The organism is Microcoleus sp. Pol14D4 (assembly GCF_036701245.1).
GTDB lineage: Bacteria > Cyanobacteriota > Cyanobacteriia > Cyanobacteriales > Microcoleaceae > Microcoleus.
Genome location: NZ_JAUBQM010000023.1, coordinates 1 through 57,671, shown reverse-complemented (window position 1 = coordinate 57,671; position 57,671 = coordinate 1). Strand labels below are relative to the sequence as shown.

General features: G+C 47.5%; 44 protein-coding genes and 2 pseudogenes (1 of these 46 running past the window's edge). 22 read left to right on the top strand and 24 right to left on the bottom strand.

The features are described from left to right. A protein-coding gene (locus QUA33_RS11260; RefSeq protein WP_333148670.1) for a bifunctional orotidine-5'-phosphate decarboxylase/orotate phosphoribosyltransferase crosses the window boundary here: on the top strand, nucleotides 1-102 show its final stretch. The gene continues 1,377 nt to the left of window position 1, outside the view; the window shows 102 of its 1,479 coding nt (coding positions 1,378-1,479); its start codon lies beyond the left edge, outside the window; it ends in the stop codon at nucleotides 100-102. 267 nt (nucleotides 103-369) lie between these two features. On the opposite strand, the gene nrdJ (QUA33_RS11255) is transcribed toward QUA33_RS11260, so the two are convergent. From nrdJ (QUA33_RS11255) to QUA33_RS11210, 11 genes and pseudogenes are all read right to left on the bottom strand, one after another. Beyond that, nucleotides 370-1,410: a ribonucleoside-triphosphate reductase, adenosylcobalamin-dependent gene (gene nrdJ, locus QUA33_RS11255; RefSeq protein WP_445243235.1), complete on the bottom strand. Its 1,041-nt coding sequence runs from the start codon at nucleotides 1,408-1,410 to the stop codon at nucleotides 370-372. A 277-nt stretch (nucleotides 1,411-1,687) separates the two neighbouring features. Next, nucleotides 1,688-2,932, bottom strand: a complete 1,245-nt coding sequence (nrdJ, locus tag QUA33_RS11250; RefSeq protein WP_333148669.1) for a ribonucleoside-triphosphate reductase, adenosylcobalamin-dependent — start codon at nucleotides 2,930-2,932, stop codon at nucleotides 1,688-1,690. A 208-nt stretch (nucleotides 2,933-3,140) separates the two neighbouring features. After that, nucleotides 3,141-3,428: a hypothetical protein gene (locus QUA33_RS11245; RefSeq protein WP_333069295.1), complete on the bottom strand. Its 288-nt coding sequence runs from the start codon at nucleotides 3,426-3,428 to the stop codon at nucleotides 3,141-3,143. Nucleotides 3,429-3,591: 163 nt separating this feature from the next. Then, on the bottom strand, nucleotides 3,592-5,754 hold the full coding sequence (locus QUA33_RS11240; protein WP_333148668.1) for a DUF4394 domain-containing protein: 2,163 nt from the start codon (nucleotides 5,752-5,754) through the stop codon (nucleotides 3,592-3,594). A 577-nt stretch (nucleotides 5,755-6,331) separates the two neighbouring features. Then, nucleotides 6,332-8,005, bottom strand: coding sequence for a hypothetical protein (locus QUA33_RS11235; protein WP_333148667.1), 1,674 nt, complete (start codon nucleotides 8,003-8,005; stop codon nucleotides 6,332-6,334). Nucleotides 8,006-8,082: 77 nt separating this feature from the next. After that, nucleotides 8,083-9,036, bottom strand: coding sequence for an ABC transporter ATP-binding protein (locus QUA33_RS11230; RefSeq protein WP_333148666.1), 954 nt, complete (start codon nucleotides 9,034-9,036; stop codon nucleotides 8,083-8,085). 196 nt (nucleotides 9,037-9,232) lie between these two features. Beyond that, nucleotides 9,233-9,808, bottom strand: a pseudogene (locus QUA33_RS28225) (DUF6745 domain-containing protein); the annotation flags it as partial. 489 nt (nucleotides 9,809-10,297) lie between these two features. After that, nucleotides 10,298-11,332: pseudogene (locus QUA33_RS28220) on the bottom strand (leucine-rich repeat domain-containing protein); the annotation flags it as partial. 194 nt (nucleotides 11,333-11,526) lie between these two features. Further along, nucleotides 11,527-13,992 (bottom strand): amino acid permease, encoded by a 2,466-nt coding sequence (locus QUA33_RS11220; RefSeq protein ID WP_333148664.1) that lies wholly within the window; start codon nucleotides 13,990-13,992, stop codon nucleotides 11,527-11,529. A 231-nt stretch (nucleotides 13,993-14,223) separates the two neighbouring features. Then, nucleotides 14,224-15,264 carry an ABC transporter permease gene (locus tag QUA33_RS11215; RefSeq protein WP_333148663.1) on the bottom strand — a complete coding sequence of 347 codons (1,041 nt, stop codon included), beginning with the start codon at nucleotides 15,262-15,264 and terminating at the stop codon, nucleotides 14,224-14,226. A gap of 165 nt (nucleotides 15,265-15,429) precedes the next feature. Further along, nucleotides 15,430-15,942 carry an adenine phosphoribosyltransferase gene (locus tag QUA33_RS11210; protein WP_333148662.1) on the bottom strand — a complete coding sequence of 171 codons (513 nt, stop codon included), beginning with the start codon at nucleotides 15,940-15,942 and terminating at the stop codon, nucleotides 15,430-15,432. Nucleotides 15,943-16,152: 210 nt separating this feature from the next. On the opposite strand from QUA33_RS11210, the gene QUA33_RS11205 reads away from it, so the two are divergent. Beyond that, a complete protein-coding gene (locus QUA33_RS11205; protein ID WP_333148661.1) occupies nucleotides 16,153-17,319 on the top strand; it encodes a pyridoxal phosphate-dependent aminotransferase in 1,167 nt (388 codons plus the stop codon). A 422-nt stretch (nucleotides 17,320-17,741) separates the two neighbouring features. Here the strand turns inward: QUA33_RS11205 and QUA33_RS11200 are convergent, their stop codons facing one another. Further along, nucleotides 17,742-18,515, bottom strand: a complete 774-nt coding sequence (locus QUA33_RS11200) for an RNA polymerase sigma factor SigF (protein WP_333148660.1) — start codon at nucleotides 18,513-18,515, stop codon at nucleotides 17,742-17,744. 463 nt (nucleotides 18,516-18,978) lie between these two features. Next, nucleotides 18,979-19,821: a photosystem II manganese-stabilizing polypeptide gene (locus QUA33_RS11195; protein ID WP_333148659.1), complete on the bottom strand. Its 843-nt coding sequence runs from the start codon at nucleotides 19,819-19,821 to the stop codon at nucleotides 18,979-18,981. A gap of 401 nt (nucleotides 19,822-20,222) precedes the next feature. On the opposite strand from QUA33_RS11195, the gene QUA33_RS11190 reads away from it, so the two are divergent. Further along, on the top strand, nucleotides 20,223-20,585 hold the full coding sequence (locus QUA33_RS11190) for a hypothetical protein (protein WP_333148658.1): 363 nt from the start codon (nucleotides 20,223-20,225) through the stop codon (nucleotides 20,583-20,585). A 67-nt stretch (nucleotides 20,586-20,652) separates the two neighbouring features. On the opposite strand, the gene QUA33_RS11185 is transcribed toward QUA33_RS11190, so the two are convergent. The 3 genes from QUA33_RS11185 to QUA33_RS11175 all read right to left on the bottom strand — a co-directional run bounded on the left by QUA33_RS11185 (nucleotide 20,653) and on the right by QUA33_RS11175 (nucleotide 29,922). Then, complete coding sequence (locus tag QUA33_RS11185) at nucleotides 20,653-22,338, bottom strand: calcium-binding protein (protein ID WP_333148657.1); 1,686 nt, start codon at nucleotides 22,336-22,338, stop codon at nucleotides 20,653-20,655. Nucleotides 22,339-22,934: 596 nt separating this feature from the next. Further along, the gene (locus QUA33_RS11180; protein WP_333148656.1) at nucleotides 22,935-28,769 is read right to left on the bottom strand and encodes an AAA family ATPase; all 5,835 of its coding nucleotides are present in this window, start codon (nucleotides 28,767-28,769) and stop codon (nucleotides 22,935-22,937) included. A 166-nt stretch (nucleotides 28,770-28,935) separates the two neighbouring features. After that, nucleotides 28,936-29,922, bottom strand: coding sequence for an AEC family transporter (locus tag QUA33_RS11175; protein ID WP_333148655.1), 987 nt, complete (start codon nucleotides 29,920-29,922; stop codon nucleotides 28,936-28,938). Between the two features lie 212 nt (nucleotides 29,923-30,134). On the opposite strand from QUA33_RS11175, the gene QUA33_RS11170 reads away from it, so the two are divergent. Then, nucleotides 30,135-32,666, top strand: a complete 2,532-nt coding sequence (locus tag QUA33_RS11170; RefSeq protein WP_333148654.1) for a VWA domain-containing protein — start codon at nucleotides 30,135-30,137, stop codon at nucleotides 32,664-32,666. 218 nt (nucleotides 32,667-32,884) lie between these two features. On the opposite strand, the gene QUA33_RS11165 is transcribed toward QUA33_RS11170, so the two are convergent. Further along, a complete protein-coding gene (locus tag QUA33_RS11165) occupies nucleotides 32,885-33,868 on the bottom strand; it encodes an AraC family transcriptional regulator (protein ID WP_333148652.1) in 984 nt (327 codons plus the stop codon). 511 nt (nucleotides 33,869-34,379) lie between these two features. Between QUA33_RS11165 and QUA33_RS11160 the strand changes: the two genes are divergently transcribed. The 6 genes from QUA33_RS11160 to sufU all read left to right on the top strand — a co-directional run bounded on the left by QUA33_RS11160 (nucleotide 34,380) and on the right by sufU (nucleotide 41,265). Next, entirely contained in the window at nucleotides 34,380-35,225 is an 846-nt protein-coding gene (locus QUA33_RS11160) for a 2Fe-2S iron-sulfur cluster-binding protein (RefSeq protein WP_333148651.1), read from the top strand. Next, nucleotides 35,212-36,204 carry a xanthine dehydrogenase family protein subunit M gene (locus tag QUA33_RS11155; protein WP_333148650.1) on the top strand — a complete coding sequence of 331 codons (993 nt, stop codon included), beginning with the start codon at nucleotides 35,212-35,214 and terminating at the stop codon, nucleotides 36,202-36,204. Before QUA33_RS11160 ends, QUA33_RS11155 begins: the two co-directional genes overlap by 14 nt. A gap of 126 nt (nucleotides 36,205-36,330) precedes the next feature. Then, nucleotides 36,331-38,547 carry a xanthine dehydrogenase family protein molybdopterin-binding subunit gene (locus tag QUA33_RS11150; RefSeq protein WP_333148649.1) on the top strand — a complete coding sequence of 739 codons (2,217 nt, stop codon included), beginning with the start codon at nucleotides 36,331-36,333 and terminating at the stop codon, nucleotides 38,545-38,547. Between the two features lie 332 nt (nucleotides 38,548-38,879). Next, a complete protein-coding gene (locus tag QUA33_RS11145; protein ID WP_333148648.1) occupies nucleotides 38,880-40,019 on the top strand; it encodes an XdhC family protein in 1,140 nt (379 codons plus the stop codon). Nucleotides 40,020-40,199: 180 nt separating this feature from the next. Then, nucleotides 40,200-40,805 (top strand): nucleotidyltransferase family protein, encoded by a 606-nt coding sequence (locus QUA33_RS11140; protein ID WP_333148647.1) that lies wholly within the window; start codon nucleotides 40,200-40,202, stop codon nucleotides 40,803-40,805. A gap of 7 nt (nucleotides 40,806-40,812) precedes the next feature. Next, nucleotides 40,813-41,265 (top strand): Fe-S cluster assembly sulfur transfer protein SufU, encoded by a 453-nt coding sequence (gene sufU / locus QUA33_RS11135; protein WP_333148646.1) that lies wholly within the window; start codon nucleotides 40,813-40,815, stop codon nucleotides 41,263-41,265. Here the strand turns inward: sufU and QUA33_RS11130 are convergent. After that, nucleotides 41,246-41,722, bottom strand: a complete 477-nt coding sequence (locus QUA33_RS11130) for an AraC family transcriptional regulator (RefSeq protein WP_333148645.1) — start codon at nucleotides 41,720-41,722, stop codon at nucleotides 41,246-41,248. The two genes, sufU and QUA33_RS11130, sit on opposite strands and share 20 nt — an antisense overlap. 107 nt (nucleotides 41,723-41,829) lie before the next feature. Beyond that, nucleotides 41,830-42,048 carry a hypothetical protein gene (locus QUA33_RS11125; protein ID WP_333148644.1) on the bottom strand — a complete coding sequence of 73 codons (219 nt, stop codon included), beginning with the start codon at nucleotides 42,046-42,048 and terminating at the stop codon, nucleotides 41,830-41,832. On the opposite strand from QUA33_RS11125, the gene QUA33_RS28215 reads away from it, so the two are divergent. Together QUA33_RS28215 and QUA33_RS11115 are read left to right on the top strand one after the other, a co-directional pair. Beyond that, nucleotides 41,993-42,526, top strand: a complete 534-nt coding sequence (locus QUA33_RS28215; RefSeq protein WP_445251070.1) for a (R)-mandelonitrile lyase — start codon at nucleotides 41,993-41,995, stop codon at nucleotides 42,524-42,526. The two genes, QUA33_RS11125 and QUA33_RS28215, sit on opposite strands and share 56 nt — an antisense overlap. Before the next feature lie 113 nt (nucleotides 42,527-42,639). Then, nucleotides 42,640-43,053 carry a cyclophilin-like fold protein gene (locus tag QUA33_RS11115; protein ID WP_333148643.1) on the top strand — a complete coding sequence of 138 codons (414 nt, stop codon included), beginning with the start codon at nucleotides 42,640-42,642 and terminating at the stop codon, nucleotides 43,051-43,053. A gap of 70 nt (nucleotides 43,054-43,123) precedes the next feature. Here QUA33_RS11115 and QUA33_RS11110 read toward each other — a convergent pair whose 3' ends face one another. After that, nucleotides 43,124-43,633 carry a hypothetical protein gene (locus QUA33_RS11110; protein WP_333148642.1) on the bottom strand — a complete coding sequence of 170 codons (510 nt, stop codon included), beginning with the start codon at nucleotides 43,631-43,633 and terminating at the stop codon, nucleotides 43,124-43,126. A gap of 45 nt (nucleotides 43,634-43,678) precedes the next feature. Between QUA33_RS11110 and QUA33_RS11105 the strand changes: the two genes are divergently transcribed. The 5 genes from QUA33_RS11105 to QUA33_RS11085 all read left to right on the top strand — a co-directional run bounded on the left by QUA33_RS11105 (nucleotide 43,679) and on the right by QUA33_RS11085 (nucleotide 47,475). Continuing rightward, nucleotides 43,679-44,455, top strand: a complete 777-nt coding sequence (locus tag QUA33_RS11105; RefSeq protein WP_333071947.1) for an SDR family oxidoreductase — start codon at nucleotides 43,679-43,681, stop codon at nucleotides 44,453-44,455. A 161-nt stretch (nucleotides 44,456-44,616) separates the two neighbouring features. After that, a complete protein-coding gene (locus tag QUA33_RS11100) occupies nucleotides 44,617-45,678 on the top strand; it encodes an NAD(P)-dependent alcohol dehydrogenase (RefSeq protein ID WP_333148641.1) in 1,062 nt (353 codons plus the stop codon). A gap of 85 nt (nucleotides 45,679-45,763) precedes the next feature. Then, nucleotides 45,764-46,408 (top strand): TMEM175 family protein, encoded by a 645-nt coding sequence (locus QUA33_RS11095; RefSeq protein ID WP_333148640.1) that lies wholly within the window; start codon nucleotides 45,764-45,766, stop codon nucleotides 46,406-46,408. A 163-nt stretch (nucleotides 46,409-46,571) separates the two neighbouring features. After that, on the top strand, nucleotides 46,572-47,042 hold the full coding sequence (locus tag QUA33_RS11090; protein ID WP_333148639.1) for an aldo/keto reductase: 471 nt from the start codon (nucleotides 46,572-46,574) through the stop codon (nucleotides 47,040-47,042). Nucleotides 47,043-47,049: 7 nt separating this feature from the next. Beyond that, complete coding sequence (locus QUA33_RS11085) at nucleotides 47,050-47,475, top strand: aldo/keto reductase (RefSeq protein WP_333148638.1); 426 nt, start codon at nucleotides 47,050-47,052, stop codon at nucleotides 47,473-47,475. 53 nt (nucleotides 47,476-47,528) lie between these two features. On the opposite strand, the gene QUA33_RS11080 is transcribed toward QUA33_RS11085, so the two are convergent. Next, nucleotides 47,529-48,314: a hypothetical protein gene (locus QUA33_RS11080; RefSeq protein WP_333148637.1), complete on the bottom strand. Its 786-nt coding sequence runs from the start codon at nucleotides 48,312-48,314 to the stop codon at nucleotides 47,529-47,531. 130 nt (nucleotides 48,315-48,444) lie between these two features. Between QUA33_RS11080 and QUA33_RS11075 the strand changes: the two genes are divergently transcribed. Continuing rightward, nucleotides 48,445-48,678, top strand: a complete 234-nt coding sequence (locus QUA33_RS11075; protein WP_333148636.1) for an aldo/keto reductase — start codon at nucleotides 48,445-48,447, stop codon at nucleotides 48,676-48,678. Beyond that, complete coding sequence (locus QUA33_RS11070; protein WP_333148635.1) at nucleotides 48,620-49,045, top strand: aldo/keto reductase; 426 nt, start codon at nucleotides 48,620-48,622, stop codon at nucleotides 49,043-49,045. Before QUA33_RS11075 ends, QUA33_RS11070 begins: the two co-directional genes overlap by 59 nt. A 34-nt stretch (nucleotides 49,046-49,079) precedes the next feature. On the opposite strand, the gene QUA33_RS11065 is transcribed toward QUA33_RS11070, so the two are convergent. Both QUA33_RS11065 and gyrA read right to left on the bottom strand, forming a co-directional pair. Further along, nucleotides 49,080-50,372 carry a ribonuclease D gene (locus QUA33_RS11065; protein WP_333148634.1) on the bottom strand — a complete coding sequence of 431 codons (1,293 nt, stop codon included), beginning with the start codon at nucleotides 50,370-50,372 and terminating at the stop codon, nucleotides 49,080-49,082. A gap of 234 nt (nucleotides 50,373-50,606) precedes the next feature. After that, nucleotides 50,607-53,318 carry a DNA gyrase subunit A gene (gyrA, locus tag QUA33_RS11060; protein WP_333148633.1) on the bottom strand — a complete coding sequence of 904 codons (2,712 nt, stop codon included), beginning with the start codon at nucleotides 53,316-53,318 and terminating at the stop codon, nucleotides 50,607-50,609. Nucleotides 53,319-53,714: 396 nt separating this feature from the next. Here gyrA and QUA33_RS11055 point away from each other — a divergent pair, with 396 nt between their 5' ends. From QUA33_RS11055 to QUA33_RS11045, 3 genes are all read left to right on the top strand, one after another. Next, nucleotides 53,715-54,638, top strand: a complete 924-nt coding sequence (locus tag QUA33_RS11055) for a histone deacetylase (protein WP_333148632.1) — start codon at nucleotides 53,715-53,717, stop codon at nucleotides 54,636-54,638. Between the two features lie 313 nt (nucleotides 54,639-54,951). Next, nucleotides 54,952-55,140, top strand: a complete 189-nt coding sequence (locus tag QUA33_RS11050) for a hypothetical protein (protein ID WP_015175516.1) — start codon at nucleotides 54,952-54,954, stop codon at nucleotides 55,138-55,140. A gap of 575 nt (nucleotides 55,141-55,715) precedes the next feature. After that, complete coding sequence (locus QUA33_RS11045) at nucleotides 55,716-56,738, top strand: ATP-binding cassette domain-containing protein (protein ID WP_333148681.1); 1,023 nt, start codon at nucleotides 55,716-55,718, stop codon at nucleotides 56,736-56,738. A 208-nt stretch (nucleotides 56,739-56,946) separates the two neighbouring features. Here QUA33_RS11045 and QUA33_RS11040 read toward each other — a convergent pair whose 3' ends face one another. Then, entirely contained in the window at nucleotides 56,947-57,303 is a 357-nt protein-coding gene (locus QUA33_RS11040; RefSeq protein ID WP_333148631.1) for a hypothetical protein, read from the bottom strand. Nucleotides 57,304-57,671 lie beyond the last annotated feature (368 nt).

Below are 57,671 nucleotides of genomic sequence, written 5' to 3'. Positions count from 1 at the left end.
CGCGCACATTCTGTGTTAGCGCTTTCGGAAATAGCTGAAGTTTTGTATCGAGCAAATCGCATTGATACCGAGCAATTCCATCTTTTGACAGCGGAACATTAAACCCCAATTCCTCTAGGGCAGAGTTTTACCAACCATAATCGCCAAAAATTAATAATCTGAGCAACCCGCCCCACTCTATGTACGTTTTTTCCCTGATATCGGAAGTTGGTGCATTTGGCTTTTGGGATTCTAAAATCCCAAAAGCCTTTCGACCCCAATTATTTGAACGCTACCCCTTGAGCGACCAAGACAGTATCTATGATTTTATGTTTATCTGCAATTAAACATAAAAAAAATCCCCCATTTGGGGGATTTCCTTCAAGGCTATTACATAGCCTTAGTCTCCGGCATCAGACACTTATCAGAATCGCAACCCGCCGGCCCCGAATCCATCATTTCACCTAAGTCATAGCGACTCAAAGCCGCGTGAAAAACATCAATTTCACGGCGCGCTAAAGTCTCTTCCACCATCTTGGTGTAAGTTTCCTTGTTTATCGGTTCAAAGGGCAAACGCGGGAAAGTTTCAAGAGCATCAAACCGAGCCAAAAGCGCTGCGGAAATGTAGCCTTCATCATCGCGAATCGCTTCGTAAATCCGAGTGCCTAAACTTTCTACTTCATTTTCGCGCAGTTCAATTGTGGCCGAAGTGTTATGTCGCACATAGAACTTTTGCACCTGCATATAAAAGTCCATTTGTGCCGCCGCTGAGAACTTGTTAATGTCAATTTCATCAGCACCGGGTAAATCAGCCCAACTTACTGCAACAGGTATTTCTACCAGCCATTCTGTACAGCGTTCGTCGAAGGGATTGTTCAGCAAATTGCCGTTTTCATCCTTGTCAGATTGAGACGGAATCACGTTGTATCCGTAGTCGATGCAGGCGAGGGCTACGGGGTCGTTTTTGCCGAAAGTGATTCGGCGAATAAAACGCTGGGCTTTCGGCGGATGCCACCCAGGGGAAGCACCTGTCAGCAGAGATTTAGTACCCGACGGTTGAACTGTTGTGCAGCGATTTGGGCGTTTTAAGGAATGGCGATCGCAATAATCCCATACTACCCGATCGACAATCTCGCGCCAACCACTCAAATACTCTTCTTCCCGCTGTTTAAAAGCGATTCCTTGCGGAGTTTGCGGGCGGCCTTCCACCCACCAGCGCAGCCACTCAACGCCGAAAGCGTGAACGAAGAAATCGAACAATCCCGTGAAAGATACGCCGACAATCGGGTCTAGTTCGCGGCTGTATTGATAGCGCGGTTCGAGAAACTTGTGATTGAGAAGTACCGCGACAGATAGAGCCGCAGCCCTGAAAGCTTCCTCCTGTTCTTTGAAGTTGTAAGGATCAATTTGATTGAGGTGAACCTCCGCCAAATTACAGTGGAAATTAGAGCCGATGATTTCCAGTTTTGTTACCCTAAAGGCTTTTTATCCTTTAGTTCTACAGATTCGATTTTCTCTGTAGCTCGGCGTACTTTTTCATCTACTTTACTTGTAAATGCCCCGCACTCTTGCCAGGATTATATTCTTCCATAAAGAAGGTTCACCCGGTACGCTCTACGGTGGTAAAGGACTTTTAACTCCCTTACTTACCTCGGAGTTAACATCTCAGTCTTCTCCGATTTTGCGAGGTTTTTTACGTGAGGCAAAATTACTTACCACACGGGTTTAAGCCCACGCGGACTAACCGATGCTCTAACTCGCCAGCAGTCATATTAGGATGGCGTTCCTGCAACCAATCTTTAGCTTTTCCTTCGTCGTAAGCTTTCAAAAACTCACTTCTAAGACTAGGTGTTGAAAGTAAATCAACGTTAGATCTAGCTACAGCTTCGCCGGCCCATTGAATCGCACCTTCGCCGCTGTAATACTGTTTGCGGACAGCATCAATACATTCTTCTAGTGTAGGTTTGGTATGGAAAACTCGCGTATGGTTGGCCATCCGAAGGGCATCGCGTTCTGGATCTATTCTCCAGTTGCCGCTTTCATCTTGTTGCCACAAATTGTTTTTAGCATTTGCCCCCAGTTCGTCATCAGAAGAAAACTGACGCATTCCGGCCGATCTTCTAATATTGCCAGCCACAATTGTCACCGCAGCTTCATCTATCAGAACGCAGCATTCAACTGAATTTAACTGCCGCCCTAAAGCTTTATTCAAAATAGCGGCGCAGCGCTGGTAAAGGTCAGGCAATTTCACCGGATTTGCTACTCCGCCAAAACCTTTTAAAGGTTCTCCCACCGGGCGAACGTCGCTCAAATCAATGAATACTTGAACTTCTCCTGCAAATCTTTCATCTGTGGATAATTCCAGCAAAGTTTGATAGGAGTTTACCCAACCTTGGCGAGAATCTCCGACATAAATAGTTGCGGTTTTTTCTGCTATTTTTACTTCTGTTTCTTGACGGCGCGACTGGGCGGGTGTAGAGCCGATTTCGCCTTGCATGGTTAGGGTTAAACGGTTGCGAATCGGCGGCAGTTGGTTGATATATTGTGGTTCCAAGACTGCCCCAGTGCCGCAGCCCATCATTGCCAAATCCATCAACAAACCAAAGGAACGCCAGTCGAGAATATTTGTTGAGGAGCAATTATATGCACCGGAAAAATTCTCTGGTTGTTCGATCCATTTGCTGCCACCTACCCACAGCCAGCGGCCTGAAGCGAGGGTTTTGAGCTGGTTTTGCATCCGGTGCAGCAGTTGTGTTTCTTCGGGGGTGAGGTTTCCCAGCTTTTGCAACCCCTTGACAGTTCGATCGCACACTTGGGCCCAAGTCTCCCTTCCCGTCTCGGTACGGCGGCTGTAAGTCCTAAAAAATACTGGATTGGCTGCGGGTGCTGTTTCGGGGAAATCGGACGGGTTGCGTTTCTCGCTGGCACTCGATCGCTCTAATTCTCGAACCATAGGTTGTGTACTGACGTGTCGGAATATATCAACAGACTACGAATATACAACAGGATTCAGATTTAGGGTTAAAGGTTAATATATTTGACAATTTGCACTAAATATGGGGCATAGAAGTGTACAAGCTCGATCGAGCGATCGGCTCAAAACTTGACAAAAAAACCCGATTTCTTCCTGAAACCGGGTGAATAGCAAATCTTGTCAATTGTCAATCCTTTGTCAATAAAAACTCAATATTGGGTAACAGCGGGTCTTGAACAACCCCCACACCGTTAAATCCCCAACGTTCAAGTAGCTTTTTTACCTGAGAACCGGAAATCGATTCTACTCCGAATCGATCGGCAACATCAGCAGCGTGGGCGTTGAGATAGCTCAAAGCGTCATAGTCTTCGCGAAACATCAGCAGGTAACTCACTGCCGCATCGGGATTCGGATTGGCACAGAGATATTTGCCATCACTGCGGGAACGTAGCAAGTAAAAAACTTGAGATAACATCTTATCTTGGTTGTCAAAATAATATGTTACCTCAAATTTGGAATTGGGAATTGCCCAAACGATTTTAGACTGACAATTTCAGATTGTAGAAAAGTTGAGTTGTTTTCAATTTTCTACCTAAAAACTAGATAATTGATGCCTAAAATCGCTGGAAATCTAGCAGTTAAATCAAAGTCAGTGCTAAACCTTTAATCCCTCGCCCGTCACCAATTTGACCGACAATGGAAGCTTGACCGGTCGTCAAATTGATATTGTATAGGCTGGAAACTCCGCCAACCTCGATCGCAGCCAAAGCCGTCTCGTTACCGTTAACACTCCTGATATCAAAGCCGAGAACAGTACCAGCATCAATTCCCAAAGATCCGATCGTATTCAACACTCCATTATTCGGCGGATCTTGCCGCACCAAAACGTCTAAATTGGTGTCAATTGCAAATAGTGTCGTCGAAGTTGCCCCGGCAAAGTTATTCACATACGCAGCAGCAGCAGCAGCGCCGGGATTGCCAAAATTGCGATCGCCAGTCCGGTAAGCCAAATTCCCGTCGAGTTGAATTCCCCCCGTCAGGGTGTCAAAATCTACAAGTGCCCCAGTATCAGGGTTGAGACGGGCGTTTTGACCGGCTTGATTGACAAACCGAATTCGATCGACCGTCGGATTGAAATCAAAACCCGCAGCCCCCGGAGTTAGGGGAACAGCAAACTGCCCGCTACCGACTTGACTTGCAGCCCCAGTAACCGGATTAATCGCGTACAAGCGATTGCTAGAACCCACACCGTAAAGCAAACCGTTAGCGGGGCGAAAATCAATTCCCAGCAAACTTTCTCCGGGCTGCAATCCTGTAACTGCCACGTCGCTGAGAATTGCCCGCGGTCCCGCCTCGTTAAAACCGACAATTGTTTCAGCGCCATTTCTGACAGTTAAAGCGTAAGCTGTAGGCAAAGGCAAAGCCAAACCGTTAATCTGTCTCCCGTCGGCAATTTGACCGACAAAGGAAGCTTGACCGCTACTTAAATTGATATTGTACAAGCCCGAAACGCCGCCAACTTCCAGGGCCGCCACTGCCACCTCGCGGCCGCCAATACTCCTGACATCAAAGCCGAGAACGCTAGTAGCATCAACTCCCAAAGATCCGATCGTATTCAACACTCCATTATTCGGCGGATCTTGGCGCACCAAAACATCCAAATCGCTGTCAATTGCAAACAGGGTTGTGGAAGTTGCGCCGGCAAAGTTATTCACATACGCAGCCCCAGCAGCAGCCGGAGAACTTCCAAAATTGCGATCGCCTGCAGCATAAGCCAAATTCCCGTCGAGTTGAATTCCCCCCGCCAGCGTGTCAAAATCCACAAGTGCCCCGGTATCCGGGTTGAGGCGGGCGTTTTGATCGGCTTGATTGACAAACCGAATTCGATCGACTGTCGGATTGAAATCAAAACCCGCAGCCCCCGGAGTTAGGGGAACAGCAAACTCCCCGTTACCCACTGGACTTGCTTCCCCAGTCATCGGATTGACAGTATACAAGCGATTGCTAGAACCCACACCGTAAAGCAAACCGTTAGCGGGCCGATAATCAATTCCCAGCAAACTTTCTCCCGCTTGCAATCCAGTCACGGGCAAATCTGAAATCACACTTCCCGGATTGGAAAGGCTAAAACCGACAATCCGATTAGCAGGAGTTAAAGCATAAGCCGTTGTCCGCGCTGGAGGCGGGGGATTGGGAACAACGCTGCTAATATTATTAGTGAAACTTGCCTGGTTGATCGCACTTTGTCTCACCCCTTGGAGGGTAGCGAGAAATTCTCCTGTTACGCGGTCTTGGATAACAGTATTGTTTCCAGCTTCGAGAATATTTAAGTCGCTAAAACTAAGACCTTCCCCCAAACCGATTAAATCTGTACCTGGTACAAAATCGGCGATCGCGTCCGCATTTGCCAAACTAACACCGCCGCTGGTACGACCAGGATCTGCCTCCGCGTAGCGCCTCAAAACAAATAAGTCTGCCCCGTCTCCGCCTATCAGGATATCAGTATCTCGATCGCCCGACAAAACATCATTGCCGGAGTTTCCCGAAATGGAATCGCTGCCTTTTCCGCCCACCAAAAAATCGTTACCGTCTCCGCCGTTAACAGTGTCGTTTTCTAAATCTCCAAAAAGCGAATCTTGACCTAAATTGCCCTCAATTAAATCGCTTTGTTTTCCTCCATAAATACTGTCATTACCAGAGTTTGCGGTAATGGTGTCATTGCCCATCAAACCAAAAATTAGGTCATTTTCGGGAGTTCCTGCAAGCAAGTCTGCTTGGGCGGTGCCTCTAATTTCTGCCATGCTCTAATCACCCTCTAAATTTGATACTTCTGTTGCCTAACGGTGGCGGTATTCTCAGTCAAAATATCACAAATTCGCACTTTGAGGATAGTTTTCTTATTTTCGGCTGTAGGGGTGGGTTGCCATAAAAGTATTACACGCAGCTAAAATGATATATAAACCCCCCCCCGGATTCAAATAAACTAACTCCTAAATACAGATCGCTTAGCCGTGTTTTATAGTGGGGTGTGTAGCCAAGGGCGATCGCAGCTCAACTGCAAACAGGCAAGCTGAAATTTTTAGCGGTGCGAACCTATGAAATTTTGTACTGCTTTCATTAGTAATATACGCTGACTCTATAATTTTGGATCTGTCCAGTCAGAAATTATTTTTCAACTTTAATATTAAAACCTCAGAAGGTGGGCTTTGTCTGTGTCGTGGCGGCCACCATCGCTCAATATAAAGTGGATTATTATAAATGCGGAATTGGCATAATAAGTTAGTTAAACAGTCGTTTTCAGACGACTTAAGCTTTCAGGCAGGGGTTTAAATCCCTGCCTGAATCGGAGTTTCACTTTTGATCCCTTCCCCTGCTTTTTCACGCTTTCAGCAGTGCTTTAGAAGCTGATTGCCCTGCGAGTCTCAGTTGCGATCGCAATTTGAGATTCAACAACACCAAGACAGTCCACTGACTCAGTATGGAGAGCCAAATCGTATTTCCTGACGCTGCCAGAGACGACGAAGACCAAAAGCCACCAAATGTTGAACACAACCACAAAAGAGGAGCTTTTTCAGGGGTTAGCAAGAGCATAGATAAAATCAGAGGCGGCAACAAGATAGCGCCACCGACTGTACAGGCAGCCCAAATTTCCTGATTTCGGGTTTTTGTAAATAGGAATAGTTGGGTGATGGCTGCGTAAATTAGGATAAGGTTCAGGCAGAAAATCACACCCCAAAATCCATTATTCTCACTTTTTTCCAACAGTGCCCAAGGTGTTAAAATTATTACTGAGCTGAGGAAATTAATCGCGATCGCAACTACAGCCGGACTTTTATCGCTCCAAATTAAATCGAGTAGTGGGTAGCGCCGCCACAGCTTCTGATTGCTGGGAACGATTTGTTTCCGATACCTCGCCCAATCGTACAAAGATTGTCTGTCAGATGTTAAAGCTGCAATTAAAGCTAAGAACATCACCAAATTCAAGATAAGTAAACAGATGAGATTAGCGTTGTCTGGGGCGTCTGATTGGAGTGCAAACCCTAAAAATATTACCTGACAGCAGATAACTAGCAAATAACTTTGCCGCTTGCTCAAAACTGTAGCGCTGGGATTTGGAAAGCGGCGCTGCCATCCCTGCCACATCCAGTAGGTTCCTGTACCACAAACCAAGAGAGACAAAGCAATGCCACTCGCAATATTTGTACCCACTGGCGAGTAAAACCATTGCAACTTGTCTAAGTTTTCAACTAACGAATCGAAATCAGTTTTATCAACTATAAAAAGCTGATATCTCAGCATAGCAATGGGAGACAAAAAATGTAACACATCCCCAGCAGTTCGCGTGAGCGGCAGCCAAGAAATCCCAAACACAACAAAAACCATAGCGCTAGCCAACCAAGGTTGAAATCCTCCCAACCAACTGGTTGTCAATCCAAATAGCATCGCCGTGCTGTAAAACAAAGCACAGCTAGCTGCAACCGCTATGTAGAAACATAAAATTTCATGTAGGGGTATTTGAGCGACTAATCCAGCGTACAAATGCAGCGGTACTGTCAGAATTGCTGCTAGATACAGTAAAATTGGGACGCCGAGCATTTTGCCGAGAAAAATTGTTTTTGCTGACTGGGGACTGAGGCGAATAAAGTTGAGCGTGCCCCGGCGTTCCTCCTTGTCTAAGTCGCTGACCAGCATATAAGTCCCTCCTACTAATAGGGCTAACACGCTCAATATGCTCAGCCAAATGAATATCTCTAGCCACCACATCGGCCAGTTAATAACAAAGTTGCCGAAGGCATCTCTGACGCACTGTTTCTCAGACGCAGAGCGAATGGCACCATCGAAAGTGCAAAATCTGTGATAGATGGGGTTAGTGTACTCCCCATGAGGTGGGGGAACGGGTATCTGGGCATTGAAAGACTTGAACAGTAGCAGTTGAGCGCTTACGGAAAAGGCAGAGGCGATCGCAATATTGCCAGTATTCAAGCGGCCTTTGATTTCTCGAAATAACTGGGGATTCCAGTTGCCTATTTTGTCTAGTAAGTGGAGTGTCATTGGTTATTGGTGATTAGCAATCGGTGACGACTTAGTTATAACTCACTGTTTATTCGGGTAAACAGGAAACGAGCAAATTAGGATGCTTGTTTGTGTCCCATCTTGAGGAAGATGGTTTCTAAGTCTTCTTGAGTGCAGTGGAATTCGGTTAGGGGAATGTTGGCCGCGACGAGTTCGCGTAATAAATTTGCTGCATCTTCCGGGCTTCCTGAAAAATCAACGCACACCTGTTGAGTTTCCGGGATTATTGCCCAATTTTCCACCCAAGGAAAGTTTTTTAATTCCGATGTTAGCGCTGCTAATTTATTGCCTAAAACTGACATGACAATTTGCTGGCGGCTGAGGCGTTTGTAAAGTTCTTGTAACGGTGCGCTTTCGACCAGATATCCGAGTTCCATGATACCTACCCAGCTACAAAGTTCGGCTAAGTCGCTGAGGACGTGAGATGATATGACTACGGTCATGCCGGCTTCTTGCAAAGCTTTAATAATTTCGCGGAACTGCATTCGGGCGATCGGATCTAAGCCAGAAACGGGTTCGTCTAACAACAGCAACAGCGGTTCGTGGATAATAGTTCTCCCCAAACTCAGGCGCTGTTTCATCCCCCGCGACAGGGTGGAAATTAAGCTGTTGCGCTTGTTGGTTAGTTGCACGAGTTCTAACACGGAGTTGATTCGCTCTCGGCGGCGCGGTTGCTGGAGGTTGTAGAGTCGGGCAAAATAGTCTAAATAATCCCAAACAGTCAAGTCGTCGTAGAGGGGAAAGTCGTCGGGAAGAAAGCCGATGCGCTGTTTGAGAATTGGGTGCGATCGATCGCGCAATAACCTATCCCCGTTGATGTAAATTTCCCCGATAGTCGGTTCCTCAGCCGCCGCCAACATCCGCAGCAAAGTAGTTTTGCCGGCACCGTTAGGGCCGATCAGTCCGCATACTTCGCCTGCTGCTACTTGCAAATCGATGTCATTGACAGCTATATGGCGATCGAATTGTTTCGTCAGCCCGCGAGTTTCTATTGCTAGTTGTTTTGCCATGTTTGAATGGTGAATGAAGTTTTATTAGTGCATTCCTGGCATGGAAATAGAAGTCTACAGCTAGCCTAGCCCGTTCTTCAATGAATTGTCATCTCGTTTCTGAAATTAAAACAAAGACATTATCGATCGCTGAAATCCTTGCTAATATTAACTCTTCCTTCTTCCTTCTTCCCTCTTCCTTCTTCCTTCTGCTATATCAAGTCTGCACAGAAAATTCCTCTGGATCGATATCCCAATTTGCCCAGCGAATTGCCTCCCTAGCTGATGTCAGGTCAGGTGGCACTCTCAAAGCGTGAATGAATCCCGTACTCGGACAAGTCATTTTTAACAAACAAATCGGCTCGACATCGGCATTATCTATTTGTAATAGTGAATATTCATGCCAACTATCTATTTGTTCTGCTTCCAATTCTTGACAAATGCGATCGTAACCAATTCCTTCAATTAACACTCGCCTCAGCTCGGCATTCTCTTCTGCTAAAAGCCATTGGGATTGCCATTTATTTGGGTGAAGTTGACCGTATTTTTCAGGCAATCTGACGCCGTGATAATAGTAAAAATTCCATCCATCGGCAAACTCAATCGCAGGTTCTCCTTCCGCGTGCAAGCGGTTTAGACTGTCAAAGCGCAGGTGGCGGGGCCGATCGCACACCGCGCAAAACTTTTCAAAGGGAAATATCCAACCGCAATGCTCGAAAAGCAGCTTTTGGGAGCGAAGTATTTCTTGTGCCTTTTGGGAGAGATTGACGCCTAATGAAGATATATACCATTCAGTCAAATAGATTTCCTTAAACAAAGTTGTGGGGGTTTCAGGATATTCCTGGTCCTCCAAATAATCGGGAAAAACATTCCCCATCGTTTGTTCCGATCGCACATAGCTGTCAGCCAATTCGTAAATTAGCGAACTCAGTGTGCTGTCTGCTTCGGGCTCGATAGCCATGCAATCGAGTTCATACTTCCACACCGCCGGACTTGTAAAGTCTCTCACAATCGATGGGGACACGGACATCCATTTCCCGTCTAGCTTTTTCCCCAATCTATTCCAATGCCCTTCGTTTGACCAGTTTGGTGAATGGTCGCCTTTGGGCAAGTTGAAGATTTGGATAAAAGCGTCGTGGGGACTGCTGCAAATAATAACTTCGGGTTGTTCTAGCCCAATAGCGGCGTAGGCAACTTTGACTGCTGCTGTGGCTTTTTCAACCTCAATTGGTATAGTCGAGAAAGTAAGATATTTTTGTGCGTGTTTGCCTAACACACTGATCTCGGTAATTTGATTGTTTTCGAGATACAGTGTTGTCAGATTGGTGAGCGAGCGCAAGGCGCTGATCTCGGTAATTTGATTGTAGTCGAGACCAAGTTCTGTCAGATTAGTGAGCGAGCGCAAGGCGCTGATCTCGGTAATTTGATTGTAGTCGAGATCAAGTTCTGTCAGATTGGTGAGCGAGCGCAACGCGCTGATCTCGATAATTTGATTGTCGTTAAGACGCAGCTCTGTCAGATTGGTGAGCGAGCCGAGGAAGCTGATGTCGCTAATTCTATTGCCGCTGAGATGCAGCTCTGTCAGATTGGTGAGCGAGCCGAGAAAGCTGATGTCGCTAATTTGATTGTTGCTGAGATCGAGTGTGGTCAGATTGGTGAGCGAGCCGAGAAAGCTGATGTCGGTAATTCGATTGTAGGCGAGATGCAGTGTGGTCAGATTGGTGAGCGAGCCGAGGAAGCTGATATCGCTAATTTGATTTTTGCTGAGATAGAGTGTGGTCAGATTGGTGAGCGAGCCGAGGAAGCTGATATCGCTAATTTGATTGTAGTTGAGATAGAGTGTGGTCAGATTGGTGAGCGAGCCGAGAAAGCTGATGTCGGTAATTCGATAATTGTAGCTGAGATAGAGTGTGGTCAGATTGGTGAGCGAGCCGAGGAAGCTGATGTCGGTAATTCTATTGTAGCTGAGATAGAGTGTGGTCAGATTGGTGAGCGAGCCGAGAAAGCTGATCTCGGTAATTTTATTGCCCGTGAGATTCAGTGTTGACAGATTGGTGAGCGAGCCGAGGAAGCTGATGTCGGTAATTCTATTGCTCTCGAGAATCAGTGTTTTCAGATTGGTGAGCGAGCCGAGGGAGCTGATGTCGGTAATTCGATAATTGTAGCTGAGATTCAGTGTGGTCAGATTGGTGAGCGAACCGAGAAAGCTGATGTCGGTAATTAGATTGAAGCTGAGATTCAGTGTGGTCAGATTGGTGAGCGAGCCGAGGGAGCTGATCTCGGTAATTCGATTGCTGTTGAGATCTAGTTTTGTCATGCTTGAAAGTATCTGCTCCGCTGCTTGAGCGTCATCAGTGCCAGCCTTTTTTAACAACACTTTAACTGTGTGCCTTGCCTCTTCTGAAAGGCTGTCAATATGCCTGCACCAGTCGGCAAAGCGGCTAAAACTAATTGATTCCTTTGGTTGTTCTTCTGACATAAAACACTCCGAGAGTACAAAATTAATTAGTTCTATACAGCTTTACGAAATTGTTGCCGGGTGGGAATCTGAATTATGAACTCAGTTCCTTGCCCGATCGTAGAAAAACACTTGAGCTTACCACGATGTTTTTCTGTGATGATTTGATAACTGATGGACATCCCCATGCCTGTCCCTTTTCCCACAGGCTTGGTGGTAAAGAACGGATCGAAAATGCGTTGCTGAATCTGTTCGGACATACCAACACCGTTGTCAGCGATCGCAATTTCTACCCAATCAGCTTCGATAGGTGACGTGCGAATCCTAATCTGCCCCGGATTAGCTTGGAGTTGTGCATAGGTTTTCCCGCTACTGCTTTCTTCGAGCGCATCGATCGCATTTACCAGAATATTCATCACCACCTGGTTGAGTTGTCCGGGGTAGCACTCAACGTGGAGTTGGAGGCTGTAGTCCTTAGTGACCTTAATCTCTGGGAAATCGGCTCTGGCTTTGAGGCGATGTCCCAAAATTAGGAGGGTGCTGTCAATCCCTGCCTGAATATCGACAGTTTTAAACTCAGCTTCATCAAGACGGGAAAAGTTGCGTAATGACAGCACGATCTGACGAATGCGATCGGTGCCAATCTCCATCGAATTCAGGGTTTTCGGTAGGTCTTTCTGCAAAAATTCTAAATCGATGTCATCCACCATAGCTTGAAGATCCGGAGACGTATTAGGATTCTCCTGCTGGTAAAGTTCAATCAGATCCATCAGATTTTGCGTGTACTCCCGCAAATGGGTCAGATTGCCGTGGATGAAATTAACCGGGTTATTGATTTCATGGGCGACCCCTGCCACTAATTGCCCTAAACTTGACATTTTTTCTGCCTGCACGAGTTGCATTTGGGTCTGCTGCAACTCCAGCAGCGTGCGTTCGACTTGCTCTCGGGCTTCAGTAATGGCAGCAATTTGAGGCAAACTGGTCCAACAGGCGATCGCCACTCCCGCGAAGGCAACCGTCACTAACAAAATGCTAAACAACGCCACATATTGCCCCACAGCCACCCGCTCTAAACCCGCTCTCACCCACCAGCCAATACTCAGCGCACTGCACACTAAACCAATTAAGATCGTGACCTGAAATGCCAACCAATCTGTTTTGCTGGTATCGGGTTGCTGGTGATACCGTTGCATCCACCGATCGGGATGGAACAGGGGGACGTTCAGGCGCGGTAATTGAGTGCCTGCCACGCCAATCAGCCAAGGTAGCAGTAAGCCAATGGCTAAGTCCTGCCAGCTCCATGCCCACCCACCCACGACCAAAACAGCCGCTTCAAGGGCAAAGAAGCCCAGCGACCACCAGGGCCATCTGGTTTCTGGTCGTCGCCGACTGACCCACTCACCTAAGTGAATTGCCATCATCGAACTCAGGTAGCCGGTGCCCCCCACCATCACAACCCGTGCGACATCCCCCCACCACAGGCAAATCAGACTCATCCCGAGGGTGGAAATCAAACTGGGTTCGAGCACTCCCCGGCGAGACAGCACGGCAAACACGGGTGGTAAGTAGCCATCTTTGGCTAACTGATACAAAATCCGGGGACTGTTAGAAACAGCAGTCGCAGAGCTGAGGAGACATCCTGACGCAATCAGAAAGGTGACGAGGGCGGGGGCGAATCTGCCCCAGAAGGGTTGGGTTGCTGCCACTAGATTGAGGTAGGCGCTATCCCCTAAGCCGGGATCTGTGGCTAACCGCATCAAAACCCACGATCCACCGAGATAGACGATCGGAAGCAATCCCGTCGTCACTTGCAAGCACCGTAGGGTAACGCTGGGTTGGCGACTATCTGCCACAAATGAAGAAGCCGTTTCGCCACCATAAACCGCATAGACGGCGATAAAGAACCATTTCATCCAATCGATCGGAGAAACGCCTGCTCCCAGATCTGCCAGCACCCCAGGGCTAGTGGGAGCAAAACTTAACCAAGCCATGCCTTGGAGACAAAAGGTGAGAAGAAACCCGATCGCTGGAAATATAAAGAAAGAGTGCAAAATACCTAGCGTGCGAGTTCCACTAAAAGCAACGATGAACGGCAGCACTGTAAACCCAATTCTGAATAGGATCTCTGGACAGGTAATCCCCAGTGGCGTCAGATTCGCTTTGATTAAATCGGTCAGAACGATCGCATTCATGGCTGGCACAGACGCCCAGCCGAACATATAACCAATCGCCCCATAGCGAGCCAAGTTTGGCAACCGGTGGAGCAAGCGGGTCGTATAGTTTGGGGTGCCTCCAGCTACCTCTGGGAAGTAAGTCCCTAACCGCTTAACTTGCAGGTTGAGCATCATGCTAATGATTGTTCCCGGCAACCAAACCCAGATCGCCTGCGGACCTAGCGCGGCATTCATCGCAGGCGCAGTCCCTAACCATAAAAGCAACCCACTAAAGCCAAACCCCCAGGTTTCTTGTGAAGAAAGACTCTGAGGCAAGGGAGGTATTGAAACCGCATCGCGATTCATGGTTCTCCTAGAAAAAGGACTAATGTAGACTCAAGTTTTCCCTGAAGTCACTGACTGTTTCATTCGCAACCGAAAAAATTAGCTCATCAACCACTTCTCTGGGATCTTCTTTATACTCTATACTCTCTAAATTATAAGAATTTGAAATTCTTCACAGTCCTGAAGCCTTGTGAAGGATGGAAATAACAAAAAATTATTCTCACTGCGTCAGTCCTGACTGAATTAAGTCTACTATTTCAAATCTTCCAGCTTAATCCGAGGATCTACAGCTTTGAGCAGCAAATCTGCCAACAAATTCCCCACAATCAACATGGTCGCACCCATCATCAAACTTGCCATTACTAAATACAAATCTTGATTGTTCACCGCATCCAGAGTCAGCTTTCCCAAACCCGGCCAATTAAAGAAATATTCCGCAATAAACGCACCGCTCAACAAACTAGCAAACTCAAAACCCAATAGCGTAATCAACGGATTGACAGCATTTCGCAAAGCGTGAATGTAAATTACTCGATCGTCCGGCAAACCTTTCGCCCGTGCTGTTCGGATATAATCTTGACGCAGCACGTCCAAAAATTGTCCGCGCATCAATCTTTGCAAACCAGCAAAACCAGTAAGGCTGAGGGCGACAGTTGGCAAAATTAAGTGCCAGCCGTAATCGAGGAGTTGGCCCCACCAAGGTAAGTCTGCGTGGTCGATACTCGTCATTCCTCCGACGGGAAACAGAGGCGAAGTATTCTGAGCAAAAAATAGCAGCAGCAACGCTGTGATAAAGCTCGGAAATCCCTGTCCCGTGTAGCTGACTACTTGCAGAACTCGATCGACTGTGCGGTTTTGATTGACGGCGGCGACTATTCCCAAAGGAATCGCGATCGCCCAAGTTACAATCAAAGATGCGATCGCCATTAATAACGTCGCCGGTACCCGTTCCCACAGCAGCGAAGCTACGGATCGCTGATACACAAAACTCGTGCCAAAATTCCCCCGCGTCACAATTTGTTGCAGCCACAGCCAATACTGCACAATAGCTGGTTTATCTAAGCCGAACTGCTGTTCGAGTTGCTTGAGAGTCTCCGGCGAAATCTTCGGATTTTGGCTCAAAGTATCCAAGTAATTTCCCGGTGCTAGCTCAATAATTGCAAAACAAAGAGCCGATGCCAAAAATAGGGTTAAAAGTGCCTGCAACAGTCGCTTTAAAACATAAGTAAATGTCTCGCTGCCAAACAGAGAATTCAACGCTCGCCAATTCCGATTTAACTTAAGAGAAGTCATGCTATTTTAGATTTTAGATTTTAGATTTTAGATTTGTGAATGAGTTATAACTACCAGGTTGGGAGGGTGCCTACATTTGCATTATTTTTTATAACTGGTATCCTTAGTAAGATGTAGGGTGCGCACTGCGCACCTTACCACAACGAGTAATTAACAGTGAACTAACTAATATTCCACTAGCGTGACGATCGGCACATCCGGCAATTTCTGCCTGCCGCCCAAAGCCTGCAATTCAATGATAAAAGCAAAACCGACAAGCTCGCAGCCAGCTTGCTCTAACAACTTAGCCGTCGCAGCCGCTGTTCCGCCAGTGGCGATTAAATCGTCCACAATCAGCACCCGGCTGCCCGATGTCATCGCATCTCGGTGCATCTCCAGTCGATCGACACCGTATTCCAACTCGTACTCAGCAAAATGAACCGCACCGGGCAGTTTCCCCGGTTTGCGGACAGGAATAAAGCCTATTCCCATTTTATAAGCCAAAGGCGCGCCAAAGATAAAGCCGCGCGATTCCATGCCCACCACATAGTCAGCAGACATTGCAGAGCATTTTTCGGCTAAGTTGTCAATGGTATAACTGAGTCCTTGCGGGTCGCGCAGCAAAGTTGTAATGTCTCGAAACAAAATTCCCGGCTTGGGGAAATCAGGAATGTCGCGAATCAGAGATTTGAGATCCATAAGCTTGCAGATCGGCGTTGAGGGTAATGAGGCATCAAAAATGGTACAATAATAATGTCAATCGATTTTAAATTTTAGATTTTAGATTTTAGATTTTAGATTTTAGATTTACTATATGTAAACAAATGTCATAATTTCCTAACAACAGGGTTGAATATCAAGATTTGTCACCCTATGATCTAAAGTCAAAAATCTAATATCTAAAATCCAATGATTAAGTTGGCAGCACGAGTGGGTGAGGTTTCTCCTTCTATAACCTTGGCGATCGCCGCTAAGGCTAAAGCCATGAAGGCCGAAGGGATTGATGTCTGTAGTTTGAGTACGGGAGAACCAGACTTTGATACCCCCGAACACGTTAAAGCAGCGGCAAAACAAGCTTTAGACGAGGGGAAGACTAAGTACGGCCCTGTGGCTGGGGAACCGCAGTTAAAAGCTGCGATCGCCCGCAAACTCCGCGATGACAATAATCTCAACTATCAACCGGAAAATATCATTGTCACCAACGGCGGCAAGCATTCCCTCTACAATCTGATGATGGCTCTGATCGAGCCTGGAGAAGAAGTAATTATTCCGGCTCCCTACTGGCTAAGCTACCCAGAAATGGTGAAACTCGCCAGCGGCAAGCCAGTAATTGTACAGACTGATGCTTCTACAGGATATAAAATTACACCGGAACAACTGAGTCGAGCGATTACTCCCAAAACCAAGTTATTTGTACTGAATTCGCCCTCTAACCCGACGGGAATGGTTTATACTCCGGCGGAACTCAAAGCATTGGCCGAAGTGATAGTCGATCGAGATATTTTAGTCGTTGCTGACGAGATTTACGAAAAAATTATATATGACGGCGCTCAACACGTCAGCATCGGTTCCCTAGGCAAAGAAATCTTCGATCGCACCCTAATCAGCAGCGGTTTTGCTAAAGCTTACTCGATGACAGGCTGGCGAGTCGGTTATTTGGCCGGGCCGATCGAATTAATCAAAGCTACCGGCACGATTCAAGGTCACAGTACCTCAAATGTGTGTACTTTTGCACAGTACGGGGCGATCGCAGCTTTGGAAAGCAGTCAAGAGTCTGTCGAAACAATGCGTCTAGCTTTTGCCGAAAGGCGTCAGGTAATATTTGAATTACTCGATGCTATCCCTGGGATTAGCTGTATTAAACCAGACGGTGCTTTCTATATGTTTGTCAACATCAGCAAGACTGGATTGAATTCTCTGGAATTTTGCGACGCTTTCTTAGAACAGCAGCAAGTAGCCGTTATTCCGGGGATTGCTTTTGGTGCAGACGACCATATTCGCTTGTCTTACGCCACCGATTTAAGCACAATTAAAAAAGCCGTAGAAAGGCTGGATAAATTTGTCCGCAGCATTTAAAAATTAGTTAGTAGTCATTAGTCATTAGTCATTAGTCATTTGCTATTTGTTCTTGGTAGCCACTGACTAATTACCGATGGCTGTTGACTATTGACTGTTGACTGACTACTGCTGACTGTTGACTAATACCCATTTTAAAAAGTTCTGCTACAGTAATTGTCCTATAGCAATCCTTACAGGAGTCGTAAATTTTTTACCCCACCCCAGCCCTCCCCGAACCCGCGGTTCGGGAGTAAGAAATTCACAAATGATTTAAGATTGCTATATATAAATTATCGTTCATTCGCTCTTACCACCTGCCGGACACGGCAGTGCAATTTCCCTACAGGCGATAGCTGATAATTGATATCTAGCACTACTTTTCAGAATTGGTATAACTACTGCTGACCAATGACCAATGATGAATGACTAATGACTGCTGACTAAAGCTGTTTCGTCATGATTTCTTTCAGCAAATCCAGCCCCTTCTTAACTCGCCGAGAAACAGTCACCGCACTGATACCCAACCGTTCAGCCGTTTCTTTCTGCGTCAAATCGTAGAGAAACACAAACTCCAATATCTGGCGAGTACGTTGTTCCAACATAGCCAAAGCTTGCTGTACGCGAATTTGATCCTCTTGCGCCAACTGAAAACTCCGATACTTGCTATCGGGAACCAATTCTCCCAGACAAGTCGCCCCCTCATCTTCATCTTGCATCGGCGCGTCCAAACTCAGAGGCGATCGGTTGAGATGGGCCAACTTAATTTCTTGCCATTCTTGCACAGAAACCTCAAGCACTGCTGCTACTTCAGCATCCGTAGGTTTGCGGTTTAACTGTACCTGCAAATCCTTGATTGCTGCGACTGATTTGCGTTCCAGGGACTGCCAGTGGCGGGGAAATCGCACAGAAGGGCTTTTGTCCCGCAAGTAGTGTTGAATTTCACCCCGTATGTAGGGAATTGCAAAGGAACTAAAAGCGTGTCCCTTGGCGATATCAAACCGCTCGATCGCCCTGATCAACCCAATACACCCGACTTGCAGCAAATCGTCGTAGCTTTCACCGCACTGGTTTATCCAGTGATAAACTTCTTTTCTCACCAGCCCGATATTCAGTTTAACTAACTGATTGCGGGTTTCATTCGATCCCGAAAGTTGATACTCGCGCAACAATTGCAAATTTTCGCTTTTTAGCTCGTTCGGCACTGTGGTAGACATGGTGGCATAAGGGTGGGTAGAGCAGAGGACTGAGCTTGCTTTAGATCTAGTTTCCAATCTAGTCTAAAAAAATTCACTTTTAGGTAGTGTAATCCTAGCACTTAATAGGTGTGATAGCGGACACACCTGTTTAAATTTCGGAAGGTGCAGGGATTTAGCTGGATTATCCGAAAGTTTTTCGACAGAAGGCAGAACTTGATCCGGCAGAAGACCTTCGGCACAAGCCAGAATTTAACCGGAATTTTTAAAAAGTCAATGACAATTTTAAGGCTGTTTTAATACAATACTTTAATTAATTAAAAATGCCAAATAAATAACTTGGTATTCATGCCAATGAAATCATAAATTTAGTCATTAGTCAACAGTCCTAAGTTATGTTGCTCAAGACTGTTGGCTAATGAAGGGTGAGCAGTAGCTCTAGGGCAAAAAACTGCTCAAGTTCGATCGATCCTGAAAGCCAATTTTATGACACAGAAGGCTCAATGCGAGCATAAAACAAACCCCGAATTTTCACGTCTAGAGCGGGCCTAGCTCCCAAATCAGTATCAGAAGGCTGCGTACTCTCAAAAATCCCGCCAATTTCGCCAGTGGCGCTGTTAACTTTAGCAACTTGGAGAGAAATTTTGCCCGCCTTGGCGCGAGTGTCAGCCACCTTAACATTAGCCCGCACGCGTTTGGAATTGTCACTAGCCGGAAGCGCCACAGCATTGTCGTAGCCAGTCGCTACCCCGCGAGCTTTAGGGTCTAAAAAGCCTGCGCTGCGGTAAGAAGGAACGTTAAACTCCCCTCGCAAATCGGTGGAAGTATTGATAGCAACCACTCCCGGTTCGGAACTGGCCACTAGCTGTTTAATGGTAAACAAGAAAGGTACTTGCTCTCCGCCCGGTAACTGAATCGTAATAGCTTGAAAATCCAAGCCGTCTTCTTCTGTGAAAGTCAGAGTACCGTCAGTACCGACCTTGAGCGTACCTTGAACTTGGTCAATGCTCGACGTGAACCGTGTCAGCAATTTACCAGGCACAAATTCCGCTTCTTGGCGTTTGTTTGCTGGTTCTTCCTTCACAAAATAAGTTGTAGGCTGCAAACACAAACCAGTCAGTTTATAGGTGGCGCCCGCTTCGATCGGGATCGATCCCCGAGAAGTTTCTGCCAAGCTAGGGCAGTTATTAGCCAAGCCAGTACCTCTAATCTGGTCGTAGGTGAGCAACTCGGTAGTCGCCACCGTCGTGTCAGGAGCAGAAGAACAAGCAACCAGCGCACTCATGCAAAATGCTAAAAGTGCAACAATTAAAGCACGATATTTCATTGCAAACCTCAATATCCAACATCGGATTATATTAAGAAAAAGCCCTACTTCGAGCAAAATATAATTGCCCGCCGGCAGGCTAGGCCAGCGCTTCGGGCAGCATTTAGATCCTGATCCCTCGCTTCACCGACACCGGCATTGACTCAAACAATCAAGCTAGTGCGGCGTGAAAATAAGCAAGAACTTATGATTTCTCAATCATGTTCCGATCGCAGCCCAATACACATGGTACGACGGGTGGTGCTCTTTTCCTGACTTGGACTGCAAATTAATATTGCTTAAGTCAACCTACTTAAGTTACTTTGCTTATGACCCCGAATGGCGATCGCGACTAGCTCGATTAGTCGGTTGACCAAAAGGCTGGGGACAAAGGCCTTGTAGATTTCAAAGGAAGCAGCGGTATGGACAACGGCAAAGATTTAGAGTCAGAAAAGTTGCAGTCTCAAATGCAATCAGTGACAGAGGCGATTCGGACTTTAGCCGAAAATTGTCAGGGAGACAGCCTGCTGCTTTTGGCCCTGCTGCGGACACTGGAAGCTTCGCACCGGGAAATTCGCGACGGTTTGTTTCAAGCGTCTTTTCCCGACAACCGCCAAGCACTTTACAAACTGCTCAGGAATATTGAAGCCAATGGCGGCTGGCCTTACATCCACCGCATGAAACTTCGATCGCTCTTGGGGTATACCCAACAATTATCTCCTCTAGAAGATTCTCCAGCCGAGTCGCCAGAAGACTCGGCCGAAACTCCCCAGGATGTTAAATAGTTTTGAGTGATGAGTTTAGTGAGTTTTACATTAACTCATCACTCATCAGCGAGCTGCGCGATCGCACCTAGAACCAAGGTGTAGGAACAGGTGTAGGAAAAGGTATCGGGTTCGGCACCGCCGTCGGGAACGGCATCAGGCCCGGCATTGGCAGTCCGGGAGTCGGCGTCGGGGGGATCGAACTAATTGATAGCAGAGGCGAATCAGGCACGCTAACTGTCGGCGGAGTTGGAATCCTCGAAGCAGTCGGAGTCGGGGTCGGTGCTGCTGTCGGCGTCGGGGTCGGTGCTGCTGTCGGCGTCGGAGTCGGTGCTGCAGTCGGAGTCGGGGTCGGTGCTGCTGTCGGCGTCGGAGTCGGAGTCGGCGTCGGAGTCGGAGTTGGAGTCGGCGTCGGAGTCGGCGTCGGAGTCGGAGTTGGAGTTGGCGTCGGAGTCGGCGTCGGAGTCGGAGTTGGAGTTGGAGTTGGAGTTGGAGTTGGAGTCGGCGTCTCAGTCGGAGTTGGAGTTGGAGTTGGAGTCGGCGTCTCAGTCGGAGTTGGAGTTAGAGTTGGATCTGTAGTGGTGGTGGTAACTGTAGTTGTAGTTGTAGTTGTAATGGTGGTTGGTCTGGGGTTAACTGTCCCAGTCACAGCGATAAAATCATTCGCCTCGATCAGCGCGGCCGGAGTGTCTGTCAAAATTGCTAAAAGCTTGCCATCGAGCGTCGTAATTACTGTATCCCTGACATTGGCACCGTTACCTTGGCGAACTTGCAGTTGAGCGAAAGATAAATTGCTCGGCAGTCCAAAGAAATCCTCCGTGTCATTGTAATCAGTAATTAAAGCCAAACTGCCAGGCCCGGCTCCCAATCCAAAGACATCGCTGCCGCTGCCGCCAATCAGAGTATCCGAACCCTCACCTCCGATCAGAGAATCATTACCCTCTGCCCCAAATAAATTGTCATTGCCGAAACCTCCCAAAATGGTATCGTCGCCGATACCTCCAGCCAAGGAGTCATCGCCAAAACCGCCGTCTATACCATCATTACCTTTGCCGCCAAACAGGAAGTCATTACCTTCATCTCCCAGTACCGAGTCGTCGCCTTCATCGCCGCGAAGGGTATCGGAACCGCTGCCGCCAAAAGCTGTATCGTCAGCCTTCCCACCGAATATCTGGTCATTACCAGCATCTCCGAAGAGCGAATCGTTGTCGGCATTGCCGTACAAAGTGTCGTCGCCGTCGCTGGCGGTCAAATAATCGTTGCCCTCAGCGCCCAACATTTGATCCCTACCACTGCCACCGTTGAGAGAATCGTTCCCAAAATTCCCGTAGAGAAAGTCATCATCAGCATTCCCGAACACGGAATCGTCGCCGTCATTCCCTGTGAGGGTGTCGTTGCCAGTACCGCCGGCAATCACATCAGAGCCTCCGTTGCCAAAAACTAAGTCGTCCCCAGCGTCTCCCACCACGCTGTCTATCCCGTCGTTGCCTTCGAGGATGTCGTTGCCCAAACCGCCGCGAATCGAGTCGTCGCCGTTCCCGCCGGAAGCAAAATCGCGCCCTTGGTTGCCAATGAGTTCGTCATTTCCTTCACCGCCAAGCAACGAATCTGCTCCGTCCGCTCCAAGAAGCTGGTCGTTGCCGCCGTCGCCCTCTAGGGTGTCATCTCCTCCCGCACCCAGGGGCGTGTCATCGCCATCTAAGGCGCGAATTCGATCGCCCAGCGGAGTTCCTAGAATAAAGTCGTTGCTGTCTGTGCCGATCAGGTTTGCCATACGGGATACACCGGTCCTCAATAAAATAAATTGTTTGAAATTATGTTAATCGCCTTCGTGACAAGGGATTGCTGCTTGCCTAGGTTAGCATAATTGAGATTTTGGCAATCTGCCGAAGGGGCGCTGGAAGTTTTGCTCGTGTCTGCAGTTGCGATCGGTGCTGGTATAATGCTCGATCGGCAATCTAATTTCGTTATTATGGATTTTTTTAAATAGAAATTAGTCTATCGGACTCAAGGAAGTCAATCGATTTGAGATTTGAGATTTGAGATTTGAGATTAAAGAATTGAAGCATTGACTTGCGCGAGATAAATTCGGAGGCTGGTTTTTCGATACAGATTTTTTATTTCTTCGTCCTGAGTCTGCGAGAATGAATCCGGGGGCTTGTATCCTGGATGCTCTCGGTTAAACTCGACAAAGGAAATAAGCAAGAAGGAAAAAGGAATAACCTTTGTCATTCTTCCTCATCAAACTTTTACTTCAGATACCACTTGAAAAAAATGCAACTGTAGGTCCGTGTTCCAAATCATTAAATCATCTTCCCTTCCCTGTTCTTCAAGCTAAAATCTAAAATCTAAAATAATTAAAAATATCTTCTATTTATATTCGGTAATAGGTAACACTATCTCAAATTCACTTCCTTCCCCCAATGTAGAATTAACGTGAATTGCACCGCCATGTTTTTCGACAACGATCGACTTAGCGATCGCCAATCCCAATCCCGTTCCTTTCCCGACTGCTTTGGTTGTAAATAAGTGGTCAAATATCTTTTCTTTGACCGATTCATTCATGCCACTACCATTATCGGCAATGGCAATTTTTACTAACTGATTTTCCACCGATGTTTTAATGATAATTTGATTGGGATGAGCCTTGATTTCTGTTATACTTCGCCCGGCCTTGGATTCGTCCAAAGCATCGATTGCATTAGCTATAATATTCATAAATACTTGATTTATTTGTCCCGGGAAACACTCGACCATCGGTAAATCTCCATAGTTGGCAATCACTTCAATGGCAGGACGTTTGTGATTAGCTTTGAGGCGATGTTTGAGAATTAAAAGCGTACTATCAATGCCTTCATGAATGTTGAAAGGAACTTTATAATCTCGATCGGCACGCGAGAAAGTGCAGAGGCTGGTACTGATATTTTTCAGCCTTTCACAGGCCATAGACATGGAATCCATTATCTTAGGTAAGTCTTCCAAGGTATATTCCAGATCGATTTCTTCGGCATGGTCGATAATTGGCTCGCTCTGGTTGGGGAAAGTTTCTTGATAGAGTTGCAAGTGTTCGAGCAACTCGGCAATCGTAGGTTTAGTTTCTTGGAGACTGGCAGCAATAAAGCCAAGGGGGTTATTCATTTCATGCGCCACACCAGCTACTAAATTACCTAAAGCCGACATTTTCTCACTTTGGACGATTTGTAATTGGGCGTTTTGCAAGTTGTGTAATGCTTGTTCTAATTCCACTGATTTTTGCTCGAAGGCAAGTTCTGCAATTTTGCGATCGCTAATATCCATCATCACGCCATCCCAGACGATCGAGCCGTCGGCTTGCCGTTCCGGTCGTGATGCCGCCTGCACCCATTTCACAGTGCCGGAGGTCGTAATAATGCGCCATTCCTGCTCAAAAGGCGTGAGAGTCTCTGCAGAATGGATGAACGCCTCAGTCAGATCTCGGCGATCGTCTGGATGCTCCAGCATCCGAAAATTTGTGATGCCTGCCAAGAAATCTTGGGGTGACACTTCATATAGAGCGGCGCAGCCTGGACTAACGTAGGGAATTGAAACAGAACCATCAGGAGCCAGGCCAATCTGGTAAATTATGCCAGGAAGATTATCCACTAGCTTTTGAAAGCGGGCTTTGCTGGCACGCAGTTCTACTAGCATTTGTTGGGCTTGTTCGTAAAGTCGGGCATTTTCTAGGGAAATTGCGGCTTGAGCGCAAAGTAGATTCAGGAGTTCGACGCGATCGCTCGTAAATGCTCCTATTGCTAAACTATTTTCCAAATATAAAATGCCCATCAACTTGCCTTGATGCAAAATCGGACTGCACAAGATACTCTTCGGCTGCTGGCGCATGATATAAGGATCGTTGGCTAAAGTAGGATCTGCTGTCGCATTCACCAGCACAACAGCCTGATTATTGTGCTTAACTTTGTAAATTAGCTTTAGGGGAATTTCCTGACTCTCCTCAATAGGAATCCTCTGCAACACAACTGGGTTTCTTCCCTTGGTAATTGAGCCTTTAATTAGCAAGCGCTCGTCTCGTAGCAGTGTTAATACGCATTTATCTGCCCCCGCATTTTCGATGACAATGGAAAGCAACGATGAAAGCAGTTTGGACAGTTCGATTTCGCTGGAGATAGCTTGGGAAGCTTTGAGAATGGTAGCTAAATCTAAAGCCACAGAGGCACTGCTGCTAGAAGTAGCCGAACTGGTGGATGTAACAGTCCCCAAGGCGAAGATAGTTTCGTTAGTGGAAAGAGTACAACGAGTTTGCTGTAATACGGGAGCAAGTAATTGGGGATAGCGTTTGTCTAAATCAGCGACTTTGGCTTTTGCACCCCAACGAGCATAGCCATAGTAAGCTTCAATCGCGTATTCTTGAGCGATGCGCTGTTTATTCCATTGTAAGTAAAACTTTGCTGCTAGTTCGTTGGCGAGGGCTTCTTCGTTGATGAATTGATGTTCTCTAGCAAGATTTATGGCTCGGTCATAACACTCACTGGCTGCGACTTTTTCACCCAAAACTCGATGGCGTTCGGCTTCAACTAAATACCATTTATGCAAGTGGTTCATCGTGGCATAGTGCGCCCACTGGTGCAGAATCGTTTGATGGGTGGCAGCAACAGCAAGCAGTTCGGCTTGCTCCGGTTCTGGTTGGGTAGGGAAGAGTGCTAGATAAGTTAGCGCGGCATAAAAATGGAAAATAGGAACAAAAATCGATCCCGATACTGCCATTAAACACGGCTTCGCTTGGGCGATATAGTTGCGTGCATCTGCATAATTACCAAAGTAGTAAGCAAGCAGCAGTTTGTAGATGTAAGCTTGCGCCATCGCTGTTAAATCATTATCCTGCTGGTGCTTAGTTAGCATCAACGTTTCATTATAGGAATTGCCGATCAAGCAATATGGTTGACTGACTAATTCAATCAAGTTTTCTGCTGCTTGTTTGCCTAAATTTACATATACTCGAGCAGATTCTTGTTTCACCTGAGCCAATGCCACACTATAATCAGCCATGTCTTGAATAAAACTATTCAGTTCTTCACCGCTAAAAAACCTGCCATTACTGTGACCACCGAGAGCAAAACCAGCGTGTAAAAAATCTCCAGTTTCTATGCCAGCATAGTAAGCTGCTTTCAGAGTCGGGATTGTGGCATCCAAGCGCTCTTGGTAATGTTGAATAAAGCAACCAAATAGAGACATAACACCGGATTTAATTTTTTTTATATTAAGTTTTTCCAGTAAATTTAGAGCCAATTTACCAAAAGCATAGCCTGCGGAAGGATCTTCCAAGAAAGCACACAATACCATGCCGTGAATACCGTACCCAGTTGTTGATGCCACGGTATTGCCCGATCGAAGAGATAAATTCACCATCATCGAACTCAGTAATGGCAATAAACCGGGCATTCCTTGGATAATGGGTGAAAACAACATTGCCATCAATTCCATTGCGGCTCGATCTGTAGGATCGGTCATTAATGGCAGATTTATCAAGTCTTCAATTTTTCTACCTTCGAGTTGGGTAGCAAGGCTTTGTAGCATTATGCTAGTCTTAGCTGGATCGGGTTCTGTAGGCAGTTCAAGCCCCAATTGCTCTAATGCTTTTCTGCCAATAGCGATCGCCTCCAACACATTACTTTGTACAACTTGCGCTGCAATTTGAATTTCGTAAATTTTGATTTTGTCTAAAATCGTTTGAGCCGAGCGCAACATAATTGTTGCTATCTGTTCCATGCCCTCAAAGTCACTATTCAAATAACTAGCTTCAGCCGCAGCAATATGGAGGTTTAAAGCTAATTCATACTGACTTTGCCAACAGTTTATTTGTAGTAGATCGATGCCTGTTTGGAAATATGTTTTTGCTGCCGCGTATGCTATAGAATTTCTCGCCTTACCTCCAGCTTTTAAATTTAGTTCAGCTAACATTTCTTGTTGTCTCGGTTCAGTAATTAACTTAATTCCTTTATTCAAATGCTCGACAATATCAAACAGTTTTTCCTCTTGTTCTATTTGTGATAATTTTTTGCGAAGTAATTGTCCGATTTTGAGATGAGTTGCTTGTTTTTGAGAATCGGGAATCAGCGAATAAGCTGCTTGCTGTACTCGGTCATGTAAAAATTTATATCGTGCGAATTGTTTAGTGGTATTTCCCTTCTCTAACGTTAATTTATCGCCATCATTTTCTTGATAAAATTTATAAACATCACTAATCGGTAAAATTAATCCTTCTTGTAAAGTTTTCCACAACTCAGCAGCAGTTTCTATCTCGGACTGTTCCGAAACAATTGCCAAAATCGCTAGATCGAACTGATTACCAACACAAGCGGCTAATTTTAATACATTTTGAGTCGATCGCGGCAATTTTTGTAATTGCAATGCTATAAAGGATACAACATCATCTGCAAGCACCTGCTGGTTAACTTGGGTAAGATCGCATTGCCAGCAGCCTGATTCAAAATTGAAGTGAATGAGATTGTCTTGATGTAATGCTTTAAGAAACTGAGTAACAAATAAGGGATTTCCTTTGGTTCTTTGATAAATCAGTTGAGAAATATTACCTGCCCACTTTTTTGAGCATTTCAGGGTGTCAGCAACTAAGTGATTCACTGTGACTTGACTCAATGGTACTAAAGTAATCGTATTAATCGTTGCTTGTTTTTTTTGTATCTCGCCCAAAGTCAACATCAATGGATGTCCGGGGTTGACTTCATTATCGCGGTATGCACCAATTAATAACAGATATCCCGTATCAGCCATGAGGAGCTGCATTAAGTTCAGCGATGCCAAATCTGCCCATTGCAAATCATCTAAAAACATCACTAAGGGATGTGAGGCATTGGTAAAGACTTGGATAAATTTTTGAAACAATAAATTAAATCTATTTTGTGCTGGTGTTCCCGATAATTCTGGAGCTGGTGGTTGTTGACCGATAATTATTTCTAGTTCGGGGATGACTTCAATAACAACTTGTCCGCTGTCACCGAGGGCTTCTAAAATCTTAGTTTTCCATTGTTTGATTTGGGCATCGCTTTCACTCACCAATTGCCCCATTAAATCCCGAAAGGCTTGCACGAAGGCACTTAAAGGAATGTTACGCTGAAATTGATCGTATTTGCCTTTGATAAAATAACCGCGTTGGCGCACGATCGGTTTATGCACTTCGTTAACTACTGCTGTTTTACCAATCCCAGAAAAGCCAGCTACCAGCATCATTTCTGTTGCGCCTTGACTAACTCGCTCAAATGCTTGCAGCAGTATTGATACTTCAGCTTCTCGTCCGTAAAGTTTTTCGGGAATGAGGAAGCGATCGCTCACATCTCTTCGCCCAATTTCAAAACTCTGAATTTCCCCAGTTTCTTTAAGCCCATCTAAACATTTTTCTAGATCGGTTTTCAGTCCTAAAGCACTTTGATAGCGGTCTTCCGCATTTTTTGCCATCAATTTGCTGACAATCTCTGAAAGTACAGATGGAATTTGTGGGTTAATTTCGTGTACTAAGGGTGCTGCTTCGGCGATATGGCAATGTACTAACTCCATCGGGTCATTGGATTGAAATGGCAACTCTCCTGTCAGTAATTCGTAGAAGGTGACACCAAGTGAATAAAAATCAGTACGGTAGTCAATTCCCCGGTTCATTCTGCCGGTTTGTTCGGGAGAAATGTAAGCAAGTGTCCCTTCTAAAACATTAGGATTAAGCAGGGTTTGGGTTTCTCGTGGCAATAAAGATGCAATACTAAAGTCGATTAATTTGATTTGTTTGGTTTCCGGGTTAATTAAAATGTTGCTGGGTTTGAGGTCTTTGTGAATGATGCGTTCTCGGTAGAGAATATTTAAGGTGTGGCATAGTGCGATCGCCATTTGCAAAAACTCGCTTAAATTGAGTAGAGTTTCCCCTTGTTGAGTCCATTCTTTGAGAGAAATTCCTCCGAAGTCTTCCATTACCAGCGCATAGCTGTTTTGGTAGGCTTCTAAGCTGTATGTTTGGATGATTCCGGGCAAGTTGAGGTTTTTGGCGATCGTATATTGATTCCGAAATTGCACGAGTTCGCTAAAGGTGGGATACTCGCTATGCAAGACTTTGATCGCGACGGGCAGTTTGTCATGAATACGGAAAGCTCGATAAACCTGGGTGCGAGTTCCTGAGTAAATGCGCTCGATCGTTTGATAACCTCTCAATGTAAAATTTTTAGTTTTCATATTTTTATTATTGGCCTCATGGGCGGGCTGTTTGTAGCTTAACAGAAGAAAAGATAGTTTCCAGATCCTGTGATATTTAAGTATAATGAATATGATATAAATCGCTGATAAGTGTGATTTAGATCACGCAAAATTACATTTTTTTAAATAAATAATCCACTTTTATTTAAAAATGAAATAGCCTCATCCATATTGGAATAGTGAATAATAAACTAACGCAGCCGATGCCGATCGCAGTTACAGCTAATTCGCGATCGAGATTAAAAGCTTCTGCCAACAATGTAGTACCAAAAGCAGGAGGCATTGCCATTTGCAGCACTAGCACAAGTCGGGGCGCGCCCGTGATTCCAAAAAATGTTAATCCCGTGCCAATTACCAAGGGAATAAACAACATTTTAATCCCCAGACAAGCCAAAACTTGTTTGAGGTTGTGCAAGGAATTCAACTTGCTCAACTGCATCCCGATCGTAATTAAAGATAAAGTAATTACAGTCCAAGCGCCTGTTGTTAACAATTCTGCGATTTGTGCCGACAGCGGCAAGCTGCGCGAGACAAACCCTATACCAAAAGCCCACAGTGCCGGATTCAGAAAAATTGCCCGCAGAGGACTTAACCAACTCTGACGCCGATCGCTTGTACCGCAGTGAGAAGCAATAGCAACTCCCAGTATATTAATTGCCATGGTAGTGCCTAGCAAGTCGTAAAACAACGCCCAGGCAAAGTGTTCCGACCCTAATAAGGACAAGGTGACGGGAATGCCTAAGAAACCCGTATTACCCACCATCGTTGCCAATAAGAAGCTGCCTTGAGCGGGCAAACTCCAAGCAGTATTGTGTTCCGGGGTATTTTGGGCGATCGGATTAAGAGTCTTGAAACGTTCCTCGCCGACAACAAAATTTATCAAAATCCAAGCGAGTCCTCCACCTGCTAGAATTGCCGCCCAAGCTATTAGCGGCGCAATCAAAATAGCACCCGACAAATTGGCGCGGCGGATAAAAGCAACAATGCTCAATGGCGTGCCAAAGAAGAAAAGAAACTTGGCTAAATATGTAGAATAGTTTCTTGGTAGCAGGCGGCCGAGAATAAATCCGAACGCCACCCATCCGATCAGATTTAGATAAAGTTTGAGCAGCGGATTTTCTAAATAAAGCATGATTTAGTAAATATTTACTAAATATTTACGCAGATCCACTACTTTTGCCAAAAAAGCCCACTTTTACCCTACCGCCGCAGTTTTCCGTGGCCCTGCAACACTAAATATTAATGCTTATTCAGCCTCGCAGATAATTTTCTCGACAGGCCTTGACATCCACAGAAGCGCGTGTAATCATAAAGTTGAGGAATAAATCAACATAGGTCAAAACTATGGCACGGCAAGCAAAACAATCATCTCAGGTCAAAAGTTCCAGCAGCCAAGCAGCCTCCAATACTCGCACCAAGTTTACCCTCTACAATTTTGCCGGAAACGCCAAGGCATTCTATCTAGTCGATCGCATTAATTTAGAAAGAAAGCCCGGTGATATCCCAGAAAAATCCGTCGCTCACAGCATCATCATCATCGACCGTTCCGGCTCAATGTATTATGACTTAGAACCGCTGAAAGAAACCCTAATCAAGCTTTTGACCTTAGACGAATACAACAATTACCAGCTAATTGTCAGCCTGATTTCCTATGCTGACAAGGGGGACGTAATTTGTCACTTCCAGCGAATTCCCATTCAAGAAGTGCTGAAGTTTGACTCTCAATACATCAAAGAAATTCAAAAAATCCACACGGCTGGCTGTACCTGCATATCGCAGTCGATGCAACTCGCTAAATCTCTGGTTAAAGCGGGAGAAATGACAGCGATCAATTTGCACACAGACGGCTATGCAAATGACCCAAGTGCCAATTCGGAAGCTGCAAAACTAGGGGAAATTTGCGAAGAACTAAAAGACATGGATGTGTTTGCTAACACGATATCCTATGCCTCTGCTGACTTCAAACTTCTCTCCAAAATCGCCAACACATTATCGGGAAATTGCATCCGCGCTGGCGAATTCAAAATGGTTTACGATGCTCTTTACGACAGCACAAAACTGTTAGGCAGTTCCGTTGCACCTCCGCTGGAAGAACCGTTAATTAAGGAGTACGATTATCAAGTTTTTGTTTCCAAAAGCGGCAAGAAAATCAACGGTTCATCGAGTACGCTGAAAATTTGCGGGCTGAAAGCAGACGATCGCGGACTTTTTTACAAATATCAGAAAGTCGCCAAAGATGAGTATGACAAATTAGATGTTCCCGTTGCTCAAACTGATGAGTCGGTGTTTGCTTTTGCGAAAGCTAACCTCGCTGACGGCAATTTAAATACGGCTAAGTATGCGCTGGCGAGTACCTTCGACGCTACTTTGACGGAAAAACACGCGAAAGCTTTGACAAATGCCCAAATAGCCGAGTTTACGGAAGATTTGGAACAGGCTGTTTTTGCGCCTGATGTGTTGAAAAATCAGGAAATTGGCGATCGGGTAAAAGTCAGCGAGAAAATTTCCCTGCTGGAGTTAATCAAGATATTGGAGGAAAACAGCAACAGCATCATCATCAATTTGAAACACTTGCAAGAAAATTATCAGCGAAAAGGTTTGAAGCGAATTGAAGGAAAGCGAGACGAAAACGGCAACCTTGTCAAGCCTTGGCTGAAAACTGAATTTTTAGATGGTGGCGAATACGTGCAAATGGGTTCATTTGCCATCAATCAAAATACCGCTACCATCAATATGCTGATTACCCGAAAAGCTAAGCTGGTAAAAGTTGAGGATGGAACTTTAATCGCAGAAGTGGCGGGAATTCTAGTTACAGACCTCAATACTTTCAACAATTATACCATTGTCAGCGACGGCGAAGTTAATATTAAGTCGCTGCGAACCAAAATCAGCAGCAAACCAGTATTTGATTTGCTCAAAAAATGCGGTGTCCTTGAAAAAGACGGTTCGCCCGTGCAAGAATTTGACTTCCGTTCCGAGTATGATATAAAGTTAGAGACTTTGCCGCTAGTCCCTTTTGACGGGCGTTACGGCAGCCTTGACGGAGTGTTTGAGGAACTCGCAGAAATTAAAATTCTCTCTAGCATTCTCTCGGCTCATTTGAAGGAAGAATCCGAGGCTTACACTGCGGAACAATTGGAAGAGTTGAAACAACATTATCTGTCAAAAAGCCTTTACATCAATTTTCCGACGACGACGGAATACACAGATTTAAAAAGTGCGATCGCCAACGGTTCAGTAGATTCGCGAGTCAGCTACAAAATCGACATCGGCAGCAAAAACATCCTCAACTTCGGCAAGTTGCACTCTGCCAACAAATTTCTCGATCGCCTTTATGAAGTTTACCACAAAAACACGGGCGAAAAGCTAGCAAAACCGACATTTGACATCACCTTAGATGAGCCTGTTGTCTTCGCACACAAAACGCTGTCATCCCGAACAAAAATCACCAAAGTTGACGACTTGATGAAACTGATTTTCGATGAGTTTCTGGGGTTGGAGAATAACGGCACTGTCACCGCTATTTTATCAAAAGTTGGTGCAGATAGTTTGCTGCGCCTTTTGCAAGCGAAATGGCAGGGAGAAGATGTCAAGCGAGACGAATTTGTCGCTGCTTTAGCTAATGCGAATGAGCGACTGGAAGCTTATGCGGAAAAAGTGTACGGGGAAAAAGTTTCACCGCTGGTTTTCTATATCGGTTCTACCGGACTTATCCCGGATGAAATGGAGGCAAAAGCGGCGAGTGCTGAGGAAATTAATTCTAAATACGGCAACTTGCAATTTTCTAAAGATGAGCAAGAGGGGATGTTTTTTGAAGTCGGCGACTGCATTATTAGCGTGTATGCTAAGAATGAGTATTTCACGGTAGGGAAGTAAGAATTAGGGTGGGCTTTTGCCCACCTTGGTTACATATTTTTATTTAAAGTGCGATCGAGTCCAAGCCGGAGAGTTTGCTGAGAGTTGACTGCTTTACTGCATCAGTTTGTGGAAATTATTAACAGAGCGATCGCCAGATGATTTTCTATCTATATGATTGCGCGAACTATAACTGCGTTTTAGCGATTTCTGGCAAGATTAGGGCATCTTGAGGAGATCTATGTTGAACTCGCAATCTCCCTAGCAGCTTCTCGCAGCCGCTCCACATCGCGCATCGGTGGTATACCAAAGAGCCGCTTGTACTCTCGGTTGAAGTGCGAGGAATCGTCATAACCCACACGGTAGGCAGCACTGGTAGCGTCAAGGTTTTGCCCCAGCATCAGACGGCGAGCTTCCTGGAGCCGCAGTTGCTTCTGGAACTGCAAAGGACTCATGGCAGTGACAGACTTGAAGTGATGGTGGAAGCTCGATACACTCATTCCCAGCTCTCGTGCGATGCTTTCAATCCGAAGCGGCTGGTTAAAGTCTTTACGAAGTCGATCGACGGCTATAGCAATTTGGTGGGTAGAGCCACCCAGAACTGCAATATGACAAAGCCGACCACCTTGCTCTCCCATCAGGAGTCGGTAAATGATTTCTCGCTTAATCAGTGGTGCGAGAACATGAGCTTCAGCAGGGGAATCTAGAAGCCTGACGAGCCGCACCGTAGCGTCTAGCAGATTGGTATCCAGTGGACTGATATCGATCGCTTTGACACTAGCCTCGCTTTGAGCTGAGGGATAGCCTGCCTCAACCATGACTGAGCCCACCAGGGTGGGGTCGAGATCCAGACGAAGCCCCAGGTACGGTTTTTCCTGGGTTGCTTCTAGAATTCGGCTGGCAATCGGTAGTTCGACCGTCCCCAATAGATAGTGCATCGGATCGTACTGGTAGCGATCGCTGCCTAGCAGCACTTCTTTGCTGCCCTGAGCAATGACACAAAAGGAAGGAATCGAGACACTATGAACGCATTCCGAAGGAAAGGAGGTGCGATAGAAGTGCAATCCTTTCAGCGGCTCGATCGTCCCATCATGACGAATCGCCTGTGCAATCCGCTGGGTCAGTTCGTCTCTGTTAGCTTGCGCTCTGGAAGCCTCGCGCTTTGCCTGATGGTCGTTCATTAACGACCTATCGGACTTTTCACTCGTTTTGGCAGCGTTCATTTCTAAGTTTGCAGGATTGTACAACGATTTTAGACGATCGTTCTATTGCTTGCCTTTGAGGATTCTTAGAATTAAGCTAAAGCAATGAAAAATAGTTCCGGCGAATTGTAAGCATTCTGGATTTTTATACAAGAGTAAACTCAGTTTTGATTGGGCAAGAGATTCCCCTACTGACAACCAAAAGGGCATCAAGGCGAACCTTGCTTCTTAAAAAATTCATCCCTATTGATAGAGCAGGCGATCGCGTGCTCGATCTCTACAATTGGGGTAGCCAAAGGAATTCAGACGGTCACGAACCTCAGCCTAAAGGCATGAGGCTTGAAGGAGAAATCTAACAAGCCGTTCCCCTAGGGCCGAGCGTCTTAATTGACTCGGTTTTTTGAGTTTCGAGAACAAAGGACGCCCGATCGAAGGGGCACAAGCGCCTGCGGTGGGTGCAGAGCGTTAGAAGAGCCGGCGCGAAAAACAAACACTTGTCCAGGGATTGTTTGAGAATTTTGCAAGGAGCATCATGGACGATAATCAAGAACCGAAAGATTTCAGTTCAAGCGAGAGCGATTCGCAGCTCAGCGCGGACGAAGAAACACTGCTCGACCAACTCGGAATTACCGGCGCTGCTCGCCGCAAATTCTTGGGGCAAAGCATGGCTGCCCTACTCGGCACCTTCGCCTTCCACCTGCTGGCTAAAGAGGAGGCCTTTGCCACCCTCGCCGCGGAGCCCGATGCCGTATTCGCCCAGGCCCCTGCGGTTGAAAACGCCGTTAACGTTCTTTTGAAAATCAACGGCTCGACCCAACGCTTGGAAGTGGATTCGCGCACGGCGCTGCTCGACGCCCTGCGCGAAACACTTGGATTGACCGGCACGAAAAAAGGATGCGATCAAGGACAGTGCGGCGCTTGTACGGTGATCGTTGACGGGCGCCGCGTGCTTTCTTGTCTGACACTTGCCGCTAGCTGCGAGGGGAAAGAGGTGACGACGATCGAAGGTATCGCTGACGGCGACAATCTTCATCCGATGCAGGCGGCGTTCATCAAACACGACGGCTTCCAGTGCGGCTACTGCACTCCGGGGCAGATATGTTCGGCGGTGGCGCTGCTGCAGGAAGCCAAAAACGGCGAGGCGAGTCACGTCACTAACAATTTGCGGACGATCGCCCAGAATGTAGCACTCTCTGATGAAGAAATCAGAGAACGCATGAGCGGCAACATTTGCCGTTGCGGCGCGTATCCGGGAATCGTGGCGGCAGTCAGAGAAGTTCAGTCCGGGCGCGAAACAGCCCAGGCCTGGCATTTTGCGAGCGATGAAGAAATTGCCATTGCATTGAATCAGGGGGGCAAAGCCGATGAAATCGTTTAAATATTCCAGCGCCACCGACGCAGCAAGCGCCGTTCGCACCGTTTCCGCGAATCAAACGGCACAGTTTCTCGCAGGCGGGACAAATCTGATTGATTTGATGAAAGAATACGTCGAGCGTCCCAGCGAAGTTGTTGACATCTCAAGTTTGAATCTGGCGGAAATTCGATCGACCTCGAACGGAATTTCGATCGGCGCCTTAGCCAAAAATACCGACACGGCCAACCATCCGCTCGTCCGGCAAAATTACCCGCTTCTGTCAATGGCGATTTTAGCCGGCGCCTCCGCCCAGCTTCGCAATATGGCGACCAACGGGGGAAATTTAATGCAGCGCACCCGTTGCCAGTATTTTTACGACATCGCTATGCCCTGCAACAAACGCGATCCCGGCAGCGGATGCGGAGCGCTTCAAGGGCTCAATCGCATTCATGCCATTTTGGGCTACAGCGACAAATGCGTGGCGACTTACCCGGGCGATATGGCGAATGCGCTTTATGCGCTGGACGCGGTAGTGAGGATTCGCGGCACGAACGGGCAAGAACGCACAATCCCGATCGAGGATTTTCATCGCTTGCCCGGTAACACGCCCCAAAAAGATAACAATCTTCAGCATGGGGAATTGATCGTTGCGATCGAAATGCCGAAGAATAATTTCGCCAATAAGTCTTATTACCTAAAAGTTCGCGATCGGGCTTCCTATGCTTTTGCACTGCTTTCCGTGGCTGCTGCTTTAGAAACAAGCGGCAACACCATCAAACAGGCACGTGTTGTTTTGGGCAGCGTCGCGCATAAACCTTGGCGTTCGCCCGAAGCGGAAAAGGTTCTGATCGGCAAACCTGCGACGGAAACAACTTTTGAGGCTGCTGCAGAAGCGGCTCTGAAAGATGCGAAACCCCTTGAACATAACGGTTATAAAGTCGAACTCGGAAAACGCGCCATTGTTCTGGCTTTGCAGCAAGCGTTGACGAGCGGTGCGGTCTAATTATATCTATTCCGGTTGGATTGGAATGATTAAACCGCAGAGTACGCAGAGAACGCAGAGGAAGAGAAGAGAGAGATGAATACGGGACGATGAAGGGCGGATTTGATATTAGGGAGGATAAAGGAAATGGCAAGATACATCGGAAAAGAAATGAGCCGCGTGGACGGCGCAGCCAAGGTGACGGGCAAGGCTAAATACGCGGCGGAATTCCAGGTTCCCAATGTCGCTTACGGTTTTATCGTGCTCGGAACCGTAGCAAAGGGCACGATTAAATCGATCGACACGCGCGAGGCTGAAGGCGCAGCAGGCGTAATTCGCGTCTTCACGCACCTGAACGCACCGAAGCTCGGTCCGAAGTCTTCCACGGAGCAGTCCCCGCCCAGCGCCACCGAGGAGGAAGACAAGTCGTTTCGGGCGCTCGGGTCCGACAAAATCTTCTTCAATATGCAGCCCGTGGCACTCGTCGTCGCCGAGACATACGAGCAGGCACGTTATGCGGCACGTCTGGTTAAAGTCTCCTACAACTCACAGCAGCACATGACTGACACTGAGGCGGTGCGCTCGATCGCGCGCGTCCCCACTAAAGGGCCGGCTCCAAAGCCGCGCGGTAATCCCGAAGAGGCGATGCGCGCAGCGCCCGTGAAGGTAGAGGCCGAGTACCGCATCCCGATCGAGCACCACAACCCCATGGAGCCGCACGCGGCGATCGCGGTCTGGCAAGGCGACAAGCTAACGGTCTTCGACAAGACGCAGGAGGTCTATGGCGTGCGCGAACATTTGGCTTCGAGCTTCGGCCTGCCAGAGGAAAACGTGAACGTGGTCTCGCCCTTCGTCGGCGGGGCGTTTGGAGCGTCGCTGCGCCCGAACTATTATCCGGCGCTGACAGCGATGGCAGCCCGCGAACTCAGGCGCCCAGTCAAGGTTGTCTATACGCGCACGCAAATGTTCACCGGCCACGGTTATCGTCCGCACACGATTCAGAAGATCGCGCTCGGTGCGGAGCGATCGGGAAAGCTCTCGGCGATGATTCATGAAGCCGTGCACAACACCTCCACCATCGAGGAGTTCTCAGACGACACCACGGGTTTCACGCGCCAAGTCTATGCGTGCCCGAATCTCTACGCGCCGCTGAAGATTGCCGACACGGACCTCCCCACCCCGACCTGGATGCGCGCACCGGGGGCCGTTAGCGGTATGTTCGCGCTTGAATGCGCGATGGACGAGCTGGCCTACGCGCTGCGGATCGACCCGCTCGAACTTCGGCTGATCAACTATGCCGAAACTGACCCCGAGAGCGGCAAGCCATTTTCGAGTAAGGCGCTGCGGGAGTGCTACCGGCTGGGCGCGGAAAAATTCGGTTGGAAGAATCGCAAGTTCGATCCCCGATCGATGCGTGACGGACGCTTACTCGTCGGTTGGGGCATGGCGACCGGCGTCTGGGGCGCTTTCCAGAGGCCTGCTGCCGCCCTCGTCACGCTGCAGGTGGACGGCACGGCGCAAGTCGCAAGTGCGACCAGCGACATCGGACCTGGCACCTACACCGTGATGACTATGATCGCTGCCGAGTATCTGGGGCTGAAGTTGGAGCAGGTGAAATTTGAACTCGGCGACACGAAGTTGCCTCGAGCGCCGTCGCAGGGGGGCTCTTGGACGACGGCGAGCGTCGGCTCGGCCGTGTGCGGGGCGGCTCTGGCGATCGGCACGAAGTTGCTCGCCCTCGCGAACCAGGAACCGAATTCTCCGCTCCAGGGGGCAGCCCCCTCCGATGTCGAGATGCTTGACGGGATACTGCGACTAAAAAGCGACCCGTCGCGTTTCGCCAACATCTCCGCAGTGATGAAGCGTAATGGTCTCACCGAAATCACGGAAACATTCGAGTCGCGTCCCTCAGAGGAGCGCGAGAAGTATGCGACGCTGGCGCACGGCGCGCAGTTCGTTGAAGTGAAGGTCGATCCGGATGTGGGAACTGTCCACGTTACGCGCGCCGTTGAAGTGACCGCCTGCGGCAAGATTATGAATCCGAAGGCCTCGCACAGTCAGGAAATCGGCGGCGTTGTCTGGGGCATTGGTATGGCGCTGCAAGAGGCGACTGAAATCGACCACCGTTACGGACGGATCATGAATCCGAATTTGCAGCACTATCACGTGCCGGTTAATGCCGATATCTTGGAGATCGAAACGATATTCGTTGAGGAGGACGATAAAGTCGTCAATCCGCTCGGTGTCAAGGGCATGGGCGAACTCGGCATGGTGGGCATCCCGGCGGCGATCGCCAACGCTGTTTTTCATGCCACGGGCAAACGGATCAGGGACCTGCCAATTACGCCGGACAAGCTGCTTTGAGTGAGATCCTTGGATGAATGATATCGATTCCGGTTGCATTGGAATGATTAAACCACAGAGTACGCTCCAGAACGCAGAGTTCGAGAACAGAGAGATGAATACAGGACGATGAAGCGCGGATTTGAGATGATATCGATTCCGGTTGCACCGTCCGTCATTGTTGACTGTTGAGAGTTGACTGTAGAAGGAGGGGTCAAAAAAATGAAAATTGCGCGAATTATTTGTTGGCCTGGGGATTCGACTTTACGCCCGACTTTCGGGGCCCGGATTTGATATCATTCCGGCCTTACTGCCGGAATTGATATTAGATACAAAAATTTTTAGGCTGACCAATGAAAGAACTACACGATATTAAGGCTGCTTTAGAGCAAGTAAAAGACACCACGAAAAAGCTAGCCTTGGCAACTTTAGTTAAAGTGGAAGGTTCAACTTATCGCCGGCCTGGTGCGCGAATGTTGATGAGTGCAGATGGCTTGATAGTAGGTGCAATTAGCGGTGGCTGTTTGGAAAGCGATGTATTTGAGAAAGCACAGCAGGTAATGAATACTGGTAGTCCCTGTGTGGTTAAGTATGACTCCACCTCGGAGGAAGATTTAATTTGGGGATTGGGGCTTGGCTGTCAAGGCATTGCTTATGTTTTGATTGAATCGTTGCCAGTAAACGAGCCGAACCAAATTAGTTTTATCCACAAATGTCTTGATGCTCGGTTTGAGAGCGCTATTGCAACTGTATTTAATATAGAGGGTGAAAGCAAATCTCAAATAGGCGATCGCTTGCTACTAAATTCAGATATCATCAACCACATCAGCGATGAGGAATTAGCAGCAGCGGTTTTAAGGGACACACAAGCAGCACTTCAACACAAAACTTCGGTAGGGAAACAATATCAGTTAATAGGCGGGAAAGTTGAAGTTTTTATTCAAGTCATTCAGCCGCCACTGTCGCTGGTAATTTTGGGTGCTGGGTATGACGTTCTTCCCGTTGTTCGCTTTGGCAAACAGTTAGGATGGCATATTACTGTAGTCGATCACCGCCAACGGGAAGTAAGCCGAAAGCGTTTTCAAGAAGCCGATAGAGTTAAATTTTGTTCTCCTCAAGATGTATTAAAAAAAATTGAGATAGATGAGCGTACTGTTGCTGTAGTTATGACTCATAATTATTTAGACGACCTGGAATTGCTGAGAGTGTTATTGCCTTCTGACTTAAAATACTTAGGTGTACTTGGCCCTAAGAAAAGAACAGCCCGATTATTGCAAGAACTACAACAAGAAGGAGTTATCCCCACTCCACAACAGCAAAAAAATTTATATAGTCCGGTGGGACTCGACATTGGGGCAGATAATTCCGAAGAGATTGCTCTGGCGATTATCGCCGAAATTCAAGCAGTAACAGCAAAGCATCAAGGTGGTTTTTTAAGAAATCGCACTGTACCAATTCATGCTTCAATCAATAGTCAATCATCAAAAAATTAATGACTAATATAGCGGTTCTCAAGAAAGTGAGGTATGCCCAATGCCCAATGCCCAATGCCCAATGCCCAATGCCCAATGCCCAATGCCCAATGCCCAATGCCCAATGCCAGATAGTACCTCATGTTACTGAGAAAGGCTATACGAGTATGCTCTTAATAATCAAAAATTCAAAACTTGGGTATGGTATTTAAAATTGGTCTAATTATTCTCGCTGCTGGATCTGCAACCCGCATGGGAAGACCAAAACAATTACTTTCTTATCAAGGACGCAGCCTGATACTCCATGCGGTTGAAGTTGCCTTAGCTTCTCTTTGTCAACCTATCATAGTAGTCCTGGGAGCTTATGCAGAACAAATTAAACCGGAACTAATGCCAAAGGCTGTGCAAGTTGTAGAGAACTCCCAATGGCAAGAGGGAATGTCTTCTTCTATTCGCGCTGGTATTAGTATGCTACTGAAAACTAACTCTAAACTTGATGCAGTTATCATCTCACTTGCAGATCAGCCGCTAGTTTCTCCCCAGATTTTCAATCAATTGATTCAGTCTTATCAAGAAGCGCAAAAAGTAATTGTTGCCTCAAAGTATAACGAAACTACAGGCGTACCTGCCCTGTTTAGCAATGCCTTATTTCCAGAACTGATGCAGCTTGAAGGAGATAAAGGTGCAAAGGCGTTAATCCAAAAATATATAGATACAGGATTGATTCTGCTAATACCAGAAGCTGCAATTGATATTGATACCCCGGACGATTACAAGCAGTTGCTATTAAATAATTTTAAAGAGTGAAGAGATTATGAAAACTAACGATCGCCAAATTTACCAACAAGTAATTTTGACACACGCCAGAAAACCGCAAAACAAAGGAAAAACTAACCCAGTACACCGTCAACACCGAGGAGAAAACCCCTTTTGCGGTGATGTGGTTGATTTAACGCTGCTATTAGATGAAGCAGAAAGTAAAATTGCAGATATTAAATTTGAAGGTGCAGGTTGTGCTTTGTGCCTTGCTTCTGCTGACTTAATGGCGATCGCTATCAAAGGTAAAACTATTTCACAGGTGCTTTTAATGGTAGAACAGTTCCGCGAGATGGCAGCGGGAAATACTCAGTTTGAGCCTCCGTTGGAGAAACTCAATATCATGCAAGGTGTTTCCCAATATCCGATGCGGGTTAAGTGTGCAACTTTGGCTTGGCATACCCTCAAAGCGGCGCTGAGTTCGGTTGAAACTAGGAATGAACAGGTATAGTCACATCCAGCAGAGGCACCTCCAATGGACTCACGTCGATCGCTTTTACATTGGCACCCCTTTGTGGTGAGGGATCGGCAGCCTCAACCATGACTGAACCGACCAGTGTGGGGTCGAGATCGAGGCGAAGGCTAAGGTACGGTTGCGCTTTGGACCCTTCAAGAATTTGGCTGACAATCGGCAGTTCGATCGTAGCAAGCAGATAAGGCATCGGGTCGTACTGAAGCGCGATCGCGCTGCCCAGAAGGACTTTTTTGCTGCCCTCAGCAATGACACAAAAGGCAGGAATAGAGACACTATGAATGGATTCTGACGGTGAGGAGGAGCGATTGAAGTGCAATCCCTTCAGCGGCTCAATCGTCCCATCATGACGAATCGCCTGTGCAATCCGCTGAGTCAGTTCGTCTCTGTGGGCTTGCGCTCTATCTGCCTCGCGAAGAGCCTGCTGGTCGTTCATTAACGACCTAGCGGACTTTTAAGTCGTTTTGGCAGCGTTAATTTCTAAGTTTGCAGGATTGTACAACAATCTTAGACGATCGTTCTATTGCTTGCCCTTGAGGATTCTTAGAATGAGGCTAAAGCAATGAAAAACGATTCCGGCGAATTGTAAGCGTCTGGATTTCTCTTCAAGAGAAAACTCAAATTTGTTTGGTTAAGCTTTCTCACGATCGCACCAGAAGCATCCTCCAATACACGGCAGGCATCGGTCGCTGTGGGAAAGCTTTGCATGACTAAGCACAAACATGGAGGAACAGAAATGAAACGGCTCACGATAGGTGTCATGACATTTTCCTTATTGGCTTTGGGGTTTGCACAGGCAGGTCATACACAAGTCTCATCTGGCGATCGCCCACAGACCGTAGAAATTACGCGGAACGGTTCGCAGCCTTCCACTGAAGGATCTGCCGAATATTTCACGGGTTCTGTACGCATCAATCCTCTTTTTCCGGTGCACGAACCGTCACGCGCATCTGGCGCAAGTGTCTCCTTCGAGCCAGGTGCCCGAACCGCATGGCACACCCATCCCTTGGGGCAGACCCTGATTGTGACGGCTGGAGTTGGCTGGGTTCAGCAGTGGGGTGGTCAAATTCAGGAGATTAGACCTGGCGATGTCGTCTGGATTCCACCAGGTGTGAAACACTGGCACGGAGCTACAGCCACTACAGCCATGACTCATACTGCCATTCACGAGGCGCTCAACGGTAGCCCTGTGGACTGGATGGAACAGGTCAGCGACGAGCAATATAAAGCAAGATCCTAATGCTTTTGAGAAGGTTCTCCACCAAGGGGAAAAACTGCCACAAGAGCATCGTGATTGGGGTTCTCGCTTTAGCAATGTCCCTGAGTTACTCAGCCTGCCGTGCCGATAACAGGATGCCTAGCAGCGCCCCGTCAGAAATGCCAACTGAACTATCAACCGAGCAGCCAAACAGGATGAAGATAAACATCAAGGTCGGAAACAAAGTCATTACAGCTACGTTGATTGACAGCAAAACCACTCAGGATTTTATTTCCCTGTTGCCATTAACGCTGACGCTGGAAGACCACGCGAACACCGAAAAAATTAGTAATTTGCCAAGACGATTATCTACACAAGATGCCCCTCCAGGCAGTGATCCTGCGGTTGGAGATATTGCTTATTACGCTCCCTGGGGGAATTTGGCCATGTATTACAACGATTTTGGATACTCAAACGGGCTGGTTATTCTCGGAAAAATTGACGGTGACATCGAGACATTGAATGTGCCTGGTTCTGTAGAAGTGACGATCGAGCTGCGATCGCAATAAAGAGGGTACGGAAATGAAACGGCTTGCGACGGCGATCGAACCGAAGCGAACCTGCTAGATAAACCCACACTTATCGAGAACTGAATGAAATACCGCATTCTAATACCAACCCTCTTGATGAGTGCAATCTGTACAGCGGCGGCAAGCGATCGCAGCGGCGGCCCAGCAGCGCTATGCGGAGTTCACGGGCGGCGAAACCCAATACACAAGCGGGACTGTGCATCAACTGAATAAGAACTCCACCGCCATTGAGCGTGAGTTCTATGACTTCTACCCCACTCCCCGGGACGAATACACCCCCAAAGGTTCGTCGCCGAAACTTACAACCCACCCGACACTTACCAGCAACGTCAAATTCCTGAACTTTTACCCGTTCAATGACATCGAGACGATTTCGCCTCGTCCCATGCTGTTCATCGCGGGTGACAATGCACATTCTAGGGAGTTCAGCGAAGATGCCTATCAACGCGCCGCCGAACCAAAGGAACTCTACATCGTTGCGAACGCTGGCCATGTCGATTTGTACGACCGGGTGAACCTTATCCCGTGGGACAAGCTTGCGTCCTTTTTCAATCAGCACCTCAGTCGGTAAGCGAAAAACTGTCGTTTTAATACAGGAGAAAATATGGTATCCAATTTGAATGGAAACTTCACAGATAAGGTGGCTTTTGTCACCGGAGCAGCAAGCGGCATTGGTCGCGAGGCGGCACTGGCGTTTGCCCGTGAAGGCGCTAAGGTCGTAGCTGCTGACATTTCAGAACAGGGCAATCAAGAAACGGTACGCCTGATCGAAGACCAGGGCGGACAGGCGATCGCAGTTAAGTGCGACGTGACGCAAGCCGAGGACGTGAAAGCGGCTCTGGACAAGACCGTTGAGGCTTTCGGGCGGCTGGACTTCGCCTTCAACAACGCGGGCATCGAGCCGAGGAATCCAGCTCCGACCGCAGAGTACGAGGAAGAAGAGTGGAACCGGATCATCGACATCAACCTGCGCGGCGTTTTCCTGTGTATGAAGCACGAGATCCCGCTGATCCTTAAACAGGGTGGTGGCGCGATCGTCAATACCTCATCGGGGGCAGGAATCATCGGCATCAAGGGCAGCCCCGCATACACTGCCGCGAAACATGGCGTAATTGGTCTCACCAAGGCGGCAGCCCTCGACTACGCCGCCCAGAATATCCGCGTCAATGCCGTCTGTCCCGGCTACATCGACACCCCGATGATGGGTCGCTTCACTGGCGGCACGGACGAAGGGCGAGCGCAGGTAATTGCGGAGGAGCCGATTGGACGGATGGGCAAGCCTGATGAGATCGCTGCGGCAGTTGTTTGGCTGTGTTCGGACGCGGCTGCTTTCATGGTTGGACACGCTATGGTCATCGACGGTGGACAAACGGTGCAGTAATCGTCGCCAACCTAATCAAACCTTAACCGCACGACAAAAAAGCACGATCGCCATCGCCACTGCCGTTAACGGCGATGACTCATATCGCCCCGCAGGCGGTAGGCGACATTAGCGACGAACAGTACCATATACCAAACGTAAACAGCTAGGAGCATTGATTCATGTACAACACGAAAGCTTATTCCGCAGCCAGTGCAACGTCACCGCTAGCCTCCGACACGATCGCGCGGCGCAACCCAACCGAACACGATGTGCAGATCGAAATCCTCTTCTGCGGCATCTGTCACTCTGACGTGCATTCAGTGCGGGACGAGTGGAGCGATTTCATGTCCACGACCTACCCGATCGTTCCCGGTCATGAGATCGTCGGACGGGTCACTCAAGTTGGTTCAGCAGTGACGAAGTTCAAGTCCGGCGATCTAGCGGGAGTCGGCTGTATGGTCGATTCGGATGGTCACTGTCCCAATTGCAAGGCTGGCTTTGAGCAGTTTTGCCAAAATGTGAGCTTCACCTACAACTCCCCAGACAAGCACAAGACTGCTCCAGTCACCTATGGTGGCTATTCCGATAGCATTGTTGTTGATGAACGCTTCGTGCTGCGCGTTCCCCCAAACCTCGATTTGGCTGGAGTTGCGCCGCTCCTGTGTGCAGGCATTACCACCTATTCGCCACTCCGTCATTGGGGAGTCACAGAGGGTAAGAAAGTAGGTGTGGTCGGTCTGGGCGGATTGGGGCACATGGGCGTGAAGCTTGCTCATGCAATGGGAGCACACGTCGTTGTCTTTACCACGTCCCCCGACAAGAAAGAAGACGCACTCCGCCTGGGTGCCGATGAAGTTGTTGTTTCCCGCAATGCTGACGAGATGCAAAAGCACGCTGGTAGCTTCGATTTTATCCTCGATACCGTCGCCGCCAAGCACGACATTAATGCTTATCTCAACCTGCTCCGACTCGACGGTAACATCACTCTGGTTGGTGCGCCTGAAAAGCCTCTAGATGTCGCGGCATTTAGTCTGATTATGGGTCGCCGCAGTCTTTCTGGCTCTATGATCGGCGGCATCGCCGAAACTCAAGAGATGCTCGACTTTTGCGGTGAACACAATATCACCGCCGATGTCGAAGTTATCCCGATCCAGAAGGTCAACGACGCATACGAAAGACTGCTCAAGTCCGATGTGAAGTACCGCTTTGTAATTGATATGGCTTCTCTTAAATCTGAATAACTGAGTTGGGACGGTGGAGCCTCGAAGGAGTCGTCATGCAGAAGCGCAAACTTGGTAACAGCAACTATTCGCAGAGGAGGTGAGTGTGGATACCACACGCTTGGAGGCATTTAGCGACGGTGTTTTTGCGATCGCCATCACCCTGCTGGTACTCGAAATCAAAGTGCCGCCACCCGATACGGCGCTCGGGGCAGAACTCCTCCAGCTCTGGCCGTCCTACCTCGCCTACGCAGTGAGCTTCCTGGTGATCGGCGCAATCTGGATCAACCACCACCCCATGTTCAAACACATCGTCCGCGTGGACGGAACGCTGTTGCTGCTTAACGTCCTCCACCTGATGCCGATTGCCTTCCTGCCGTTTCCAACCGCTGTACTTGCAGAAGCGTTCCACCGGGGAATGGACGAGTCGGTTGCCGGTGGTTTCTACGGTGGCATCTTGACCCTGATTGGTATCTTCGTCAACGTCATGTGGCGGTATGCGGCTCACGAGTATCGGCTGATCGATACGCGCCTCACAGCGAAAAAAGTACGGAAGATCAGACGTTTATTCCTTGTCGGACCGATCGTTTATGCGATCGCTACCGTAGTCGCGCTGGTCGTGCCCTGGCTGGCAGTGTTGATCTTCATCCTCCTCAACCTCTTCTATCTCTGGCCTCGCTGGGGTCATAAGACCGCCCTGTCTCGCATCAATGACCCTACGGCGAGCAGAGATCGCAGCGAAAACGACTGACAACGACCAGAGCGATGGACGGCGAACACTATCAATTCCACATTAACGGAGAAAAACAATGCAAACGCGCAAACTTGGAAACAGCAATCTGGAAGTCTCAGCGATCGGGCTCGGCTGCATGGGAATGAGCTTTTCTTATGGTCCGCCCAAAGACAAACAGGAGATGACTGCTCTTCTGGGGGCTGCGGTCGATCGCGGTATTACATTCTTTGACACTGCCGAAGTCTACGGCCCTTACTTGAACGAAGAACTGGTGGGTGAAGCCCTCGCTCCCTTCCGCGATCGAGTGGTCATTGCCACCAAATTTGGGTTTGACATCAGTCCCAATTCCGATCCTCGCGGCATGAAAGGTTCACCCGGGCTCAATAGCCGACCGGAGCATATCAAGGAAGCCGTGGAGGGATCGCTCAAGCGGCTCAAAGTTGAGGCGATCGACCTACTGTATCAGCACCGGGTTGACCCAAACGTGCCGATCGAAGACGTGGCCGGAGCAGTCAAGGAACTGATTCAGGAAGGTAAAGTGAAGCATTTCGGGCTTTCTGAAGCGGGAGTGCAAACGATTCGCCGCGCCCATGCCGTTGTGCCAGTCACGGCTCTTCAGAGCGAATACTCGCGCTCGGTGGAGAAAGCCTGAAGCGGAAGTGATACCGACCCTTGAGGAACTTGGCATCGGACTTGTCCCGTACAGCCCGTTGGGGAAAGGCTTCCTCACGGGCAAGATCGACGAAAACACGACCTTTGACAGCTCCGACTTCCGCAGCACTCTGCCTCGCTTCACACCGGATGCACTCAAGGCGAATCAAGCCCTGATCGATCTGCTTGGCAGTATTGCAGAACAGAAGCAGGCGACCCCGGCTCAGATCGCGATCGCTTGGCTGTTAGCTCAAAAGCCGTGGATTGTTCCGATTCCAGGCACCACGAAGCTGCATCGCTTGGATGAAAATATTGGAGCTATCTCCATTGAACTCACATCTGACGATTTGCATGACATTGATAACGCTGCTTCCAAGATCGCAGTGCAAGGCGATCGATATCCCGAAAAGCTAGAGCAAATGACGGGCCGCTGAGTCTAGTTTTAGTCTTTGGGTCTGGCATAACTGCTCCTTAAACCAGACCCAACTCATGATGACTTGCTATAACTGTCTTTGCTCGAGTATGTCTCATAAACAACAAAACCAAAAATCAGAATAGCTAAGACAATGCTGATCCGCCCTGTACCAAAGCCTACTCCACCACTATCCTGAGATTTACCGATCCAATCTGCGAATGAAGCGCCCAATGGTCTAGTCAGGATATATGCGAGCCAAAAAGCCCCGACCTCATTAAGTCCTGAGCGCCAGTATGCGAACGCTGGTAAAGCAAATAACAAGGCAAACAGTAAACCTGATGTGAAGTTCCCCAAACCCCAAGTTGATGCTGTCATATCACCTGCAGCTGTGCCAAGCGCAAATGTAGCCATAACGGTTGCCCAGTAAAATAACTCGCGCCGAAGTGTGTAAATATGATTAATAGATAAAGTCTTTTCGCTCATATACCAAACTGCAAAAATAATACTCAGTACGACGGAAAATCCTACAGTCGATAGGAGATACGAAACCCCTAATACAACATGGATAGCATCAGCAGCCATTGTTCCGAATATAGCGACCATAATAATAGCTAACCAATAGACCCAGGGAATATATTTCCGTACTGAAAACTGTATTAGTAAAGCAATCACTAATCCAATTCCCCCCAGAGCGACCGCAAAAATTGGGTTCATGTGATGGGCTAGGTAATCTGAAGTTGTTTCGCCCATTCCCGTAGTCAGCAACTTGATAATCCAGAAAAAAATGGTAACTTCTGGCAGCTTTTTTATCTGGCGATGCGGTGCAGATTGTTCTGTATAGTTTGTTTTGGGATTCATATCTGGGTGGATTTTAGTTGAAGCTTTACTCAATATATCAATATATAATTGATAGATTAATTTTACGTTTTAATTTTCGACTGGTCCAGCTTTTGAGACGTGAAAATATGATTCCCATATTGACGCGAACGTGCCGATCGAAGACGTGACAGGAGCAGTGAAGGGACTGATTGAGGAAGGTAAGGTTAAGCACTTTGGACTCTCTGAAGCCGGAGTGCAAACGATCCGTCGCGCACACGCAGTTGTGCCGGTGACTGCACTCCAGAGCGAATACTCGCGCTCGGTGGAGAAAGCCGGAAGCGGAAGTGATACCAACCCTGGAGGAACTCGGAATCGGCTTTGTCGCGTACAGCCCGCTGGGTAAGGGCTTTCTCACTGGCAAAATCGACGAAAACGCGACCTTCGACAGTTCCGATTTCCGCAGCACCCTGCCTCGCTTCACACCGGAGGCTCTCAAAGCGAATCAAGCCTTGATTGATTTGCTTGGTAGGATCGGACAACAGAAGCAGGCGACACCTGCTCAGATCGCGATCGCCTGGCTGCTGGCCCAGAAGCCGTGGATTGTTCCAATCCCAGCCACCACGAAGCTGCATCGCTTGGACGAAAACATCGGGGCAGTCTCCGTCGAACTCGCGCCTGCGGATCTGCGTGACATCGATGATGCCGCCGCCAAAATCACAGTACAAGGGGCGAGATACCCCGAAAAGTTAGAGCTTTTGACGGGTCGCTGAGCGGCGAAGAAGAGAAAAAGTGATATTTTGGTAGTTAAAACGGAATTTCTTCCTCTTCATCTTCCCCAGTCTTAGCCGTCATCCGCCAACTGGTAATATACTCAATTTGCACATCAATTTTGTTAATAGCTTCCCCTAACCGCTTTTGGATGTATTGAGTCAGCGTCACCATAAAATCTAACTCAACTCCCACAGATAGCGCAAGTTTTGCCAATTTAGCAAAATCTACCTTCAAAATCGAGGAACTGGATAACTTAAAATGGGGAGTATTTTCCTGATTTTGCACCAACATTGCTTTTTTAATGCGCTCTTTCAGATGCTCAACTTCAGAATCCAGCAACTTCCATTCGGGCAAAATTTCTTTGTACCTTTCCCCCAATGCAGTTAAATCCTCACTCTCCGGTTCTGGCGCAACTTTCTTAGTAGATTTTCGCCGCTGCTGTACATTAGAATTCAACCGCCAACTAGCAATATCCTCCACTTCCAAAGATGGATGATCGAGGAGTTTGCCTAACTGTTTTTTAATTTCTTTCGTCAGTGTCACCGGAAAATTTAACTCAATTCCCTCAGTTTGCGTCAGTCTTGCCAGGGTGAGAAAATCTACTTTCATAGCTGTCGAACTGGAAAGCTCAAAATAAGAACTGTCTTTGAGCTTTTGGGCCAGCATCCCTGCTTTAATGCGTTCTTTAACTTCAGCGATTTCTGAGTCTAGTGGCTTCCACCTAGATTCTATTTCCTGATATTTTTCGCCCAATGCTGTCAAGTTTTCCGTTGCGGGTTCGGGGTAACATTGGGCAAGGATATCTACCAGGCGGCGATGCACTCCAGCTAAATAAACCGCGTCCATCTTGGCATATTCTAGCTGCTTCTCGGTCAGGGGGCGCTTTGCCCAATCGCCGCTTTGTTCTGTTTTATCTACATAAGCAATGTCGCAAAGTGTTTGTATTAAAGTTTTGAGTTGTCGATTAGGTAATGGCAGAATGTAAGTGGGAATCTTTCTGGCCATTTTTAATGTGCAAGTGACATTTTGAGCGTCGTCATTGCCCAGAAATCTGATGTCATAACTGGCGTTGTGCAAAACTTTTTCAATATCTGGATTGACCATGATTTGGTTGATAAAATCTTTGGCCAATTCAGGTTTATCCAAGACATCTAATATAAAAGTGCCATCTCCACTCGAATCTGTGGAGTCAGCTAACACCTGAATCAGAGATAATCTGGGGTTGGATTTATAGTCTGCTATTTCTGTGTCAACCCACAGGATTTTAGATCGGGCAAATTTAGTGATGAGTGCTTTGATGTCGTTTTCTGCTGTTAAATAAGGCATTTTTACAGACTTTTGCTATTAACTTTTTGATTCTCTTATGCTATGGCAATTATGAGATTGATTGTCAACGATCGCATTAAGGACACGGCAATGCCGTGTCCCTAGAGATATTTTTTCATAATTAGTATTAAATGTTGACCAGTCTTGGAGGCAGAAAGCGGAAATAGACGATCGCATTTTTACCCTTCAGCAGTAAGGTACGCAGGGCGTACCTTACAAACTATTAACCTATGACTATTCTGCCACTTCCTCAGATTCCGATTCTTCGGCCGATTCTTCACCAGCAGGCGGCACTAAAGCCACAGCTACGATCGAATCATCCTCATCCAACCGCTGCACCCGCACGCCCGTTGCAGTTCGCGATTGCGTGGAAATTGCACTCACAGCCTGACGGATAATAATACCTCGGTTGGTAATGATCATCAACTCGTCATCTTCGTTGACAATTCGCAGCGCAGCTACGTAATCTTTAGCCTTTTTAGACTTGAACTTAGTAGCCGTCAATCCTTTGCCAGCCCGTCTTTGTAGGCGGAATTGAGAAACTGGAACCCGCTTGCCATAGCCGTTGGTGGTGATTACCAACACTGAAGGAACGTCGCTGCTACTTTTGGTAATTCCTTCGGCTTCTTCGCCTTCAATTTCCTCGGATTGCAGTTCTAATTCTTCATCTTCCAATTCCGCATCTTCAGTTTCTAGGTCAGTAATTTCTGCTACTTCAAATTCCGAATCTTCAGTTTCTAACTGAGCAATATTAGCTCCCTCGAATTCCGAATCTTCAGTTTCCAATTCAGCAATCTCGGCAACAATTGAACTGGGCAATATGTCCATGCTGATCAACTCATCGCCCGATCGCAATTTCATTGATTTTACACCCCGCGTCGCGCGGCCGACAGGGCGCAACTGTTCGTGATTGGTGCGGAAATGAATTGCCATGCCTTGGCGCGTACCGATGATGATGCTGTCACCAACTTTTGCTCTCCGCACCCAGCGCAGTTGGTCGCCTTCTTCTAGAGAAATGGCGATTAATCCATTAGTGCGGATGTTGCCAAAAGCTGAAAGTGCGGTTTTTTTGATGTAGCCGCCGCGAGTCAACATTACCAAGTATTCTTCGCTGGTAAATTCTGTGACTGACACCATAGAAGTGATTTTTTCTTCTATAGGAATCGGCAGCAGTTGCACCACGGGAGTGCCGCGGGCAGTGCGGGAACAGATGGGAATTTGATAAGCTTTGACAGAGTAAACTACGCCCCTGTCGCTGAAGAACAAAACGCTGTCATGATCGCAGCAGGAAAGGAAATGTTCTACTCCGTCGTCTTCTTTCATTTTCGCGCCTGCTTTGCCGCGAGTAGCGCGACTTTGGGCCTCGAAAGTGCTGACAGGCATCCGCTTGATGTAGCCTTGCTCTGTGATCAGAATAATTGCTTGTTCGTTGGCAATTAAATCTCTTTCATCGATTTCTCCTTCGGCGTGTTCGATGACACTGCGCCTAGGAGTGGCGATTTTGGTTTGGATTTCGACTGCTTCAAATTCGGCGATTTCTAAGATGCGTTCCCGGCGCGCTAAGATATCTTCCAAATCTTCGATTTTAGCTCGCAGTTCTTCGTGTTCTTGCTGAATTTTTTGTGCTTCTAATGCTGTCAAGCGCCTGAGCTGCATTTGCAGAATTGCGTCTGATTGCTGTTCTGAAAGACCGTAATTATCCATCAATTCTTGTTTCGCTGCTGCGGAGTCGGCAGCGGCGCGAATTAGGTGAATAATTGCATCTAAGTTGTCTAGGGCAATTAATAAGCCTTGCAGAAGGTGGTCGCGTTCTTCTGCTTTGCGAAGCTCATATTGAGTCCGGCGAGTAATTGTCTCAATGCGGAAATCTAGGAAGACATTGAGGAATTGGGAGAGCGTAAGTAGTTGGGGTTCCCCATTTACTAGCGCTAACATATTGGCTCCAAAGTTGGCTTGGAGGGGTGTTTGTTTGTAGAGGTTGTTGAGGACGACGCGGGGATAGGCGTCGCGCTTGAGTTCGATCACGATCCGCATTCCGTCTCTATCGCTTTCGTCGCGAATGTCGGAAATTCCATCTAATCTTTTGTCGTTGACAAGTTCGGCAATTTTCTCAATTAGCGCTGCCTTGTTTGTTTGGTAAGGCAATTCGGTGATAATAATTGCTTCTTTGTCGGGGCGACCGGGATGTTCGATGGTTTCAATGCCAGCGACTCCGCGCATTGTAATCGAACCGCGACCTGTGGTGTAAGCATCGCGAATGCCGGATCTCCCCAGAATTTGTCCTCCGGTGGGAAAGTCCGGGCCGGGGATGTACTGCATCAATTCCAGGTCGGTAATTGCTGGATTGTGGATTAGTGCTACTAAACCGTCAATTATTTCGCCTAAATTGTGCGGCGGAATGTTGGTTGCCATCCCTACAGCAATCCCGGAGGAACCGTTGAGCAAAATTTGGGGGATGCGTGCCGGGAGTACGAGGGGTTCTTGCTGGGAACCGTCGAAGTTGTCGCCGAAATCAACTGTTTCGGAGTCGATGTCGCGCAGCATGGAGTCGCTAGTCAAAGCTGTGAGGCGACATTCGGTGTACCGCATGGCAGCGGGCGGGTCGTTGTCAACGGAGCCGAAGTTGCCGTGACCGTTGATCAGGCGTTCCCGCATGGAGAAATCCTGAGCCATCCGCACCAGGGCGTCGTAAACCGCTGTATCTCCGTGCGGGTGATACTTGCCCAGCACCTCCCCCACGACGCGGGCGCATTTGCGGAAAGGTCGATCGGGAGTCAAGCCCAATTCGTTCATGGCGTAGAGAATGCGTCGGTGAACGGGCTTGAGACCGTCCCTGGCATCTGGTAGCGCCCGACCGACAATTACGCTCATGGCGTATTCCAAGTACGATCGGGACATCTCATTACCCAGATCCGTCGGGATTATCCGCGACTCAGAGGTGCTCATAGGTTGAAAAACTCCGTTAAAAATTTAAATTTGACGGCTATAAATCTCAAAAATGCGATAAAATCGGTTTGGATTCAGTAGAGCTGCCAAATATTGCAAATTACTCCTGAAATTATATCACAATTTGCCTTTGACTTTATGGGAAAGTTGCCAGAAAAATTAAGGGACGAAACAAGGACAATTGATACTTTGTCAGTTGGTGATTTGGTCAGCGGTTGGCAAAAGCTAGAAAGGTTTTTTTAGGCGGTCGGGTTTCATGCTTTGGTGAGTTTTTTTGAGGGCTATATAAAAAATTAAAATGGTGGCCCGATCGCAATTTTAATTTCACAAAACCGAAGGCCTTCTTAAAGAAAACTAAAAATCTAAAATCTAAAATCTAAAATCTAAAATCAGCCGATGCTACCCGTCATCTACTCCGAAGATTTCTTGCTGCACAAGACTGGAATGCTTCACCCAGAGCGACCAGAACGTTTAACGGCGATCGTCAACGCTCTGAAAGCTGCTCCTTGGGCGGCTCAAATTGAGTGGCAATTGCCCACCCCAGTGGCGCAGCGCGAAAAAGCACTGTTCTCGGCTATCAAAAAAGTTCACTCGCAAAGATACATCAAAGAAGTCGAACATTTGGCTCATCGGGGAGGCGGCTACCTCGACGGTGATACGCCGATTTCTGCAGAAAGTTACGACGTAGCGCTGCTAGCGGCGAGTGCTTGGCTCGATGGGGTCGATCGAGTGGTGGCTGCGGGGGAACCGGCTTTTGTGCTGGCCAGGCCGCCGGGACACCACGCCGAAAACGCCCGCGCGATGGGTTTTTGCTTGTTTTCCAATGCTGCGATCGCTGCTCGCTACGCCTTGGAACAGCCGGGAATCAACCGCGTCGCCGTCCTCGACTGGGACGTGCACCACGGCAACGGCACTCAATCTTTGGTGGAACACTGCCGCCAAATTGCCTACTGTTCCCTGCACCAATCTCCGTGCTATCCGGGAACGGGAGATGCCGAGGAGCGCGGTTCCTACGACAACGTGCTGAACATTCCCCTCTATCCGGGCGGCGGCATAGCTGAATACCTGAGCGCCTTTGAATCTCTTGTCGTGCCTTTTTTGTCCAAATTTGAACCGGATTTGTTGATTGTCAGCGCTGGTTATGACGCTACTGCGTCCGATCCGCTGGCGAGCATGACTCTGATGCCGTCAGATTTCGGTACTTTCACCGGATACTGCCTGCAACTCACCCGCCGCATCGCCTTTGGATTGGAGGGGGGTTACGCGCTAAAAGATTTGGCCGAGTCGGTTGTGGCGACTATTGACCGATGCCTCAATTAGCTGGAAAATTGGCATAGGGAAAAATAAGGTTGAGAAGCGGTGAGGACGGGATGGAGAGCTTTTGAGGGCGATCCTCCTTGATGGTCTTTTTCCCTCGGACTTCTGACTCCTTCCTCCTGACTTCAGTGACAACCATCACAAATTGAATAGATCCAAGTCACTGGGCATCAAAGTCTTGGTCACAGATTTTTAACCAAAAAATCACACTGTGCCAATGTTTTCGATCGCCTTTGAAGTCACTTCCAGAGTGCATAATACAAATACAACAAGCCTGTTAAAATTTTATCTGTCTCAATCAACTAGGAGGTTTATCATGTCAGTATCCCAAATGACACTCGAAGAGTTATTTGGTCAGGTCATGTTCTCCAGCGTCGTGACTCGCCACGACCGGAGACAGCTCAGATCTGCACTCTTAGAAAGAACACTGAATGAAGATGAGTATGCCATCATCAACCGACTGCTGTACAACGTGCGTCGCGGTTGGGTAAAAATTGTCGATTAAAGACATGGCAACGGCTCCCTGTAGGGGAGTTAAGACAATTGGTAATGACTGATAAATATCGGGGTTGAGAGCACGGAAATACTGTTACATTTTCTTCTGTGGAACTCATTACAAGTATAACTTGCCACTTAGGGAAGTTTTTTGTGTTTCATACTTGGTTCGAGACTGTGATGTATTTGACCAGAGTGTTAATTATCATCAAAATCTCGCTACATATCAGCCTATAGGTAGAGATAATTATAAAATGACAGGTATCGGGTGCATCTCTACTTGTTGAAAACTTGTGAGTTTTGAGTTGTTAACTGAAAAGTTATATTTAACTCAAAACTCATAATTTTTTGGCGTTGAGAGGGGAGATTCGAGAGTGGGAAAAGTGATGAATATCAGGGTTAAAAACCGCTATAAAGTTAATATTTCTTAAACTAATATTAAGAATCAAAACTACAAGCAGTTTCCGGTTGAGGAGGAGTGTGCGATCGTTACAAGCACAGCGAGTCGCATTGGTCGATCGACCATTCCGGCAATTTGAGCCCGGAAGTGTCAAAATATTAACAACCAGTTCATCCCCAAAATATATGGCTCCCGCCGTTTTAATTGAAAATCTTCAGAAACGCTACGGCACTGTAGAAGCCGTTAAAGATGTTTCCTTCAAGGTAGAACCGGGGGAAATATTTGGTTTGCTAGGCCCCAACGGTGCAGGCAAAACCACAACCCTGCGGGTACTTTGTACTTTGAGCGCGCCCGATAGCGGACGCATTGAAGTGTCTGGCATTTCTGCTGTCAGTCAGCCGAGAATGGCCAGACAAAAACTCGGCTACGTCGCCCAAGAAGTTGCTCTCGATAAGGTGCTGACGGGGCGGGAACTCCTGCAACTGCAAGCAGCGCTTTACCATTTGCCGCGCCCTAGGATTAAAGGGCGGATTGACGAAATGGTGAAACTCCTCGGTTTGGAGGAGTGGGAAAATAAAAAGACGGGCACTTATTCCGGCGGTATCCGCAAACGCCTCGACTTAGCTGCTGGGTTGCTGCACCAGCCCGATGTTTTGGTGTTAGACGAACCGACTGTGGGGCTCGATATTGAAAGTCGGGTGGTGGTGTGGGATTTCCTGCGCCGGTTGCGGGAGGAAGGTACGACGGTGTTGATTACCAGCCATTATCTCGAAGAAGTGGATGCTTTGGCCGATCGCGTGGCGATTATTGACAAGGGTACGGTGATTGCTGAGGGCACGCCAGAAGAGTTGAAAAATCGGGTTGGGGGCGATCGGGTGACTTTGCGGATTCGCGAGTTTTCGCCGATCGAAGAAGCCGAAAAAGCTAAAAATCTGATGCAATCGCTGCCTTTTGTGCAGGAAGTAATTGTCAACGCGGCTCAAGGAAATTCTCTCAATTTAGTAGTAACACCGCAAAGCGATGCGCTGGTGACTATTCAGCAAGCTTTGAAAAATGCGGGACTTCCTACTTTTGGGATTGCTCAATCTCGGCCGAGTTTGGATGATGTGTATTTGGCTGCGACTGGTAAGACGCTGTTGGATGCCGAGTTGGCTGCTGCTAGCAACCGCGATTTGAAGGCGGAGCAAAAACAGGCGATGCGATCGTAATTTGAAGGAAGAGGGAAGTTCGGCAGCGGATGTAACGGATATAAGGAAGAGGGAAGAAGGAAGAGAAAACCTTCTTCCTTCTGCTATATAATCTTAAGAGGAGAGTGCTGGGGGGGGTGACAAAGAGGTCTACGAGATAGACTGTATAAGGGTTGCGGTCCGCATACCTTGTTGATTAAAGCGGCGTTTAGAAGGAGTTAACTGGCGTTTACTGTTCTACCTCGTCAGAATATTGCTCTAGATAATTGACCCACTTTTCTACATCTAAACCAACACCAAATGTACTCCGTCTTCGGTATATTTTTTTAGGTTCTTTGCGGCGAGAGATATATTTTTCTACCTGCTTTTTCCTCATTTCAGTGCCTTGAAATATTCTCGAACTGTAGGCGAGGGTCATGAGCAAAATCATGTTAATAAGTCTGTTTCCTTTTAAGCTAGTTCCTTCAAAATCGTAGCCGACTCTTTTACGGTCTCGGAACATTTTTTCAATATTCATCCGCTGCTTATAAGCATTGATGGCTGCTGGTAACTCGCTGTAAATCTGTGAGAATAAACCATGCTTCATCCACATTCCATCTCCCGTAGTTCCTTTTCCACTTACAAGCAATATCAAATCAGGTTAGAGGTTCGTGTTTTGCTCACTCTTTCTCCGTGACAATATAAACAGGTTCCTGGTACTATTCATAATTCATCTAATCGTTGCCAAACTAAATGTTCCATTTCGTCGATACAAGGATTTTTTTTCCGTCTAAAAAAAAGATATACCCTTTTCCCTCAGCCAGTTTCCCAAATCGACATAACAAAATTCACGGTCTCCTAAAACGATGACTTTATATTGTGCAAATAATGGTAAAACGTAACTGCTCACCGCAACTGCATTGCGGTATCGCCAATGATGTCAGCGATAGGTATGCACTCCAGATAGGTGGTATT

What these genes read in the sequence shown, in the direction of transcription:
- nrdJ (WP_333148669.1), bottom strand. Translation starts at nt 2,932, where the DNA reads ATGGTTCGAGAATTAGAGCGATCGAGTGCCAGCGAGAAACGCAACCCG.
- QUA33_RS11245 (WP_333069295.1), bottom strand. Translation starts at nt 3,428, where the DNA reads ATGTTATCTCAAGTTTTTTACTTGCTACGTTCCCGCAGTGATGGCAAA.
- QUA33_RS11240 (WP_333148668.1), bottom strand. Translation starts at nt 5,754, where the DNA reads ATGGCAGAAATTAGAGGCACCGCCCAAGCAGACTTGCTTGCAGGAACT.
- QUA33_RS11235 (WP_333148667.1), bottom strand. Translation starts at nt 8,005, where the DNA reads ATGACACTCCACTTACTAGACAAAATAGGCAACTGGAATCCCCAGTTA.
- QUA33_RS11230 (WP_333148666.1), bottom strand. Translation starts at nt 9,036, where the DNA reads ATGGCAAAACAACTAGCAATAGAAACTCGCGGGCTGACGAAACAATTC.
- QUA33_RS11220 (WP_333148664.1), bottom strand. Translation starts at nt 13,992, where the DNA reads ATGAATCGCGATGCGGTTTCAATACCTCCCTTGCCTCAGAGTCTTTCT.
- QUA33_RS11215 (WP_333148663.1), bottom strand. Translation starts at nt 15,264, where the DNA reads ATGACTTCTCTTAAGTTAAATCGGAATTGGCGAGCGTTGAATTCTCTG.
- QUA33_RS11210 (WP_333148662.1), bottom strand. Translation starts at nt 15,942, where the DNA reads ATGGATCTCAAATCTCTGATTCGCGACATTCCTGATTTCCCCAAGCCG.
- QUA33_RS11205 (WP_333148661.1), top strand. Translation starts at nt 16,153, where the DNA reads ATGATTAAGTTGGCAGCACGAGTGGGTGAGGTTTCTCCTTCTATAACC.
- QUA33_RS11200 (WP_333148660.1), bottom strand. Translation starts at nt 18,515, where the DNA reads ATGTCTACCACAGTGCCGAACGAGCTAAAAAGCGAAAATTTGCAATTG.
- QUA33_RS11195 (WP_333148659.1), bottom strand. Translation starts at nt 19,821, where the DNA reads ATGAAATATCGTGCTTTAATTGTTGCACTTTTAGCATTTTGCATGAGT.
- QUA33_RS11190 (WP_333148658.1), top strand. Translation starts at nt 20,223, where the DNA reads ATGGACAACGGCAAAGATTTAGAGTCAGAAAAGTTGCAGTCTCAAATG.
- QUA33_RS11185 (WP_333148657.1), bottom strand. Translation starts at nt 22,338, where the DNA reads ATGGCAAACCTGATCGGCACAGACAGCAACGACTTTATTCTAGGAACT.
- QUA33_RS11180 (WP_333148656.1), bottom strand. Translation starts at nt 28,769, where the DNA reads ATGAAAACTAAAAATTTTACATTGAGAGGTTATCAAACGATCGAGCGC.
- QUA33_RS11175 (WP_333148655.1), bottom strand. Translation starts at nt 29,922, where the DNA reads ATGCTTTATTTAGAAAATCCGCTGCTCAAACTTTATCTAAATCTGATC.
- QUA33_RS11170 (WP_333148654.1), top strand. Translation starts at nt 30,135, where the DNA reads ATGGCACGGCAAGCAAAACAATCATCTCAGGTCAAAAGTTCCAGCAGC.
- QUA33_RS11165 (WP_333148652.1), bottom strand. Translation starts at nt 33,868, where the DNA reads ATGAACGCTGCCAAAACGAGTGAAAAGTCCGATAGGTCGTTAATGAAC.
- QUA33_RS11160 (WP_333148651.1), top strand. Translation starts at nt 34,380, where the DNA reads ATGGACGATAATCAAGAACCGAAAGATTTCAGTTCAAGCGAGAGCGAT.
- QUA33_RS11155 (WP_333148650.1), top strand. Translation starts at nt 35,212, where the DNA reads ATGAAATCGTTTAAATATTCCAGCGCCACCGACGCAGCAAGCGCCGTT.
- QUA33_RS11150 (WP_333148649.1), top strand. Translation starts at nt 36,331, where the DNA reads ATGGCAAGATACATCGGAAAAGAAATGAGCCGCGTGGACGGCGCAGCC.
- QUA33_RS11145 (WP_333148648.1), top strand. Translation starts at nt 38,880, where the DNA reads ATGAAAGAACTACACGATATTAAGGCTGCTTTAGAGCAAGTAAAAGAC.
- QUA33_RS11140 (WP_333148647.1), top strand. Translation starts at nt 40,200, where the DNA reads ATGGTATTTAAAATTGGTCTAATTATTCTCGCTGCTGGATCTGCAACC.
- sufU (WP_333148646.1), top strand. Translation starts at nt 40,813, where the DNA reads ATGAAAACTAACGATCGCCAAATTTACCAACAAGTAATTTTGACACAC.
- QUA33_RS11130 (WP_333148645.1), bottom strand. Translation starts at nt 41,722, where the DNA reads ATGAACGACCAGCAGGCTCTTCGCGAGGCAGATAGAGCGCAAGCCCAC.
- QUA33_RS28215 (WP_445251070.1), top strand. Translation starts at nt 41,993, where the DNA reads ATGACTAAGCACAAACATGGAGGAACAGAAATGAAACGGCTCACGATA.
- QUA33_RS11125 (WP_333148644.1), bottom strand. Translation starts at nt 42,048, where the DNA reads ATGACACCTATCGTGAGCCGTTTCATTTCTGTTCCTCCATGTTTGTGC.
- QUA33_RS11115 (WP_333148643.1), top strand. Translation starts at nt 42,640, where the DNA reads ATGCCTAGCAGCGCCCCGTCAGAAATGCCAACTGAACTATCAACCGAG.
- QUA33_RS11105 (WP_333071947.1), top strand. Translation starts at nt 43,679, where the DNA reads ATGGTATCCAATTTGAATGGAAACTTCACAGATAAGGTGGCTTTTGTC.
- QUA33_RS11100 (WP_333148641.1), top strand. Translation starts at nt 44,617, where the DNA reads ATGTACAACACGAAAGCTTATTCCGCAGCCAGTGCAACGTCACCGCTA.
- QUA33_RS11090 (WP_333148639.1), top strand. Translation starts at nt 46,572, where the DNA reads ATGACTGCTCTTCTGGGGGCTGCGGTCGATCGCGGTATTACATTCTTT.
- QUA33_RS11080 (WP_333148637.1), bottom strand. Translation starts at nt 48,314, where the DNA reads ATGAATCCCAAAACAAACTATACAGAACAATCTGCACCGCATCGCCAG.
- QUA33_RS11065 (WP_333148634.1), bottom strand. Translation starts at nt 50,372, where the DNA reads ATGCCTTATTTAACAGCAGAAAACGACATCAAAGCACTCATCACTAAA.
- gyrA (WP_333148633.1), bottom strand. Translation starts at nt 53,318, where the DNA reads ATGAGCACCTCTGAGTCGCGGATAATCCCGACGGATCTGGGTAATGAG.
- QUA33_RS11055 (WP_333148632.1), top strand. Translation starts at nt 53,715, where the DNA reads ATGCTACCCGTCATCTACTCCGAAGATTTCTTGCTGCACAAGACTGGA.
- QUA33_RS11050 (WP_015175516.1), top strand. Translation starts at nt 54,952, where the DNA reads ATGTCAGTATCCCAAATGACACTCGAAGAGTTATTTGGTCAGGTCATG.
- QUA33_RS11045 (WP_333148681.1), top strand. Translation starts at nt 55,716, where the DNA reads ATGGCTCCCGCCGTTTTAATTGAAAATCTTCAGAAACGCTACGGCACT.
- QUA33_RS11040 (WP_333148631.1), bottom strand. Translation starts at nt 57,303, where the DNA reads ATGAAGCATGGTTTATTCTCACAGATTTACAGCGAGTTACCAGCAGCC.